Here is a 55,309-nt window from a genome sequence, read left to right on the forward strand (position 1 = left end):
GTCATCGAGGGCAACCGCTCCCGTGTGCAGCAGTTCAAGGGCGTTGTGATCCGCCGCCAGGGCTCTGGTGTCCGCGAGACCTTCACGGTCCGCAAGGTTTCGTTCTCCGTCGGCGTCGAGCGCACCTTCCCGGTGCACACCCCGATCGTCGAGAAGATCGAGCTGGTCACCAAGGGTGACGTGCGCCGCGCCAAGCTGTACTACCTCCGTGACCTGCGCGGCAAGGCCGCGAAGATCAAGGAGAAGCGCGAGAACTGAGCGCTTCCCCGGGGTCACAGCGGGGCCGGATAACATCTGGCTCCGATGGACACCGAAGCACAGCCGACGGAACGCGACCGCTCCTCCCACCCCGGTACTCCGGGTGCGGAGGGCCGGTCGCGTTTCGCGTTGGTGTCGCGGCTCGCCGAGTGGCTGCCGGGTGGCAGGATCACTCTGACCCTCTTCGCCTGCCTGGCGTTTTTGCTGGTCCTCAACGCTTTCGTGGTGCAACCGTTCCAGATTCCGAGCGGATCCATGGAACAGGGATTGAGGATCGGCGACCGCGTTCTCGTAAATAAGTTGGCGTACCGTTTCGGTGCCCAGCCGCGCCGCGGCGACGTGGTTGTCTTCGACGGGACCGGGTATTTCGGGGACGCCGACTACATCAAGCGCGTTGTAGGGGTGGGGGGAGACCATGTGGTCTGCTGCGACAAGGAGGGGAGGCTCCAGGTGAACGGCCGGCCGGTCGACGAGACGGCGTTCCTGTATCCCGGGGACACCCCGTCCACCGTCCCCTTCGACGTCGTCGTGCCCGCGGGCCGCCTGTTCGTCCTCGGGGACCACCGCAGCGACTCCAGCGACTCCCGCGACCACCTCGGTTCGCCCGGCGGTGGCATGATCCCCGTCGGCGAGGTCGTCGGACGGGCCGACTGGATCGTCTGGCCGTACGCCCATCTCACCCGGCTGCACCGTCCGGCCGCGTACGCGCGCGTGCCCGTTCCCGGGGGCGCGCATGGGTAACCGCGGCAAACCGCGCGGTGTGCCCAGCACACCCGCCGAGAACCTGCTGCCGACCGGGACCCGCCGCACCGCCTCCGCGCCGGGCGGCGGCCGCACGCGCGCGGAGCGGCGCAAGCTCCAGCGCAAGGTGAAGCGCAAGCGCAGGCGGTCGGCCGTCCGGGAGATCCCCCTGCTGGTCGGAGTCGCCGTCCTCATAGCGCTGGTTCTGAAGACGTTCCTCGTCCAGGCGTTCGTGATCCCCTCGGGCTCCATGGAGCAGACGATCCGGATCGGCGACCGCGTCCTGGTCGACAAATTCACCCCGTGGTTCGGCTCCAAGCCCAAGCGCGGGGACGTCGTCGTCTTCCACGACCCGGGCGGCTGGCTGGCCGACGAGCAGACCGCCAAGAAGCACGACCCCGTCGTCGTCAAGCAGTTCAAGGAAGGCCTCACCTTCATCGGCCTGCTGCCCTCCGACAACGAGAAAGACCTGATCAAACGGGTGATCGGGGTGGGCGGCGACCACGTCAAGTGCTGTGACGCACAGGGCCGGGTCACCGTCAACGGAGTGCCGCTGACCGAAGGGGACTACCTCTACCCGGGCAACAAGCCCTCGTCGCTCCCGTTCGACATCACCGTGCCCCAGGGCCGCCTGTGGGTGATGGGCGACCACCGGGACAACTCCGCGGACTCCCGCGTGCACCAGAACACCCCGTACGGCGGCACGGTCTCCGAGGACTCGGTGGTCGGCCGCGCCATGGTCATCGGCTGGCCCATCGGCCACTGGACCAGCCTCGACGAACCTAAAACCTTCGCAAGCGTTGCGAACTCCGTGTCGGGGTCGACCGCGGCCCCTCCGCTGTCGCATAGGGTTGCCTCCGACGATCCGAACGCATTGACCCGACTCCCGACCCCTGCGGAACTCCCGCTCGTTATGGGAGTGGTGGGCCTGCACCGTGGATGGGGCAGGCGGCGGCACAGAGTAAGGAGTTGGCGTGGGGGATGTGGCGGTTGGCGCACGGTCGGGACACGACGGCGAGGAGCACCGCGGGCACCCCGTGGGAGGGCAGGTCCCGGCTGCTGACGACGCAGTGACCTCTGGGAACTCCGACTTCTCGGCGGCCGACGACGGCACGCCGGGGGAGCAGCAGCCCCGGACCGGGACCACAGGCACGGACGAGGCTGCATCCCGGCCGAAGAAGCCGCGCTCGTTCTGGAAGGAACTGCCGATCCTGATCGGCATCGCGCTGGTCCTGGCGCTGCTGATCAAGACGTTCCTGGTGCAGGCGTTCTCGATCCCGTCCGACTCGATGCAGAACACCCTCCAGCAGGGTGACCGTGTCCTGGTCGACAAGCTCACCCCGTGGTTCGGCTCGGAGCCCGAGCGCGGCGAGGTCGTCGTCTTCCACGACCCGGACAACTGGCTGGCGGGCGAGCCCGCGCCCAACCCGAACCCGGTGCAGAAGGTGCTCAGCTGGATCGGCCTGATGCCGTCCGCGGAGGAGAAGGACCTGATCAAGCGGGTGATCGGGGTCGGCGGTGACACGGTCCAGTGCAAGGGCACCGGCCCGCTGATGGTCAACGGCAAGGCGCTGAACGAGCCGTACGTCTACCCCGGCAACACGCCGTGCAGCCAGGACGACCAGGGCGGCCAGTTCAAGGTGAAGGTCCCCAAGGGCTTCATCTGGGTGATGGGCGACCACCGCCAGAACTCCCGCGACTCCCGTTACAACCAGTCCGACAAGAACCACGGCATGGTTCCCGTCGACAAGGTCGTCGGCCGTGCCATCGTCAAGGCCTGGCCGATCAACCGCTGGGGCACCCTGCCGATCCCGGACACCTTCGACCAGCCCGGCCTCGGCCAGCAGTCCTCCGCCGGGGCGTCTCTCTCGGTGGCGCCCGAGGGCGTGGCGGTGGCCGCGGTCCTGCCGGTGGCGCTGTACCGGCGCAGGCGGGCGGACCGCCCGGAGGCCAAGAAGCCGTAAGCAGTGGCCAAGGCCGCCAAAGAGGGGCTCCCCCTGCCCGGTACCGCCGGGTAGGGTGCGGGTCCATGGGTGGCGAGAGCACGACGCGTACGGCCCCGCGCAAGGCGGGCACAGGCACGGCACAGGCCGGCGGCAGCCGGGTCGGACAGCGGCTGTCCGGGGTGGCCATGGCGCTGGGCCTGGTGCTGTTCCTCGGAGGGTTCGTCTGGGGAGCGGTGATCTATCTGCCGTACACCGTGCCCACCAGCTCGATGAGCCCGACCATCTCCATCGGCAACCGGGTGCTGGCCCAACGCGTCGACGGCGCCGACGTGCGGCGCGGTGACGTGGTCGTCTTTCGCGACAAGAGCTGGGTCACCGACGCCAATGTGGTCAAGCGTGTCGTCGCGGTCGGCGGCGACACCGTCTCCTGCTGCACCGACGGCAAGCTCACCGTCAACGGGAAGCAGATCGACGAGCCGTACCTGCCCAAGGGCAGCCTGGCCGAGATCCAGAACTTCCCGACCGTGACCGTCCCCAAGGGCCGGCTCTTCCTCCTCGGCGACGAACGCCAGGGCTCCCTGGACTCCACCGCCCACCTCACCGACGCCGCCCGTGGCACGGTGTCCAGTGATGCCGTCTCGGCCCGTGTCGACGCCGTCGTCTGGCCCATGAAGGGCATGCTCAAGCGTCCGACCGGCTTCGAGAGCCTGGGCGCCCTCTCCCAGCCGGGCCCGCTCCGGACCATCGAGCTGATGGTCGTCGTCGGCGCCGTCCTGGTCCTCGGTGGCGGCGCCTACGGCTCGATCGCCAAGCGGGTGGGCCGCTCCCGCACCCGTACCGGCCCGGAGCCCGTCGGTGCCCGCTGAGACCACGCGGAGCGGCGAGGACACCTACGAGGGCGGCCTGCGCAAAGTCGCCCGGGTGGTCCTGCTCGACCCTCAGGACCGCATCCTCCTGCTGCACGGGCATGAGCCGGACGACCCGGCCGACGACTGGTGGTTCACCCCCGGCGGCGGTCTGGAGGGCACCGAGACACGCGAGGAGGCCGCCCTGCGGGAACTCGCCGAGGAGACCGGTATCACCGACGTCGAACTCGGTCCCGTGCTGTGGCGCCGGCGGTGCTCCTTCCCGTTCGCGGGCCGCCGCTGGGACCAGGACGAGTGGTACTACCTGGCCCGTACGACCCAGACGGTCACCGCGGCCCTGGGCCTGACGGAGCTGGAGCGGCGCAGCGTCGCCGGAGCGCGCTGGTGGACGTGTCGGGAACTGACCCTGGCACATGAGACGGTGTATCCGACCAGACTCGCCGAGCTGCTGCACACGCTGCTCGACGAAGGTCCCCCGGCCAGGCCCCTGACCCTTGACACGGAAATCGTCTGAGAGGTCGTCGGACTGGCGCACAATGGTGGGATCGCACGGCTGAAGGGGAACATGCCATGAGCGCCGAGGACCTCGAGAAGTACGAGACCGAGATGGAGCTGAAGCTCTACCGGGAGTACCGAGACGTCGTCGGTCTGTTCAAATACGTGATCGAGACCGAGCGGCGCTTTTACCTCACCAACGACTACGAGATGCAGGTGCACTCGGTCCAGGGCGAGGTGTTCTTCGAGGTGTCCATGGCGGATGCCTGGGTCTGGGACATGTACCGGCCGGCCCGTTTCGTGAAGCAGGTCCGTGTCCTTACGTTCAAGGACGTGAATATCGAGGAGCTGAACAAGAGCGACCTGGAGCTCCCGGGCGGCTGATGACCTGCGCCCTCCTCGTTCGGGTGAGGGAGTTTTCCACAACCGCCGAGTGGTCCACGAAGATCCACTTCTTCTCGCCTGATGCGTGACGGTTGGCGCCGGAGGTGGTGCCGACATGAGCAAGGCACGCAGTGGACTCGGCAGGTACGGCGAGGACCTGGCCGCAAGGCGGCTGTCCGAGGCCGGTATGACCATCCTGGAGCGCAACTGGCGCTGCGGACGGTCCGGCGAGATCGACATCGTGGCCCGGGACGGGAACGCGCTGGTCGTCTGCGAGGTGAAGACCCGCAGGGGCGGAGCGTTCCAGCACCCCATGGCCGCGGTCACACCCGACAAGGCCCGGCGGCTGCTGACCTGGCCGAACGCTGGATCCACACGCACGGAGGAGCCCCGCCGGGCGGCGTACGCATCGATCTGGTCGGTGTCCTCCTGCCCCGCCGGGGCGCCCCCTCCGTCGAGCACGCGCGGGGGGTGGCCTGAGATGGGATTCGCCCGTACGTGCTCCGTGGCCCTGGCCGGAGTCGAGGGAGTGGTGGTCGAGGTCCAGGCCGACCTGGAACCCGGGGTGGCGGCCTTCACGCTGGTCGGCCTCCCGGACAAGAGCCTGACGGAGAGCCGGGACCGGGTTCGGGCGGCGGTGGTGAACTCGGGCGGTGAGTGGCCGCAGAAGAAGCTCACCGTCGGACTCAGCCCGGCGTCCGTGCCCAAGGCCGGCTCCGGATTCGATCTGGCCGTCGCCTGCGCGGTGCTCGGCGCCGCCGAGCGGATCGATCCGCGGGTCCTCGCCGACATCGTCATGTTCGGAGAACTCGGACTCGACGGCCGGGTGCGGCCGGTGCGGGGCATCCTGCCCGCGGTTCTGGCGGCCGCCGACGCGGGCTACGAGCAGGTGGTCGTGCCGGAGTGCGCCGCCGCCGAGGCCTCGCTGGTCCCGGGTGTGTCGGTGCTCGGCATCCGCAGCCTGCGGCAGCTGATCGCCGTGCTGACGGACGAGCCCGTGCCGGAGGAGGAGCCGGACGACCAGGGACGCCCGGATCCCCTGCTGGCCGGCCTGCGGGTGCCGGGCACCAGCGCGGCCACCGGCATGCGCGGCGTCGGCGCCGCGCAGTACGAAGAGGACCACGACCTGTCCGATGTCGTGGGCCAGATCTCGGCGCGTACGGCTCTGGAGGTGGCCGCCGCGGGCGGGCACCATCTGTTCCTCGAAGGCCCGCCGGGCGCCGGCAAGACCATGCTCGCCGAGCGCCTGCCCGCCGTGCTTCCCCGGCTCGCCCGGGAGGACTCGCTGGAGGTCACGGCGGTCCACTCGGTGGCCGGGCTGCTGCCCCCGGGCAAACCGCTCATCGATGCCGCGCCCTACTGCGCCCCGCACCACTCGGCCACGATGCAGTCACTCGTCGGCGGCGGCCAGGGCATCGCACGGCCCGGTGCCGTGTCGCTCGCCCACCGGGGTGTGCTGTTCCTCGACGAGGCGCCCGAGTTCCGCAGCCAGACCCTGGATGCCCTGCGGCAGCCCCTGGAGTCCGGACATGTGGTGATCGCGCGCAGCGCGGGCGTGGTCAGGTTCCCCGCGAGGTTCCTCATGATCCTGGCGGCCAACCCCTGCCCCTGCGGACGCTTCTCGCAGCGGGACTCCTTGTGCGACTGCCCGCCGTCCGCGATCCGCCGCTACCAGGCCCGGCTCTCCGGCCCGCTGCTGGACCGGGTCGACCTGCGGGTCGAGGTCGACCCGGTCACTCGCACCCAGCTCACCGAGCCCGGAGCCCGGGGCGAGTCCACCGCGACCGTCGCCGTGCGGGTCCGGGCGGCCCGGGAGCGGGCGGCCGCCCGGCTCGCCGGCACCCCCTGGCGCACCAACAGCGAGGTGCCCGGACGGGAGCTGCGCAGCCGCTTCCACGCCGCCGCCGGCGCGATGGACGAGGCCGAGCGCAACCTGGAGCGGGGCGTGCTCACGGCCCGTGGGATCGACCGGGTGCTGCGCGTGGCCTGGACCGTCGCGGATCTCGTGGGCCACGACCGCCCTGACGCCACGGACGTCTGCCTCGCCCTGCAACTGCGCACCGGAGTGCCCCGGGGCGTGCCCATGGCCATCGGAGCCCTCACATGACCACGGGAGGCGACCGGGGCGAGGAGCTGCTGGGCCGGGTCTTCCTGGCCCGGGTCGTCGAACCCGGGGACGAGGTCGCCGGGCGATGGTTGCGGGAGTTCGGGGTCGGCGAGGTGGTGCGGCGGTTGCGGGACGGCGGGGAGCCGCTGCCCGGGGTGAGCGGGACGCGGTGGGGCGGGCTGTTGGGGCGGGCCCGGCGGGCGGCGCCGGAGCGGGATCTCCAGGTGGCGCGGGACGCCGGGGTGCGGTTCGTCTGTCCGGGGGACGCGGAATGGCCCGGCCAGCTCGATGACCTCGGGGACGGCCGGCCCACCGGACTGTGGGTGCGGGGGAGGCCCAGCCTGCGGATGTGGGCGCTCAGATCGGTTGCCGTCGTGGGGGCGCGCGCCTGCACCGAGTACGGCGCCCATGTGGCGGCGACGCTGGCCTCGGGGCTCGCCGAGCGGGGGTGGGTCGTCGTGTCGGGCGGTGCGTACGGGATCGACGGGGCCGCCCACCGCGGCGCCCTCGCCGCCGGCGGAGCCACCGTCGCCGTCCTCGCCTGCGGCGTCGACCGGCCCTACCCCCGCGGCCACACCGCGCTGATCAACAGGATCGCGGAACAGGGGCTGGTGGTCGGGGAATTGCCGCCAGGTGATCATCCGACGCCGAGCCGGTTCATCCTGCGCAACAGAGTGATCGCCGCGCTCACCAGGGGCACCGTCGTCGCGGAGGCCGCCTGCCGCAGCGGCTCACTGGCCACCGCACGGGCCGCCGAGCGCCTCGGAAGGTTCACGATGGGGGTGCCCACACCTCTTTCCGGGGGCGCCGCTCTGGCTCCGATCCGGTTCCGGGTGGCCATCGCCGCCTGAGCCCCCGGAGGGCCCTCCCGCTGCACAGAAGACCGCTCCGGGTGCTCGGTGCCCGGGGCGGTCTTCTGTGTCCAGGGAGAGCGACGGAGACCCCACGACGGGCCTACGCCGCTGCGGGCGGCTGCTCGTTCTGGCGTGCTGGGGGTGGGGCAGGCTGCAGCGCTTCACGCTGTGCTTCCTCGCTTCGAGCTTGCTTCAGGGCGCGCCAAGCGTCTCTGGCGCGCCCTGCGGAAGCGAATACGTCGGGGAGTTGATCGAGGAAGCCACGGAGGGCGAAGAGGAGGATCGACAGCACGCCGAAGAAGGCAAGGATGGCGAGCGTCACGGCCGCGTCCAACGGTTTCGGTACCTTTCAGATCAGGTGACCGAGCCGGGTCTCTTGCGCAGGGCATTCGTCAGCTCGGCCACGGTGAAGTGGCTCGAACCGAGAAGCCCCACGCTCGACGCAACGCTGGGTGTCTCAGTGACCGAGGCGGGCGCGCTCGGCTTTGTTGCGGTGTACTGCTGCCTTAGATCCCATCGAACGTTTCCCTCGAAGCGACTATGCGAGCCGACATCGATTGAGCAGCGCGCACAGGTGAAAGTCTGAGCAAGCTGCCCCGGTCCCGCGCCAATTGGAACGCCCTACACCATACAGATGTAGATCACAATGGCACCGCAGAGGGTGTTCGACTGCGCGTTGGATGTTGCACTCCAACGCGCAGATTTGATGCTAGGTCAGGGCGAGGCAAGATCGCAGCCCAATCCGGGCATAAGTGAGCCCCGTCTCAGTCGAGTTGACCGGACGGGGCTCACCTGATCTACGCCGCCACGGGCGGCTCCTCGTCGTCCGCCGGGGGCGGCACCTCGGGCTTCTTGAAGCGGTGCCACGCGTCGCGTGCTTTCCCGGCGGAGTTGATCACGTCCGGGACCTGGTCCAGCAACCCCTTGAGCGCAAAGAGCAGCACGGAAGCCACGCCAGCGATGGCGAGAATGATGATGATGGCGGTGCCGTCCACCGATCCTTACCTTCCCTGTCATGGGTCGGATCGGTGGGTCTGCGCGCAGGCAGCCTCGATCCGAACCCTTCGGTTCGGGTCGAGACACCTGCGCTGACGTGAACGCAAATGTTCTCGGTCTTACAAATGGGCCTACTGTTCGGCCCTCTCAATGTCATATATCCACTGTCGCTACTCATCAGCTGCGCTCAGCTCACGTCAGGAGGACACGACGGCTGCGAAGCGTTGTGCCCAGCTGCTCAAAGCTGACGAATAGTCCTGGTCCTGACACCGAGTGTCAGGTCGCCCAGGTGCGAAGGGGCAAAAAATCACCCTCCGGGACTGATGATAGCGCAGGCTCGTTGGTCACGTGGCAAGGCCAACAACGCCCCAACTTAATTGCGTTGGAGCGGTACTGATCACCGGTCAGGTCAGCGGCGCTCGGGGGTGCCGTCGCCCTGGCAGCGGCGGCACTGACAGAGGGGCCACCGGGCGTCGATCAGCGGCAGGTTCGGCATGGAGTCGACCGACCACTCCCGTGCGCTGACCTCGCGCATCTCCTTGGTGTCGGCGTCGTAGTGGTAGACCCGAATGCTTAACCCGGCCATTGCAGCCCCCTCGTCGTCCTGACCAGCAGGTATCGCGGTATCGCAGTGTACTGCGATACCGCGTTATCGCGTAAGACTGCGGTAGCGCGGCATACCGCGTGATCGTACGGTCGAGGAATGAGTGCCGATCTTGACCGTTCACGTCCGGTCTGGCGTCAGGTGGCCGAGGTCATCAGCGGCCGGATCGCCGCCGGGACCTACCCGCCGGGCAGCCGGGTGCCCGGCATCGTCGAGCTGAGCGCGGAGTTCGGCATCGCGGCCAGCACCGCTCAGAAGGCGTTGGCGCACCTGCGCGACACCGGCCAGGTGCGCACCGAGCTGGGCTTGGGCACCTTCGTCGCCGACGCGTAGAAGGCCGGCTCAACCTCAACGTGCAGGATCTCGTCTCCCCATGGCTCGGGTTGGGGGAGTCTGGTCACCATGCGGCTCTTACACATCGAAATGTGGATCGGCGACAGGTGGCATCGCGTCCTGCGGCTCGACGGCAAGCGGGAGTACTTCCCGCCCAAGGGCGGAAGCTGGGACGACGACCTGTCCCATGAACTTGAGAAGTTCCTGAAGGACCACCCGGAGACTTTCTGGGTCGAGACCATCGCCAGCCCGCACGGCGTGTACGTCGGCGCAGGGGTGCCCCGGCTGTTCCGCCTCGTCCCCGCCGGTTAACGCGTCGGAGCCCCGGAGACCACGATGGCTCTCCGGGGCTTCCGCGCGTTCACAGCACGCCGAGCGTCGACATCACGAGCAGGCACAGGGTCAGCGAGCCCCCGAACGCGCCCCCGCCGAAGAGGATGGCCGGTGCCTTGGGAGTCGCGGGGGCGTGCTTGAGCAGCCCGGCCACGATGCCGACTATGACGGAAGTCAAGACGCAGATGACGACCACGAGCACCTTGACGCCGAGAGGGAGATTCAACGGTCCGAGTACCTTTCCGGTGATCGGACCGTCGGTGCGCAGTGCGCAGACCTCAGCCCGACCACCACGTGAGACACGTGTGATCAAGCTGAGGCCATGCCGACGTACAGGGACTCAGAAGCCGGATGGGTCAGGACCGCTTGCGGTGACCCTGCAACACCTACTTGAGTCGGGAAAGTTCGCGGTCGGTCTGGGGCAACCCCATGACCTTCTGAAGACGTCGGACTTCAGACCGCGCGTTCCTTAGGCGGGAATGTCTCAACTCTACCTGAGGTGAGCGGGGTTGGCCGGGTCTCCAGGCCCGAGGCCCGGGACGGTATCTCCGGGGGCCTCGTGCGGAGATCTACGGCCAGACGCCCCGGGCGGGGACTCCAGGCCGCCGGAGACCCCACGGGAGGCCGCCGCTGGGTATGCCCGTGCCCGCAGGCCGGAGCGCCGGAGGCCGGGCGTCATGTTGAGACCCCAGGTGCTCGCCGGCCTAACTTCCCGTGATTGATCTCAATACTTCTCGTTACTGGCGCTCAGGGGGTCGCCGACCCTCCAGCTACTTGCGCCAACCGCAAGCCCTGGCAGCACTTGTACGGGCCTGAAATCCCGTGCTCTCCTGGTATCAGAACGGGCTCATAGCCGTCCGGCCCCCGCCTTGCTGGCGGGTGATTGCAACCGGGGAGCGGGGAGAAGCCTAGGAGCGAAGCCGCAACGTGACGGCTCGCGGGGGTGGACCGCGTCGGCGGGGCCATACCTGCCACTCACCGAAGTGCGAACAGTCCCTGACGGGGAACTGCCATGCCTGCACGCACATTCAGCCCTGACGCCCTGCGCCAGATCCGGCGCGACCGTGGCGTCACCCAGGTTCAGTTGGCCGCTGCGCTCGGTCGCAGCTTCACGTCCGTGTCGATGTACGAGAACGGCCGCTCGACCCCGCCGGTCGACGTGCTGGCCGCCATCGCCGACACGCTCAACGCGCCCATGGACGCCTTCGTCACCGGCCCGGCCCGAGAACTGGTGTCGGCCTGATGGACCTCAAGGACGCGCGCCCCATGACGGAGTCCGAGCGCAAGCGGCTCCTCCGTCTCCTCTTCGGCAAGCAGCAGCCGAAGTAACCCACCCCCGAACATGCCTGAGCCCCCGGGCGGCCGACCAAACCAACCCCGGGGGCTCCAACAAGAAAGTGGTCCTCCAGATGACCAACACCACCACGGAAACACGGGATTTGGCTCCTGCGCAATCCGCGCTTGAAGTGCCCGAGTACGACACCGACCGGGCCGCGCTCTTCGCCGATCTCGGCTTTGGCGTCGTGCCCATGCCGACCAACTCCAAGAGGCCCGTCATCAGGCACTGGCCTGACGAAGCGCTCACCACCGCTGAAGACGTCGAGATCTATTGGAGGTCGATTACACCGAGCGGCTGGCAGAACATCGCGCTGACCCTGGACGGCTGGGCCGTCGTGGACGTGGACCCGAAGAACGGCGGCACCGCGTCCCTGGAGAAGCTGACGGCCGAGTACGAGCTTCCGGCCACCCGGACGCACCACACCGCGTCAGGTCCGGACAGCCTCCAGTTCATCTACCGGGCCGACCCGGACCGGCTTCTCAAGAGCGCGCCGCTCGACCCGAGCCGGTACCCCGGCATCGACATCAAGACCGGTAGGGGCTCGCTGATCGTCGCGCCCGGCTCCGTGATCGACGGACGGCGTTACGAGGTGGTCAGCGCGGCTGAGCCCGTCGTGGCCCCTCCGTGGCTCTCGGAGATCCAGGGGCCGCCCAGTACCCGGCCCCCTCCTCCGTGCGCTCCCGTACCCCGTCCCGGCCCTCCGCTGGCCGCCCTCGCACGGCCACCCTGGCGGAGCTGCGCGCCGTGCCGCCGGACGACCCCGCCCGGGGTAACGGCTGGCTGGCCCAGGTCGCCGGACACCTCGCCCGGAAGCACACCGACCACGCCGCCTACGTTGCCGAGCTGCGTGAGATCGACAGCGAATCCGAGGTGCCTCACGACAAGGGAAGTTTCATGAAGACCGCCGATTCGATCTGGGACCGCGAGCAGGACAAGCCCTCGGCCGAGTCGCGCGAGCCCGTCAATCCCGAATGGGGGTATCCGATCCAGTTGAAGGACGGAGCATCCAATATCCGCAATCTCCGGACCGCCCTCAACTCCGGAGCCATCCCCGACGTGTACGTACAGAACGGCCAACTGGTCAAGCTGTACGACGATTTCGGCAACGTCGAGTTGCCGCAGGGCGAGTCACAGAAGGCGGTCGCGCCTTTCACGAATGACGCCTTCGGTAACGAGGTCGCCGATCACATCTTCTTCTACCAGGAGATCAAGGACGAGGTCACGGGCGAATACAAGATGCGCCCGAAGCAGCCCCGGCAGGAGACCTTGCGGACGGTCCTCGGCAACAGGTCGTGGCCGGGTGTCCCGCCGCTTCGGGGCATCACCCGCGTGCCGATCCTGCGCATTGACGGCACGGTCCTCAACGAGGCCGGATACGACGCCGACAGCGGCATGTACTTCGACCCGATGTGCGAGTTCGACGAGGTGCCGGAGCGGCCGACGCGTGACGAGGTCGATCGTGCCTTCGACTTCGTTTACAACCAGGTCTTGGGCGGCTTCCCGTACGCCACTCAGGCCGACCGGGCGAACGCCTTCGCCTACGCCACCCACGCCGTTGGTCGCCGCTTCCTCGAAGGTGCCAGTGACGGGGGAGTGCAGCCGACTCCGGGCGCGAACATCACGGCTGGTTCGCAGGGCACCGGAAAGTCCTACCTGGCCAACGTCGTCAGGTGGACGTCCGGCGGCACGATGACCGACTACCGACCCGACGAGACCGAGCTTTCCAAGACGGTCATTTCCTCGCTCTACAACAAGAGCGGCGCGGTGGTCATCCTGGACAACGTTCCGGACGGCTACATGGTCAAGAACACGACGCTGGCGAACTTCCTCACCAGCGGAACCCCGGACGCTCGTCTCCTCGGTCAGACGAAGAACATTCGGATGATCAATGACGTGTTCTGGGTGCTCACCGGAAACGGCACCCGGTTGAGCGACGACAACCGGCGACGGTTCTTCGACATCAGGCTTGACGCCAAGATGGCTAATCCGGCGATGCGGGACCACTTCGCCCTCGGCGACCTCGAATCGTTCTTCAAGCGCAACCGCCGGAACCGCGCCAAGTTCATTTGGTGCTGCCTAGTCCTGTGGCGCGCGTGGGTCGTGGCCGGTGCCGACGAGGCCACTCCGGCGATGCGCGGTTCGTACGGTTGGTGGTCGCGGCCGACCGCCGGATTCCTGGACTTCCTCGGCATCGAGGGGTTCATGGACAACTACGACCCGGGCGCGAGCGCCGAGGCCGACCACTGGGTGCCGTTCCTGTCGGCGTGGTTCACGAAGTACGACACCAAGCGGCTGAAGGTCAGCCAGCTCATGAAGGACCACATCGACAACGGCGAGCAGGACGGTTGGGACGGGTCGTTCATGCTGCCGACGAACGCGAATGACTTCCAGGATGTTCGGAAGGCCGGTGACATCCTCGCGGGCAAGATCGACAAGGTTTGGTCGAACAGCCTCGTGATGAGGTCGGCCAAGCGTTCCGGGTCCAACACCTACTGGGTCGAGAAGGCCGAGAAATAGCCTGGTGGGATTTCTGGTGGGGGGTCTGGTGGGATATCCAACCCGGCCCCCACCCCCTCTGACCGGCCACGGAGTATCCCTCTGGTGGGATTGGTGGGATCTGGTGGGGGGTCTGGAGAAGACGAGAAGTCCGGTTGTTGGGAGGAGTGCAGAGACCCCCACCACCCCCCACCATCCCCCCACCACCCCACCGGGCCAGGTCGAGAGGGCCGAGGTCGGAGAAGACCCACGTGAGGCCAGGGAGATCCGCCCCGGGCACGAGGGCCGCAGGCACAGGGCGAGGCCCCGGGAGATACCGCCGGAGGCCGGGACGACACCAGGGCGCGGCGGCAGGTGGCCCCGGAGAAAGCCCAGGTGGGCCGCCATGACGACTCGTGACAGCCAATCACGACGAGTAAGGCCGGCGGGAACCTTGCCGCCAACATGACGCGACCCCCAGTCCACGCCTTCTGGGGTGCGTGGTGGGGGTCTTGTCGTGGGGGGAAGGCAACGCGCTTGGCCTCATCTCGGAACGTCCCGTCAGGGCTCCGAGCTGGAGCGGGGGGAGGCCCAACCGGGCCATCACTCCGGTTGGGCGCGTGCCCCCTCAGGCGGTCGGAAGAATGGCCCGCACTCGTCCGACATCCCCACCAGAAAAGCACCACGGAAGACCCCTGTCTATTTGCGTTGAGAGCAACCCCGGATGGGTATTTCAGAGGCCCAAATGTGGGGGCTTTAATTGGAGTATGGACAGGGCGAAAACAAGCCCGGTGTTCTCAGGTCAGAAGCTCAAGGAAGTTCGCAGTAGTCGAAAGTTGACGCAAGCGCAGGTGGCCGCCCGTATGGGCACCATCAGCGGCCTCTACATCAGCTACTGGGAAAACGGCCGGTACGCGCCCAACGGCGTGAACATGGTGCTTCTGCTGAGGGCTCTCGGATGCGAATTGGAGGAGGTGACGGAATGAGCGACGAATTCGAGGTGGTGCCGGAGGGTGGCGAGCCCTGGTGGGCAATGGTCAAGACGCCGACCGGTGAGGTTCCCGTGCGAGTCAAGAGCTGGACCGTCACCGCCGAGGGCGTGACGGCTGAGCTGACCGAATTGAGGGGTGTCGACACGAGCCCCGAAAACGTCGGTGCGCTGCGCCGGATGAGCCGTGACGAGGCGTGGGCGCAGGTGGCCACGTGGTCCAAAACTGGAGGGTCCGCGTGAGCCAGCGAGTCATCACCGAGGAATGGCGCAAGATCCCCGGCTTCAATCCGATCTACGAGGTCTCGAACTTCGGAGAGGTACGGAGCTGGGGAGTCCAGGCCAACGGGCGGACGCTCGCGACACGGCCCCATAAGCGAAACGGCCTGCCGACCGTACAGGTCATGAGGGAGGGCGGAAAGGTTCGCCCATTCTTGGTTCACGTTCTGGTGCAGAGGGCTTTCCCGGAGGAGGAATCGTGATCGTGCCGACCGAAGAACCGACTTGGGCGGTCGGGCTTCACAAGAAGCGCGGCGGAGTTTACGTCCGGGTGACCGGCTGGCGGATTTCCGGAAACGGCGTGAAGCCCGTCATCAACCACGAGCGCATTCCGCCTGGAATTCGGGTCCTGGAGGTGTTCCGGGGAACGGAGCTGGACGCCGCCAAGGTGGCCGCACTGCTGGAGCTGGTGGAGATGACCAATCGGGCAACCAACTCGGCGCAGTTCGATGTGGTCGAGCGCGCGGCGAAGTGGGTCATGGCCTACGGGGAGCCGCGAGATGCCTAAGTTCGAGGGTGAAGCGCCGGAAAACATCGGCAAGGAATTGGCGGAAGCGGACGCGCAGGTCCCAGTACACCCTCGCGCGGAAATGGTTGTTGTGCTCGCGCAGCAAGGTGTCGGCCGAAATGAAATTTCACGTCGCACCGGCATTTCAACCGCGTCAGTTTCCCGAATCGCAGCGGCGCATGGAATCGAGTTCGACGGCTCGCAGACCGAGGTGGCCTTGAAGGCCCGAATTGCTGAGCTGAAGGCACGTCAAGCCGGAATCGCCCTGGGGCTGGTCGAGGACATCACGTCGGCGCGGGGGCTGCTGCGGATGGCCACGACGCACCGCGATTTCGCGTTCGCCGCAAAGGCGATCGGTGATCTAACCCAGGCCGCCCAGCGCATGACCCCTGAGATCTCCGAACAGGAAGAGATCGAAGAGGCCAAGGACTTCCTGATCGACCTGCGCGACACCATGCGCCAGGTGGTCGACGGATTCGAGGCGCAGCACGGCGTTCCATTCGACAGCCCCGAGGCTGCCGAAATCATCAAGCAGGAGGCGAACCAAAATGACGAACCGTAACTTCGGCGAGATCGTGCAGGGCCCGGTGACCCCGGACGGCCCGAGCGTGGACGAGATCCGGGCCATGCGCCCCGGGGCACCCGGCAGCTTCCACTACCGGGACGAGCGGGGTCCGCAGGACTCGGCCGTGATCCGGGGCCAGTCGGTCCAGGGTGACGGCTCGATGTCCGAGAAGGACGCGGCCGAGATCCGCAAGGCCGCCGGGATCGGGGTCGCGAACCTGCACGCCGGGCAGGCGGCCAAGTCCTACAGCGAGCACCGCGACCCGGTGACCCGCGAGCTGATCCGGACCTACGAGGGCGGACGCACCGAGATCGTGGACGAGAGCCGCCCGGCCAGCCGGGTGCGCGGCCGGGCGTAGTCGTCCCGGGGCGGGACGGGGGTGCGGAGGGCCTCCCGTCCCGCCGGGAGCCCACGGGCCCGGCTGGCGCACGAGAGCCCGGGGGAGAGCCGCCGGGAGCCGCAGCCAGAGCGGTGTGCGGAACGGGCGTCAGCCCTCCTCTTCCGGGTGACGCTCCTCGGTCCGCCGGAGGTCGGGGCGGATCGGCCAGCGAGACCCCCGGACCTTGACGACCACGCAACTCCGGATCGACATCCGGGCGTTGAGGTCCGGCCGAGATCCCGACCCGATCCGGCCCACCTTGACGATCCAGCAAGCCAGATCCGCCCCAACCTTGACGATCCAGCAAGCCGGGATCTGTCGACCTTGACGACCACGCAAGCCAGATCCCCCCAAACCCCCGACGTCAACACAGGGGATCGGCGGCGGCGAGTGGCCCCAACGCCCTCGCGCGAGGTCAACCCTCAACCCTTCGCCGGCCTTACTTCCCGTAATTGATCATCACGAGTCGTGACAGAAGGAGTCGACATGGCACAGGCACAAATGATCGAGGCGTCCAGGGAGATGGTCGGCTCGGCGCTGATGTACAACCCCGAGGGCATGATGGAGATCGGCCAGGACTTCGCCAGCCTGCCCGAATTCCTCCAGAACCTGGCCAAGGCGATTTACCACATGACCCGCCAGGTGCAGGAGGGTGACACCCCCATGGACCCTGCGATCGTCGACAAGATCAAGGCGATCCACGCGGAAATTCGCATGGTCGCGCAGTCGGCCGAAGACCTCAAGCCCGCGTTCGAGAACTACCACGCTGACGACATCAAGCGAATTCGCAACCCGCGCCGCAACGAGCAGTTGTGGGACGTCGAGCGTAACCGCGACCACTACGGCCGGTGAGTGTGACTGTGACTGTGACCTGCCACAGTCACACCCGGGCACCCCCTCCCACCGGCCACGGAGCGCCGCAGGGGGGTGTCCCCGCCCGGTCACAGTCACAGTCACAATCACGCCGAGTTATTGCTACGGCCCGTGATTGGTGGTGCGTGAATAGGTGCGGTCACGCCCATTCCGCCCACCTCTTTAGATTCGGCTAAATTTCAGGAATTGTGCTGCGCGCAAATCCCGTGATTTCCTTGAATTCTCGGCAATTCCGCCGGGGGGAATTCGGAATTCAGGGAGCGCGAAATGGCCGCCAACACCACCGCCAAGAAGACCACCGCTGACGAGCTGCACCCCTGCGAGTGCGCCGCGTACGACGCCCTCCCGGCGGACCTGACGGACGCCGACCTGGAGTCCGGCGACTACGAGGTCTTCGACACCGGCTGCACGGCCACGACCAAGCGCCAGTTCGCTCCCGGACACGACGCCAAGCTGAAGTCCTTCCTCATCAAGCACGGCGCGGCCGGTCACGACATCCGCCGCAACGAGGGCGGGGTGGCCACCAGCGCCAGCGCCGAGCAGCACGCCGCCCGCTACGCCTTCGGCCACATGGTCGCCGCCGGGGTGAAGCGCGCGGAGGAGAAGGCCGTCGAGAAGGCGCGCAAGGCCGAGGAGCGCGCAGCCCGTAAGGCCGCCCCCAAGGCCAAGGCCCCGAAGAAGGTCACGGCCAAGGTCGGCCGCGCGACCTTCACCGGCCACATGGACGGCGACCACTTCGTCTACGAGGTGAAGGGCAAGGAGCGTCGCACCCTCAAGTTCCAGGCCGCCTGACCGACCCGTCCCGCCGGGCGGTCGGCACGGGCCGCCCGGCTCCCATGAGGAGCCCCAACGTGAACCAGCAAGACATGCGAGCCGCCATCCTGGAGCGGGTCAGCACCGAGGAGCAGACGCGTGGCTACGGCCTCGATGTCCAGGACGACGCCTGCCGGGCGTACGTCGAGCGCAAGAGCTGGCGGCTGCACGACATCTATAAGGACGAGGGCGTCAGCGGCTCGCTGACCAAGCGCCCCGGCTTCGACCGGCTGATGGCCGACGTGAAGGCCGGACTCATTGACGTGGTCGTGGTCCACAAGTTCGACCGCGTCGGCCGCACCGGTCGCGCCTTCTGGCGGTGGATCTGGCAGCTCGAAGACCTTGAGACCGCCATCGTGTCGGTCACCCAGGAGATCGACACCACGACCACGCACGGCAAGTTCATGTTGCAGCAGTACGCGGCCATCGCGGAGATGGAGTACAACCTCATCCGCGAGCGCACCCAAGGCGGATTGCAGAAGAAGGCTGAGGCGGGCGGGTGGCCCGGCGGCGCGCCCCCGTACGGCTACCGCATCGAGGGCAAGGGCAAGCGCGGCTCCTTCCTGGTCATCGACGAGCATGAGGCCGCCATCCTCAAGGCGGCTTGGAAGATGGTTGTAGAGGAGGGGCTGAACGGGCGCGAGATGGCCGCCCGGCTCAACACGCTGGGCATGGTCACCCGATCGGGCAAGCCCTGGTCACACTCCAACCTTCGCGCCAAGCTCACCAACGAAGCGACCGTGAGCGCGACCGTCACCTTCCGGAATCCGAACCGCGTGCACGCCGGACACGGCGCGGCTCTTAATAAGGACGGCACGGCCAAGCACGGCAAGACCGTCGTCATCAAGCTGGACCCGATCTTTACGCCGAGCGAGCTGGCCGCCCTCGCCGCCGGACTCGGCCAGACCTCCAAGGGTGCGGGCAAGCCGAAGCCGCAGCCCTACCCGCTGTCGAAGCGACTGTTCAACGAGCACACCGGCTGCAACGCCCATCACGTCGGCATGAAGCGCTCGGGTCGCGCCGGGCGCTGGTACCGCTGTTCCGGTCTCGCCTCGAAGTACCCGGGCGACTCGGTCTGCACGTGCAAGATGGTCGACGCCGACGCGATGGAGGCAGCCGTCTGGGGTGAGGTCGTCAACCTGCTGGGTGACCCGGAACGCCTCAAGGCGATGGCGGCTGAGTGGGTCGGCATGACGGCTGGCCAGGAGTCCAATCACGCTGCCCGCATCGCCGACCTCGATCGCCAGATTGCCGAGCGCGAGCAGGCCATCACCACCACCGTCACCGACTACGCCAAGGCAGGGCTCCCGGCGGTTGCCGTGACCGCAGCCACCCGCGCCCTGACCGAGGAGCTGGAACAGCTTCAGGCGATGCGCCACGAGGCGACCGCGTGGCTTGAGGAGACCGAGGCCGCCGAGCGTCGCGCCCATGACCTCGCAGCCCTGGCCACCGTCGCCCGTGAGCGGCTGGCCGACATGGACCCCGCGCACCAGGCTGAGGTCCTCGGGCTGCTCGACGTGCGGGTCACGATCACCGGTCCCGTGCCGAAGCCCCGGGTCGGCCTGGCGTGCTCGATGGCGGAGTGGTTCAAGGCGAGCGGGCGGCTTGTGCCGGACGAGCTGAGCGACGAGGTATGGGCCCTGGTCGAACCGATCGTCAAGGCATGGGAGCCACCGAACCACCGGATGCGCCCCGGTCGCGTGATGCTCGATGCGATGTTCTATAAGGCGCGCACCGGTTGCCTGTGGGAGGAGCTGCCCGAGCGGTTCGGCCTGTGGAAGGGCATCCACTCCCGTTACAAGACCTGGCGCAACTGCGGGGTCTGGGACGAGATCATGGCTGCCCTGCCCGACACGGGTCAGCCGGTGTGGGTGCCGTCCCTGGTGCCGCCGTTCCGGGTGGAGGGTCGAGTTGACCCGCGCGTTCTGACCGGGGGAGAGATCCAGGAAGAAGAGGTGCCCGCCGGAACAGGTCTCCCCGGGCCCGTCACCAGCGGTCTCTCCGCCGGGGTGCACGAACTGCTGCGCGGCGAGGCCGTCCTGGTCACCGATGCCGCGGACGTCGTCGAACTCGTGGGCGACATGGGGGAGCTCGCCCCGCCCCGGCGTGGGCCCGTACTCCCGCGTGACCTGCTGGAACCGGCCGCCCGCGACGTCCTCGCCGCCCTGCCCGCAAGCCGGGCGGCCCCCGCGCAGGAGATCGCGTGCGGCGCGCGCACCACGCCGGACGACGCGATCGCGAGACTGTACGAACTCCGAGCACTTGGTTACGTCGAACGACACGGCGATGGCTGGAAGTTGACACGCCAGTCGTTGATCTCGGCCCGGGCCGGTCGCGGTCCATGCTGACCGAGCGTGTACGGCCGTCCGGGGGAACCCCCTACGCCCTTGGGATTTCCCGGAGTTGGCGCCCCTGTCCGGTCACGCAGAGCGAGCTGCGGAGCGCTGCGCCGCGGTCGGCGGAAGGGGCCCGCGCAGGGGTGGACCCTCATTGTTCGCGCACCGCGACTCCTCAGTCACGCTACGCTCACGAAAGTCCGGGCGCAGACCGCGCCAACTCGACATCAGACCGACAGCTCACCCAGGCATCCCCCTTCACCCCACGGACACCCACCTCACCCCACCCCCGCTCATTCCCTCGCTCCGCAGCACTTCACGGCAGATCACGGCACTTCACGGCAGAACGGCACAAGGCGACGAATGCCCCAGCACACCTCCGGGTCCGACCGGGCGGCGATCCCCCCAGCCGCCCGCGGCGGTGGCAGCGTGCGGCCGCCCGCTCCCTCGACGCTCGACGAACTGTGGCGGTCGTACAAGGCGACGGGGGACGACCGGCTGCGGGAGCAGCTGATCCTGCACTACTCGCCGCTCGTCAAATACGTGGCGGGCCGGGTGAGCGTCGGCCTGCCGCCCAATGTGGAGCAGGCCGACTTCGTCTCCTCCGGGGTGTTCGGGCTGATCGACGCGATCGAGAAGTTCGACATCGACCGGGAGATCAAGTTCGAGACCTACGCGATCACCCGGATCCGGGGCGCGATGATCGACGAGCTGCGGGCGCTGGACTGGATCCCCCGGTCCGTCCGGCAGAAGGCGCGCAACGTCGAGCGTGCCTACGCCACCCTGGAGGCACGGCTGCGGCGGACGCCGACGGAAGGGGAGGTCGCCGTCGAGCTGGGCATGGAGGTCGACGAGCTCCATGCCGTGTTCAGTCAGTTGTCGCTGGCCAACGTGGTCGCCCTGGAGGAGCTGCTGCATGTCGGCGGCGAGGGCGGGGACCGGCTCAGCCTCATGGACACGCTGGAGGACACCGCCGCCGACAATCCCGTGGAGGTGGCGGAGGACCGCGAACTGCGGCGGTTCCTGGCGCGGGCGATCAACACGCTGCCCGAGCGGGAGAAGACCGTCGTCACGCTCTACTACTACGAGGGGCTCACCCTCGCCGAGATCGGCAATGTGCTCGGGGTCACCGAGAGCCGGGTCAGCCAGATCCACACCAAGTCGGTGCTCCAGCTGCGGGCGAAGCTGGCGAGCTTCGGGCGCTGAGTCCTCCCTTCCGGGGTGGCGTGTCCGTAAAGTGGTTGACGTGCCAAGGATTCGAGCGGCCTCCGTGGCCGAGCACCGGTCGATGCAGCGAGCCGCCCTGCTGGACGCGGCTCGGTCCCTGCTGTCCGAGGGCGGGACCGAAGCGCTGACCTTTCCCGCGCTGGCCGAGCGCACGGGGCTGGCACGGTCGTCCGTGTACGAGTACTTCCGCTCGCGGGCCGCCGTGGTCGAGGAGCTGTGCGAGGTCGACTTCCCCGTGTGGGCGGCGGAGGTCGCGGCGGCGATGGAGCGGGCCTCGTCGGCCGAGGACAAGGTCGAGGCATATGTGCGTCAGCAGCTGGCGCTGGTCGGGGACCGGCGGCACCGGGCTGTTGTGGCGATCTCGGCGAGCGAGCTGGATGCGGGGGCACGCGAGAAGATCCGGGCCGCGCACGGGGGACTGGTCGCGATGGTCGTCGAGGCGCTGGGAGAGATGGGGCACGGGCAGCCCCGGCTGGCGGCGATGCTGCTGCAGGGGGTTGTGGACGCGGCCGTGCGGCGGATCGAGCTGGGGGCCGCGGAAGATCCCGTGGTGATCACGGACGCCGCTGTGGCCATGGCTCTGCGGGGCGTGAAGGGCTGAGGTCGACGCAGGGCACCTGGGGAGCCACGACCGCCCGCAGCCATGGGGGTTCCATGGCCCGCCCCCATGCCGGTTCGATCGCCCGCCCCCATGCCGGTTTGATCGCTCGCCCCCATGCCTGTTTGATCGCCCGCCCCCGTGCGGGTTCGACCGTCCGCAGCCAGGCAGGTGCGACCGCCCTCAGCTAGGCGGGCAGCGGTACGCGCAGAACGGGCAGCAGCCTCGACGGCCCCCGCTGCAGCAGCCACGGCGGCAGCAGGGCCAAGGGGTCCAGATAGGTCTCGCCCCTCAGGAGGCCCCAGTGCACGCATGTGCCAGGGCAGTGCGACCCGGTGGCCTCCACCGTGCCCACCACCTCACCCGACCGCACATCGGCCCCCTTCTGCACCGACGGACTCACCGGCTCGTATGTCGTCCGCAGCCCCGTGCCCGCCAGCTCCACCGACACCACGCCGCGCCCCGCGACCCGGCCCGCGAAGGACACCCGGCCGGCCGCCACTGCCCGTACCGGAGCGCCGGGTGGCGCGCCCAGGTCCACGCCCCGGTGCCCGGGTCCGTACACCGTCGCCGGTGGTTCCCAGCCCCGTAGCACCACCGGTCGGGAGCCCACCGGCCAGGCGCGGCCGATGGCCGGAACCGGGCCCACGGGGATCTGCTGGGCCTTCGCCGGGGGCGGGGGCGCCGGGTCCGGCGTGTCCGCCCGGGCCACGGGAGCCGACAGCGTCGCTGGCGACACCGGCAGCAGAACCGCCCACAGCAGGGCCACGCATCGCATCACTCGTCGCATGCGACAACGCTCCCGTACCCCGCCGATCATGGCCGGGATCTGTGGACTACTCACGGGTTGTGGAGAGCGGCGTCACCCGGTGCCTCGCCGGTCCCGTACACTTCTTCTGGCGATCCGGGTCACCGGGTCGACTTCGCACGCCCCGATACGACATCCGGAGACGGTTCGTATCAGCGCCCCTCGGTCCCTCGTGGCACGGCGCATCGCGGGCGTCAGGCGCGGGAGCCATCCGGCACCCGCGGCACAACCGAGAAATTCAAGGAGATACGGCCATGGCCGTCGTCACGATGCGGGAGCTGCTGGAGAGCGGCGTCCACTTCGGTCACCAGACCCGTCGCTGGAACCCGAAGATGAAGCGCTTCATCTTCACCGAGCGCAACGGCATCTACATCATCGACCTGCTCCAGTCGCTGTCGTACATCGACCGCGCCTACGAGTTCGTCAAGGAGACCGTCGCCCACGGCGGCACGGTCATGTTCGTCGGCACGAAGAAGCAGGCGCAGGAGGCCATCGCCGAGCAGGCCACCCGCGTCGGCATGCCCTTCGTCAACCAGCGCTGGCTGGGCGGCATGCTCACCAACTTCTCGACCGTCTACAAGCGTCTGCAGCGCCTGAAGGAGCTTGAGCAGATCGACTTCGAGGACGTCGCGTCCTCCGGTCTGACCAAGAAGGAGCTGCTGGTCCTCTCCCGCGAGAAGGCCAAGCTGGAGAAGACCCTCGGTGGTATCCGCGAGATGCAGAAGGTGCCCAGCGCCGTCTGGATCGTGGACACCAAGAAGGAGCACATCGCCGTTGGTGAGGCCCGGAAGCTGAACATTCCGGTCGTCGCGATCCTCGACACCAACTGCGACCCCGACGAGGTCGACTACAAGATCCCGGGCAACGACGACGCGATCCGCTCCGTCACCCTGCTCACCCGCGTGATCGCCGACGCGGTCGCCGAGGGCCTCATCTCCCGCTCCCGTGTCGCCACCGAGGGCAAGGGCGAGAAGGCCGCCGGCGAGCCGCTGGCCGAGTGGGAGCGCGACCTGCTCGAGGGTGAGAAGAAGGACGAGGCTCCGGCCGCCGAGGCTGCCCCCGCCGCTGAGGCTGCTCCGGCCGCTGAGGCTGCTGAGGCTGCTCCCGCCGCTGAGGCTGCTCCGGCCGCCGAAGCCGCTCCCGCCGAGGCCGAGAAGGCTGTCGAGGGCGAGAACGCCGCCGAGGGCGAGCAGGCCTGACGTCAGTGTTGACAGCGGGGGCGGCGACATGAAGTCCGCCCCCGCTGTTCACCCGTAGGTCGGCACCGTGTCCGCGATCCGCGGCTACATGTGGATTGCAGATCGTGCGGATCTGAAGATCTTCCAGACTTCGAGAAAGACTCACAGACTCATGGCGAACTACACCGCCGCCGACGTCAAGAAGCTCCGTGAGCTCACCGGCGCCGGCATGATGGACTGCAAGAAGGCGCTGGACGAGGCCGACGGCAACGTCGAGAAGGCCGTCGAGGCGCTGCGCATCAAGGGCCAGAAGGGCGTCGCCAAGCGCGAGGGCCGCTCCGCCGAGAACGGCGCTGTGGTCTCCATCATCGCCGACGACAACTCCTCCGGCGTCCTGGTCGAGCTGAAGTGCGAGACGGACTTCGTCGCCAAGGGTGACAAGTTCCAGGCCGCCGCCATGGCCATCGCCGAGCACGTCGCCAAGTCCTCCCCGGCCGACCTCGAGGCCCTGCTCGCCTCCGAGATCGAGCCCGGCAAGACCGTCCAGGCGTTCGTGGACGAGGCCAACGCCAACCTCGGCGAGAAGATCGTCCTGGACCGCTTCGCGCAGTTCTCCAACGGCTTCGTGACCGCCTACATGCACCGCACGATGCCCGACCTGCCCCCGCAGATCGGTGTCCTCGTCGAGCTGGACAAGCCGAACGCCGAGGTCGCCAAGGGCATCGCGCAGCACATCGCCGCCTTCGCGCCGAAGTACCTCTCCAAGGAGGAGGTGCCGGCCGACGTCGTCGAGTCCGAGCGCCGCATCGCCGAGGAGACCACCCGCGCCGAGGGCAAGCCCGAGGCCGCGATCGCCAAGATCGTCGAGGGTCGTCTCAACGGCTTCTTCAAGGACGCCACCCTGCTCGGCCAGCCCTACGCGCTGGACAACAAGAAGTCGGTCCAGAAGGTTCTGGACGAGGCCGGTGTCACCCTGACGCGCTTCTCGCGCATCAAGGTCGGCATCTGAGTCCGTACCGCGATCGACGCGCGACCCGCGGAGAAATCTCGATAGGGTCGACAGCAGTCGTCCGCGCACACCGCCACACCCAGGCACGTGGCGGACGGCAGCAGATCTGACGAGGAGGCCATTGCCGCGTATGGGAGCGAAAAGCGACCCCACCGGCAATGGCCTTCTTCGTATGTGCAACACGTGAAAGAGGCGGGATCTCCATGACCACCAAGGCCCAGAAGAGCGACGACGGCAAAGTACACGGCCGGTTTCTGCTGAAGCTGTCCGGAGAGGCCTTCTCCGGCGGCGGGGGCCTGGGCGTGGACCCGGACGTGGTGCACAAGATCGCCCGCGAGATCGCGGCCGTCGTCCGGGACGGCGCACAGGTCGCGGTCGTCATCGGCGGCGGCAACTTCTTCCGCGGCGCCGAACTGCAGCAGCGTGGCATGGACCGGGCCCGCTCCGACTACATGGGCATGCTCGGCACCGTGATGAACTGCCTCGCCCTCCAGGACTTCCTGGAGAAGGAGGGCATCGACAGCCGCGTGCAGACCGCCATCACCATGGGGCAGGTCGCCGAGCCGTACATCCCGCTGCGTGCCGTGCGCCACCTGGAGAAGGGCCGCGTGGTCATCTTCGGCGCCGGCATGGGAATGCCGTACTTCTCCACCGACACCACCGCAGCCCAGCGCGCTCTGGAGATCGACGCCGAGGCGCTGCTCATGGGTAAGAACGGTGTCGACGGGGTCTACGACTCCGACCCCAAGACCAACCCCGACGCCGTCAAGTTCGACGCCCTCGGCTACGGCGAGGTCATCACCCGCGACCTCAAGGTCGCCGATGCCACGGCCGTCACCCTGTGCCGCGACAACAAGCTGCCGATCCTCGTGTTCGAGCTGCTGGCGGAGGGCAATATCGCCCGGGCCGTCAAGGGTGAGAAGATCGGCACGCTGGTGGGTGACCAGGGCAGCCAGGCCTGACCGGCACACCCCCGTCGCCCGGGGTGCGACACCTGTCCGGGGGACGGACGGGACGCGCCCTGGCCGGGGGATGGACAATGTCCTGCCGGTCGGGAACCGTGCAGGAAGAAGACGCGACGCAGCCGGCCGCCGCCCCGACAAGGAACCGCAGCCGGGCCTTACTCAAGACACGCAGGAGCAAGTGGTGATCGAAGAGACCCTCCTCGAGGCCGAGGAGAAGATGGAGAAGGCCGTCGTGGTCGCCAAGGAGGACTTCGCCGCGATCCGCACCGGCCGTGCGCACCCGGCGATGTTCAACAAGATCGTGGCCGACTACTACGGTGCCCTGACGCCGATCAACCAGCTGGCCTCGTTCTCCGTGCCGGAGCCGCGCATGGCGGTCGTGACCCCGTTCGACAAGAGCGCGCTGCGCAACATCGAGCAGGCGATCCGTGACTCCGACCTGGGCGTCAACCCCAGCAACGACGGCAACATCATCCGGGTGGTGTTCCCCGAGCTGACCGAGGAGCGCCGCCGCGACTACATCAAGGTCGCCAAGACCAAGGGCGAGGACGCCAAGATCTCCATCCGTTCCGTGCGCCGCAAGGCCAAGGACACCATCGACAAGCTGATCAAGGATGGCGAGATCGGCGAGGACGAGGGCCGCCGTGCGGAGAAGGAGCTGGACGACACCACCGCGAAGTACGTCGCTCAGGTGGACGAGCTCCTGAAGCACAAGGAAGCGGAGCTGCTCGAAGTCTGATGAGCGACTCTTCCTGGGGGGCGCCGCCGCGGACGGGGCAGGCCGGGTACTGGGGGTCCACCGAGGGTGGGCCTGTCCAGGGGGCTGCCCCGGCGGGTCCCGCGTACGATGCGCCTGAGGCGCAGCACACTCGCCCCATGCCCATCGTGCCCGAGGGACCCGCGTACGGCGGAGACCAGGACGACGACCGGGGAGCCGCTCGGCCGGGCGGCTCCTTGTTCCGAGACGAGACGCATTACGCACCGCAGTACGCATCGCAGCATTCGCCGCAGTATCCGACGCCGTATCCGACGCTGAACCCCACCCAGAGTCCGACGCAGAATCCGGAGCCCATGCCCGACGCCCCGCAGCCGGCACCCGCGCCGCAGAAGAAGAGCGCGGGCCGTGACCTGAGCGCGGCCGTAGGGGTCGGTGTGGGGCTCGGTGTGGTGATCATCGCCTCACTGTTCGTCGTCAAGGCCGTGTTCGTCGGTGTGGTCGCGGTCGCCGTGGTCGTGGGCCTGTGGGAGCTGACCAGCAGGCTGCAGGAGCGCAAGGGCATCAAGGCGCCGCTCGTGCCGCTGGCCGTCGGCGGTGCGGCGATGGTGGTCGCCGGGTATGTGCGGGGTGCCGAGGGCGCGTGGGTCGCGATGGCCCTGACGGCGCTGGCCGTCCTGGTCTGGCGCATGACCGAGCCGCCCGAGGGCTACCTCAAGGACGTCACGGCGGGCGTCTTCGCGGCGTTCTATGTGCCGTTCCTGGCCACGTTCGTCGCGCTGATGCTCACCGCCGACGACGGCCCCTGGCGGGTCCTCACCTTCCTGCTGCTGACGGTCGTCAGCGACACCGGTGCGTACGCCGTCGGCTGGCGCTTCGGCAAGCACAAGCTCGCCCCGCGCATCAGCCCCGGCAAGACCCGCGAGGGTCTGCTCGGCGCGGTGCTGTTCGCCATGGTCGCGGGGGCGCTGTGCATGCAGTTCCTCATCGACGACGGCAGCTGGTGGCAGGGCCTGCTGCTGGGCCTCGCGGTCGCGGCCAGCGCCACCCTGGGCGATCTCGGCGAGTCCATGATCAAGCGTGACCTGGGCATCAAGGACATGGGCACCTTGCTTCCCGGTCACGGCGGCATCATGGACCGGCTGGACTCCCTGCTGCCGACGGCTCCGGTGGTGTGGCTGCTGATGGTGGTGTTCGTCGGCTCCGCGTGAGCCGTGTGCGTCGCGTGAGCCGTGTGCGTCGCGTGAGCCACGGCTTTTTGGGCCTCGTCCTGAGAAAGGGCGGGGCCCGTTGCCGTATCCGGCCGGGGGCGGTCCGTGCCGCCTAGACGTCGTCGGTGTCCCAGTCCGGCAGCGGCAGGCCATCGGCCGCGGTGATCTCCAGGACCGTGCAGCCCATGAGGCGTACGGCGGCGAAGAGCCGGTCACGGGCCTTCGTACGGTCTTCGGGCGGGAAGGAGACGCGGATCTGGTGCGGGTGGGAGTGGTCGTAGGTGAGGTGCCAGTCCGTGCCGACGGTCGCGAAGTGGTCCTGGCCGTGCACCCCGTCCTCGTCGTGCCACGACCCCCGGTCAGCGGTCGGCGCCAGCACGTCCCGGAGTATCCGCAGCCGCTCGGCGTACGGCCGGGGGCCCTCGGACAGGCGCAGGCACCGGTGCAGCCTGGGCCGGAAGGCGTTGAACCAGGGCGCGAGGTCCGGCTCCATGCCGGCCAGTACCGCGGAGCGCACCCCGCCCGTCACCCACCCCTCGACGAACCAGGCCGCGCCCGGTGCGAACTCCTCCCGTCCGGTGCCGCCGGATCCGCGGACCACCACCGGCCACTCCTCCGGGTCCCCCTCGGTGCGCCAGCACAGCCGGTCGGCGTCCATCGTGGTGCCCCAGACCAGCAGGCCGTCGTCGTACCGGAGGCCGTTGTGCGGGCCCGGCCCGAACGGTGTCCGCAGATACAGGTAGTCGCAGAACTCGCCGTGGCCGTACCTCTCGACCAGCTGCTTGTAGTCTGCCGGCAGCCGTACCCCGAGCCGTGCCTCCACGTCGGCCCAGTCCCCGTGCGCGTCGATCGGCCGCTCCGGCGGCGGGACGAGCCGGGTCAGGGCCTGCGGACCCGTCATGGCAGGTCGGCCCCGCTCAGCACCGTCTCGGCCGGCTCTCCGGTACGGCGGGCGTACATCAGCCGCTCGCGAATCTCGCGCCGGGTACGGGGGCGGTAGCCGGGGCCGCCGCAACAGCTCTTGTGGAAACCCACGCCCGCGTTCAGCAGGACGGTGAGCGTCCGCCAGGCGGCCCGGTCCCGCTTCCGGGGCGCGGCGAAGGCCGAGCCCGCGTACCTCAGCGCGCCCGCGCAGCGCGGACAGATCCGCTCCCGCCACGGGTCGTAGCACTGCTTGTACGAGACCCGGCAGGACAGGCAGACGTACGAGGTCTTGGCGGGAGGCATGCCGTCAGAGTAGGGAGGCCCGGGAGCCCGGCCAAGCGGGTTTCCGGTACCGGGCAGTCGACGGCCGAGGGCACGCGGGGCGGCTGTGGCTGCTGATGCGGGTGTTCGCGGGGAGGGGCGAGCCGTGCCGTCCCCGGGCCGCTCCCGCACCGCCTCCGGGCGATCCCCGCACCGCCTCCGGGCGGTCCCCGCACCGCCTCCGGGCTGTCCCCCGGCCGTTCGACAGGCTCAGGACGAGCAGTGACCACCGGCCAATGACCTCCGTCCCGGGCCGGGGCCCCGGGCCACCCAATTGGATCTGCGACACTGGTACAGCCATGCCTAAGCCCGGAGAACTCACTTTCGTCGCCCCCCGCGGAGCCAAGAAGCCGCCGCGGCACCTCGCCGACCTCACGCCCGCCCAGCGCAAGGACGCCGTGGCCGAGATCGGCGAGAAGCCGTTTCGTGCCAAGCAGCTCTCGCAGCACTACTTCGCGCGGTACGCGCACGACCCCGAGCAGTGGACCGACATCCCGGCCGGCTCGCGGGACAGACTGCGCGAGGCGCTGCTCCCGGAGCTGATGACCGTCGTACGGCATCTGTCGACGGACCAGGGCACCACCCGCAAGACGCTGTGGCGGCTGTTCGACGGCACGCTCGTGGAGTCGGTGCTGATGCGGTACCCGGACCGGGTCACCATGTGCATCAGTTCGCAGGCCGGGTGCGGGATGAACTGCCCGTTCTGTGCGACCGGGCAGGCGGGGCTCGACCGGAATCTGTCCACCGCCGAGATCGTCCATCAGATCGTCGACGGGATGCGGGCGCTGCGGGACGGCGAGGTCCCCGGTGGGCCGGCGCGGCTGTCCAACATCGTCTTCATGGGGATGGGGGAGCCGCTCGCCAACTACAACCGGGTCGTCGGTGCGATCCGGGCGCTCACCGATCCCGCGCCGGACGGGCTCGGGCTCTCGCAGCGCGGCATCACCGTGTCGACGGTCGGGCTCGTGCCCGCCATCCACCGGTTCTCCGACGAGGGCTTCAAGTGCCGGCTCGCGATCTCCCTGCACGCCCCCGACGACGAGCTGCGCGACACCCTCGTCCCCGTGAACACGCGGTGGAAGGTGCGCGAGGTGCTGGACGCCGGGCTCGAGTACGCGGAGAAGTCCGGGCGCAGGCTCTCCATCGAGTACGCCCTCATTCGCGACATCAACGACCAGGCCTGGCGCGGTGACCGGCTCGGGCGGCTGCTCAAGGGCAAGCCCGTGCACGTCAACCTCATTCCGCTGAACCCTACTCCGGGATCGAAGTGGACCGCCTCGCGGCCCGAGGACGAGAAGGCCTTCGTGGAGGCGATCGCCGCCCACGGTGTGCCGGTCACGGTCCGGGACACCCGGGGGCAGGAGATCGACGGGGCCTGTGGCCAGCTGGCGGCCACCGAGCGGTAGCCTGAGCCCGTACGTACAACTTCATATTCCGACAGGGGAGCGCCACAGCGCTGAGAGTGCGGCAACCGGGCCGCAGACCCTCTGAACCTCGCCCAGGTCATTCTGGGTAGGAAGTTCGGTCATCACTCAAGCTGTTGCGCCCTGCCCGGGTTCCCTCGCGGTGCCCGGGCAGGGCCGCGTCTCTTCCTGGCCAACCCCAGGAGGACATCCAGTGCACAACAAGACCCTCGCGGCCGTGGCGGTCGGGCTCGGCCTCGTCACGCTGCCCGCCCTGACCGGCTGCGGATCGACGGACGCCACGGGGTCCTCGGACTCCAAGACCGTGACCCTCGTCAGCCACGACTCGTGGTCCGTGTCGAAGAACGTGCTCAAGGACTTCGAGAAGCAGTCCGGGTACAAGGTCAAGGTCCTGCCCGGCGGCGACGCCGGGCAGGCCGTCAACAAGGCGATCCTGACCAAGGACAACCCGCAGGGCGACGTCTTCTTCGGTGTCGACAACACCCTGCTGTCCAGGGCCCTCGACAACGGCCTCTTCCAGCCGTACGAGGCGAAGGGCACCGACCTGGTCCTGCCGCAGTACCGGGTCGACCAGGCCAAGCACCGTGTCACGCCCGTCGACACCGGCGACATCTGCGTCAACTACGACAAGGCCTACTTCAGCGAGCACAAGCTGACCCCGCCGCAGACCTTCGCCGACCTCGCCAAGCCCGAGTACAAGAACCTCCTCGTCACCGAGAACGCGGCCACCTCCTCGCCCGGCCTCGGCTTCCTGCTCGGCAGCGCCGCGCAGTACGGCGACGAGGGCTGGCAGGGCTACTGGAAGAAGCTCAAGGCCAACGGCGTCAGGGTCGTCGACGGCTGGGAGCAGGCCTACTACCAGGAGTTCTCCGGCTCGTCCGAGGGCAGGAAGGCGGGCGGCGACCGTCCGCTCGTGGTGTCGTACGCCTCCTCCCCGCCCGCCGAGGTGATCTACGCCAAGAAGCGGCCCGGCACCGCCCCGACCGGGGTGTCGTACGGCACCTGCTTCCGGCAGACCGAGTACGCCGGACTGCTGAGCAACGCGAAGAACACCAAGGGCGGCAAGGCGTTCCTCGACTTCCTGCTCACCAAGGAGTTCCAGGACGACATGCCGCTCAAGATGTTCGTCTACCCGGTGCGGGAAGCCGCCCAGGTGCCGCCGGAGTTCACGAAGTACGGCCCGCAGGCCAAGAACCCCGAGACCCTGGCGCCCGCCAAGATCGCCGCAAACCGTGACCAGTGGGTCAAGTCGTGGACGTCGCTCGTACTGAAGTAGCCAGGGGCCGCATGCGCGGGAACGCGGCGCGGCTGGGACTCATGGCCCTGCCCGTCGCGTTCTTCGCGGTGTTCTTCGCCTGGCCCGTCGCCGCGATCGTCGCGCGCGGGCTGAAGACGGACGGTGTCTGGCAGTTCGGGCGGGTGGCAGAGGTCGTCACACAGCCCGACCTCCGGCATGTGCTGTGGTTCACCACCTGGCAGGCACTCGCCTCCACCGCGCTCACCCTGCTGCTCGCCCTGCCCGCCGCTTATGTCTTTGCCCGCCTGGACTTCCCGGGCAAGCAGCTGGTGCGGGCCGTCGTCACCGTCCCGTTCGTGCTGCCGACCGTCGTCGTCGGAACCGCCTTCCTGGCGCTGGTCGGGCGCGGCGGACTGCTGGACGACCTGTGGGGCGTACGTCTGGACACCACGGTGTGGGCGATCCTGCTGGCGCATGTCTTCTTCAACTTCGCCGTCGTCGTCCGCACGGTGGGCGGGCTGTGGGCCCAGCTCGATCCCCGGCAGGAGCAGGCCGCCCGGATGCTCGGCGCGTCCCCGCTGCGGGCCTGGCGGAAGGTGACGCTCCCCGCTCTCGTACCCGCCGTTGCCGCGGCTTCGCTGATGGTGTTTCTGTTCACCTTCACCTCCTTCGGCGTGGTGCAGATCCTCGGCGGGCCCACGTTCTCCACCCTCGAGGTGGAGATCTACCGGCAGACCTCCGAGGTCTTCGACCTGTCCACGGCCGCCGTCCTCACCCTCGTCCAGTTCGTCGCGGTGGGCGCGATCCTTGCCGTGCACGCCTGGACGGTACGGCGGCGGGAGACCGCGCTGCGTCTGGTGGACGCCTCCGTGACCGCCCGTCGGCCGCGCGGGGCCGGGCAGTGGGCGCTGCTCGCCGGGGTCCTCGTGACCATCGCCCTGCTGCTGGTCCTGCCCCTCGCGGTGCTGGTACAGCGCTCCCTGGACGCGCCCGGCTTCGGCTACTACCGGGCGCTGACCGATTCCGACGGCGGCACCTTCCTCGTGGCGCCCCTGCACGCCGTGTGGACCTCGCTGGAGTACGCCGTCGCCGCCACCGCCATCGCCGTGCTGATCGGGGGCCTTGCCGCCGCCGCGCTGGCCCGACGGGACGCGGGACGGCTGGTGCGCGGCTTCGACGCGCTGCTCATGCTGCCGCTCGGCGTCTCCGCCGTGACGGTCGGCTTCGGTTTCCTCATCGCGCTGGACAAGCCCCCGCTGGATCTCAGGCAGTCCTGGATCCTGGTCCCGCTCGCCCAGGCGCTGGTGGGCGCTCCCTTCGTCGTACGGACCATGCTGCCCGTGCTGCGGGCGGTGGACGGACGGCTGCGGGAGGCGGCCGCCGTGCTCGGGGCCTCGCCCTGGCGGGTGTGGCGGGAGGTCGATCTGCCGCTGGTGCGGCGGGCGCTGCTGATCGCGGCCGGGTTCGCGTTCGCCGTGTCCCTCGGGGAGTTCGGGGCGACGGTGTTCATCGCCCGGCCCGACAACCCGACGCTGCCGGTCGCCGTGGCCCGGCTGCTGAGCCGGCCCGGAGACCTCAACTACGGGCAGGCGATGGCCCTGTCGACGATTCTGATGGCGGTGTGCGCCGCCGCGCTGCTGGTCCTGGAGCGGCTGCGCACCGACCGGACGGGGGAGTTCTGATGCTGCTGAGCCTGGAGGCCGCGACCGTGCGCTTCGGCGGGCGGCCCGTGCTCGACGCGGTCGACCTCGACATCGCCGAGCACGAGGTGGTGTGTGTGCTCGGCCCCAGCGGCAGCGGCAAGTCGACGCTGCTCAGGGCAGTGGCCGGGCTGCAGCCCCTGGACGTGGGACGGGTGCTGCTCGACGGCCGGGACCAGGCCGGCGTGCCGGCGCACCGGCGGGGCGTCGGGCTGATGTTCCAGGACCACCAGCTCTTTCCGCAGCGGGACGTCGGCGGCAACGTGGCCTTCGGGCTGCGGATGCACGGGGTGCCGAAGAGCGGACGGGACGCCGAGACGGAGCAGTTGCTGGAGCTGGTCGGGCTGCCGGGCGCCGCCCGGCGGGCCGTGGCCGGGCTGTCCGGTGGTGAGCAGCAGCGGGTGGCCCTGGCCCGGGCGCTGGCGCCCCGGCCCCGGCTGCTCATGCTGGACGAACCGCTCGGCCAGCTGGACCGCTCCCTGCGGGAACGGCTGGTGGTCGAACTCCGGGAACTCTTCGGCCGGTTGGGTACGACGGTGCTCGCGGTCACCCACGATCAGGGCGAGGCCTTCGCGCTGGCCGACCGGGTGGTGGTGATGCGCGACGGGCGGATCGCCCAGTCCGGCACTCCGCTGGAGGTCTGGCAGCGGCCCGCGGACGAGTTCGTGGCCCGCTTCCTCGGCTTCGACAACGTGGTCCCGGCGACCGTCGCGGACGCGGCGGCGGACACCCCGTGGGGCAAGCTGCCGGTGCCCGACGGCTCACCCCAGGGCAACCGCTCGCTCCTGGTCCGGCCCGCCGGAGTACGACTCGTGGCGGCCGACGAGGGGCTGCCGTGCACGGTGGCCGCCCGCACCTTCAGGGGCACCCATGTGGCCGTCGGCCTCCGGCCCCGCGACGGCGGCCCGCGTCTTGAGGCGGCCTGCGCGCTCCGCGACGCGCCGGACGTGGGGGCCGAGGCAGGGGTCGCGTTCGACGGGGCGGAAATCGTCGTGCTCGGGTGATCGGCGCGCCCTAGGGTGAGGGCATGACTTTGCTCGCACATGACCGTTACTGCGACGAAATCGCCCACCAGGTGGGCCGGTTGAGGGCCGTGGTGACCTCCGGAACGGACCTCGCCGCCACCGTGCCGACCTGCCCGGACTGGTCGCTGGAGGACCTCGTGCGCCACATGGGCGGAGCCCTGCGCTGGGTGGACACCCTGGTGCGCAGCCGGGCGCAGGAGAACATCCCGGAGGAGAGGGTCCCGCTCGCTGCGGGACCCGGGGAGCGGGGCGACGCGGCGGCCCTGGACAAGTGGCTGGCGGAGACCGGCGAGCTGGTCGTCGACGCCCTGCGTGAGGCCGGGCCCGACACCGTGGTGTGGAGCTGGGCCGGGAGCCCCAGCGCCGGCTTCTGGGCCCGCCGCATGGCGAACGAGATCACCGTGCACCGGGCCGACGCCACGCTCACGGCCGGGCTGCCCTACGAGGTCGCCCCCGACATCGCGGCGGACGCGCTGGACGAATGGCTCCAGGTGGTGGAGTGGGCGCAGCGGAACACGACGGACCGGGGCGCCGAGGAGCTGCGCGGCCCCGGCCGCAGCATCCACCTGCACGCCACCGACACCGGCCCGGATCTGAACGCCGAGTGGCTGATCGAGCTGGGCGAGGAGGGGGTGAGCTGGCGCCGCGGCCACGAGAAGGCCACCGTCGCCCTGCGCGGCCCGCTCACCCCGCTCCTGCTCGCCTTCTACCGCCGGTTGCCGCTGGACCACCCCGACCTGGAGGTGCTGGGCGAGCGTGAGCTGCTGGAGTTCTGGCTGGAGCGGGCCTCCTTCGGCTGAACACGGCTGCGGCCCGTCCCCCGGGGATACGGGGACGGGCCGCAGCGGTGTACGAGCGGTGTGCGAAGTGCGGCGTCAGCCGGCGCTCTTCGCTCCACGGCGGCGCATGCCGAAGTAGACGGCGCCACCGCCGACGACGACCAGCGCACCCGCGACACCGGCGATCAGACCGGTGTTGGAGTTCGCACCGGTCTCGGCGAGGTTCGAGTCATCGGCAGCCGGGGACGGTGCGTTGCTCGACGTGCCCGCCGGGGCGGAGCTGCTCTCGGAGTCCGAGGGGGTCGGGGTCGCGGCCGGGGTCGACTTCGACGGCTTCGGAGTCGGGCTGGCCGGCGGCGTCGGAGTCTGGGACTCCTCCTTCTTGCAGGCGGTGGACGGGGTCACCAGGTCGGGCTTGATGTCCTCGTCGACCCGGTTGCCGGCCTTGACGTGGACGCGGTAGGTCGCGTTGGGCTTCCAGTCCTCCTGGAAGGTCACCTTGGTGCCCTCGGCGGAGCCCTTGACGTCCTGCGGCTGGCCGACCTGCGTCTCGACACCGGCGTCGGTCTTCGAGAACACGGTGATGGTGGCGGGGGTGCCCGAGCGGTCCACGTCGGTGACGACGATGACGCCCTGGCTGCCGTCGCACGTGGCTTCGGCGGAGAACTCACTGATGTTGCACGCGAGCGCCTGGCCGGCGACACCGAGGGCCAGCGCGGCGGAGGCGGAGGCTACACCCAGGATGCGCACGGAACGACGCGCGCTGCGGCGAGTTATGGACACGTTTGTCCTTTACAGAGTGCATAACTGCGGGGGGGCTTAGGGGGAGACGGGACAACGCATGAGGTGAGGTCCCAGCACCCCCAAGAGACTCACAGGTTTATAAGCGCTCCATAAGGAGTGTCAATGCATATGCCCCCGACCGCCGTTGGCTTTGCCTGCTTATTAACCTCGCGGACGTTTCAACGCCTCCGGAGCCTGCTCGATCCGGTCAACCGGGGCGATACGGGACTCCATCGCGCGTCCCTGGGCCAACGACCGCAGAAGCGGCCACGTCGGCAGCTCCCGCGTCCGGTGCTCCTCGTTCACCAGCACCATGGGGGTGTGCTCGCCCCGCGACTCGTAGGAGTTCGGCGTCGCGTTGTCGAATATCTCCCGTACGGTGCCGGCGGCGCCCGGCAGGAACACCACTCCGGCGCTGGAGCGGGCCGGCAGGCCGTCCTCGCGGGTGGCGTCGGCGAAGTACTCGGCGATGTGCGTGGCGACGGCGTTCGGCGGCTCGTGGCCGCAGAACCAGGTGCGGATGCCCACCGACGCCCCGCCGCCGGGCCGGCGTTCGCGCACCACGAAGGCGGCCCGCGCCCGGTCGGTGCCCGACGGCCGGAACGAGGGTGTCCTGGCGGAGAGTTCGAGCGCCTCCTCCAGCATGCCGTCGGTGAAGGGGGCGGCGTACGCGCCCAGGCCGGCCGCCTCCATCGCGCCGGGTCCGCCGCCGGTGACCGTGAACCCGGCGCGTGCCGGCTCGCGGCCCGGCCGGGCGGCTCCGGCGTACGCGGCCGTACCGCGGGCCGTCGCGTGGCCGCCCTCCCCCGCGCTCGAACCAGCTCGCGCGGGAGGTACCCCCATCGCCCCCGTCGCCCACCACGCGGGCGTCGACGAGGAGTTCGTCCAGGGCGTCGGAGACGGCGTCGTCATGGATCGCGCGCGGCATCGAGGCGAAGACGTCACCGTCGGCCGTGGCGCTGGAACCAGGCGTACGCCTGCGCGTCCGGCGTCGTCTGGAAGCCCTCCTCCGGCGACTCGAACAACTCGTCGGACGTGTGGACGAAGCCGCGGTACGGGGCGAAGGGAAGCCCGGGACCGGCGGCAACACCAGGGCGCCGGCCGAGCGTATGCGGGCGGCTGCCTCGGGGCCCATCGGGCAGCCGAGGAAGACGGCGCCGGTGGTGTCGAGGAAGAGCGGTGCCTTCGTACGGTCCGTCAGATCGACGGCCCGGAGGCGGATCCGGGCGAGCGAGCCGTGCTCGGCGACGACCTCGTCGAACCCGGCGAGCGACCCGATCCCGCGGTCGTGGGCGGCACGGTCGGGCTGGGCGGGTGTCGGGTGCACCCGCCCATGCCAGGCACGGGTGTTCGGCCCGCTGGGGTCAGCCCTGAACCGCTGCCGGGTCCATCCACATGACCTCCCAGGTGTGGCCGTCGAGGTCGTCGAAGGCGCGGCCGTACATGAAGCCGTGGTCCTGGGTCTCACCGCTCGCCGTGCCACCGGCCGCGATCGCCCGGTCGACCAGCTCGTCGACCTTCTCGCGGCTCTCGGCGCTCAGACACAGCAGCACCTCGCTGGACTTCGTCGAGTCGGCGATCTCCTTCTTGGTGAAGCCGGCGTAGCGCTGCTTGCCGAGCAGCATCGCGATGATCGTGTCGCTGATCACGACGCAGGCGCAGTCGTCGGTGCTGAACTGGGGGTTGATGGTGTAGCCGAGTTCCGTGAAGAACTTCTTCGACGCCTCGACGTCGTCGGTGGCCAGGTTCACGAAGATCATCTGCTGGTACATGTCTCTCCCTCGGGTTCGTGCACGCTTGCTGTCGTTCGCCGGGGTAGACGCCGGGCCGCCGGAAAACTCATCGGCGGCCGGAGATTGTTTTCGTACGAGGTTCAGCGGGTCATCGGCAGCGCCGCCAGATTGGCGATCACCAGGGTGAGCGGGCCGAACACGGCGAGCAGGGCGGCCGCACGGAGGGCGACGGCACTGCGCAGCATCGTGGCAGGGGCGCCGAGGCGCAGCAGCGCGGCGGTGGTGTCCGCGCGGCACTGCCGGGCCTCGACGGCCGCCGTCAGCAGGGTCGCCACCGTGCTTCCGGTGACCACCAGCGCGCCGAGGGTGGTCAGGGGGCCGAAGGAGGGGGCGGGTCCGCCGTACAGGGCGGTCAGGGCGTAGGTGGCGGACGCCACCGCGCAGACCACGCCGAGGGGGCGGCCGATCCGGGTGGCCTCCGCCATGAGGATCCGGCCGGCCAGCAGCCTGAGGGCGCCGGGACGGACCGACTGGAGGAGGCGTCCGCAGAGGTGGGTGAGGCCGGGGGAGGCGATGACCAGCCCGACCGCGGTGAGGATCCAGCCGACCAGCACGGCGAAGGCCTCGACGGGCAGGTCGGTGAGGGCGGTGGCGTGGCCGGAGCCGCCCGCGTAGGCCTGGACGGTGAGGCCCGCGGCGACGGTGGCGATGCCCCAGGGAAGGCCCGCGGGGGCCTCGCGGGGCGACGGGGGGCCGGTGACCGCGCCGAGTACGCCGTCGTCCGGTTCCAGGACCTCGGGATCGTGGCTCTCGGGATCGCCGACCTCGGGCGCGGCACGCTCGGCGGGAGGCCGCGCAGCGGTCTCCTTCTTCCGTACGGGGGCACTCGAGCGGGCCCCGAACCGCCCGGAGGCCCCGAACGTCCCCCGCACCGCCGAGCGCCCGTGCGTACGGAAGCGCTCGAACGCGGGCATGTCCCTGGCCGGTGGGCGCGGGTCCCTGGGGCGCAGGGCGATCGCCACCGTCGTGGTGGCCAGGGCCGGGACGAGGGCCAGCAGGGTCAGGGCCGCCGGCACCGGCAGGGGCTGGTCCGCGGCCAGGAAACGGGCCGCCGCACCGTCGAAGGGCAGGCCCGTCAGATCGCCGCGCAGATGGAGGAAGACCAGCAGCGCCACCATCGAGCCCAGGGCGGCCGACAGTGCGGTGGTCAGGACCGAGATCACCATCAGACGGCCCGGACCCAGGCCGACGGCCGAGAGCCCGGGACGTGGTCTGGTGCCCGGGTCGGTGCGGGCCACCGCGAGCGCGAAGTACACCGTGGCGGCGAGCGGGACCGCGCACCAGGCAAGGCGCAGTGCGGCCGCGCCGGGTGTGCCCGGGTGGCCCAGGGCGTAGCCGAGGGCGCCGAGCAGCAGGAAGCCGGTGCCCGCCGAGGCCGTGGCCACCAGCAGGCGGCGCAGCTGGACTGCGGGCCGGGCTGCTCGGGTCAGGCGGAGAGCGAGCACGCGGCCCGGCCCTCCGTCTCCGGGGCCTCCGGCAGGTGCACGGTCCGCACGCACCGCCCGTCGAGCAGCGGGAACGTGCGGTCGGCGAGGGCCGCGGTGTCGGAGTCGTGCGTGGCCAGCACGACGGTGATGCCGTGCGAGCGTGCCGCCGTGGTGAGCGTGCGCAGCACATGGGCGCGGTCGGCCCGGTGCAGCGGGGCCGTCGGCTCGTCCGCGAACAGGACCGTGGGCCCCGGGGCGAGCGCACGGGCGATGCAGACGCGCTGGCGTTCGGCCTGCTGCAGTTCGTGCGGGCGTTTGCGGACCCGGTCGCCGACGTCCAGGCGCTCCAGCCACTCCAGCGCGGCCACCTTGGCCCGGCGGCGGCTGGTGCCGCGCAGCATCAGCGGAAGGGCGGCGTTCTCCCAGACGTTCAGCTCCGGTACGAGCACGGGGACCGGGTCGATCCAGCCGAACCGGTCGCGGCGCAGCCGTTCACGCTCCATCGGCCCCAGCGTGTGCACCGGCGCGCTGTTGAACCAGACCTCGCCCTGCTGCGCCCGGACGACACCCGACAGGCACTTGAGGAGCGTGGTCTTGCCGCTGCCGCGCGGGCCGCTGACGGCGAGAATCTCGCCCACGCGCACGCCGAGCGAGACACCGGCCAGAGCCGGCGAGCCGTCCTGGTGACTGAAGTGCAGGGAGCGTGCCCACAGCACGTCGTTGTCCGGCGGGGCCTCCATGGGCGTACACCTCGTTCTGATCCGTTTTCCCGTGCCTGATCCCCCGTCCGGGGGAACGAAGGCTGGGCCGATCGGTCACTGGAACGCTAGGCAGCCGTTACCGGGAGGCCGGACAGCACACGGCCCCGGGCCGCCGTTCTCACTCGAACGGACGCCACCGGGGCCGGATTGATCATCCAGTCGGATGATCAGAGCTTGGTCCACGCCTCCGCGAGGGTGGCCCGCAGGATCTGCTCGATCTCGTCGAAGGTCTCCTGGTTGGAGATCAGCGGCGGCGCGAGCTGGATGACCGGGTCGCCACGGTCGTCGGCACGGCAGTACAGGCCGTTGTCGAACAGCGCCTTGGAGAGGAAGCCGTACAGGACGCGCTCGGTCTCCTCGTCGTTGAAGGACTCCTTGGTGTGCTTGTCCTTCACCAGCTCGATGCCGTAGAAGAAGCCATTGCCGCGGACGTCGCCGACGATCGGCAGGTCGTGCAGCTTCTGCAGGGTCTGCAGGAAGGCGCCCTCGTTGTCCAGCACGTGCTGGTTGAGGTTCTCGCGCTCGAACAGGTCGAGGTTGGCCAGACCCACCGCGGCCGACACGGGGTGGCCGCCGAAGGTGTAGCCGTGCAGGAAGGTGTTGTCGCCCTTGTAGAACGGCTCGGCGATCTTGTCGGAGACGACGCAGGCGCCGATCGGGGAGTAGCCCGAGGTCATGCCCTTGGCGCAGGTGATCATGTCCGGGACGTAGCCGAACTTGTCGCAGGCGAACATGGTGCCCAGGCGGCCGAAGGCGCAGATGACCTCGTCCGACACGAGCAGCACGTCGTACTTGTCGCAGATCTCGCGCACGCGCTGGAAGTAGCCGGGCGGGGGCGGGAAGCAGCCGCCGGCGTTCTGCACCGGCTCCAGGAAGACCGCGGCGACGGTGTCCGCGCCCTCGAAGAGGATCTCCTGCTCGATCTGGTCGGCGGCCCAGCGGCCGAAGGCCTCCGGGTCGTCGCCGAAGAGCGGGGCACGGTAGATGTTGGTGTTCGGGACCTTGTGCGCACCCGGTACCAGCGGCTCGAAGGGGGCCTTCAGGCCCGGCAGGCCGGTGATGGACAGCGCGCCCTGCGGGGTGCCGTGATAGGCGACCGCACGCGAGATGACCTTGTACTTGGTCGGCTTGCCCTGCAGCTTGAAGTACTGCTTGGCCAGCTTCCAGGCGGTCTCGACGGCCTCACCGCCGCCCGTGGTGAAGAAGACCTTGTTCAGGTCGCCCGGGGCGTAGTCGGCGATGCGCTCGGCCAGCTCGACGGCCTTGGGGTGGGCGTAGGACCACACCGGGAAGAACGCCAGCTCCTGGGCCTGCTTGAAGGCGGTCTCGGCGAGCTCCGTGCGGCCGTGACCGGCCTGGACCACGAACAGACCCGCGAGACCGTCGAGGTAGCGCTTGCCCTTGTCGTCGTAGATGTAGGTGCCCTCGCCCCGGACGATGGTCGGGACGGGGGAGTTCTCGTACGAGGACATGCGGGTGAAGTGCATCCACAAGTGGTCGTACGCGGTGCGGCTGAGGTCCTTCTGGGTCACGGTTATCGGGTTCCCCACATGTAGGTCTGCTTCTTGAGCTTCATGTAGACGAAGCTCTCGGTGGAGCGCACGCCGGGCAGCGCCCGGATGCGTTTGTTGATGACGTCCAGCAGGTGGTCGTCGTCCTCGCAGACGATCTCCGCGAGGATGTCGAACGAGCCCGCGGTCATCACCACGTACTCGACTTCCGACATGCCGGTCAGCGCCTCCGCGATCGACTCGACATCGCCCTCGACGTGGACTCCGACCATCGCCTGCCTGCGGAAGCCCACGGTGAGCGGGTCCGTGACGGCGACGATCTGCATCACGCCCTGGTCCAGCAGCTTCTGGACGCGCTGGCGCACGGCCGCCTCGGAGAGGCCCACCGCCTTGCCGATCGCGGCGTACGGCCGGCGGCCGTCCTCCTGGAGCTGCTGAATGATGGCGAGGGAGACGGCATCCAGCTGGGGGGTGCCGTTCCTGGACTCGCGGGACGAGTCCCTCTGGTCTGCGCTTCGACTGGCCACGACCTCACTGTGCACGACGTCTCGACAGTTTTGCAAGGCCATGGCGATGAAATTCGTTGTTTAGGCGTCCGGTACTTGCGGATTTCGCAGAACAGGTGGCGACGGGGGTGTTGAAAACGTGGGTGGGCCGATTAGGGTGGGTGTCTCAGCGATTGGACAGCCGCACAGGCTGGACGGGCTGCCCAGCTTGAACCCTCGAACCAGATCAGGAGGCCGGCAGTGAGCACCGAGCTGCGTCGTCTGCGCAACTACATCGACGGTGAGTTCCGGGACGCCGCCGACGGACGGACCACCGAGGTGGTCAACCCCGCGACGGGTGAGGCGTACGCCACCGCCCCGCTGTCCGGGCAGGCGGACGTGGACGCTGCGATGGCGGCGGCCGCAGCGGCCTTCCCGGCCTGGCGCGACACGACCCCCGCCGAGCGGCAGAAGGCCCTCCTGAAGGTCGCGGACGCGTTCGAGCAGCGCGCCGAGGAGCTGATCGCGGCCGAGGTGGAGAACACGGGCAAGCCGACCGGGCTGACCCGCTCCGAGGAGATCCCGCCGATGGTCGACCAGATCCGCTTCTTCGCGGGTGCGGCCCGGCTGCTGGAAGGCCGCTCGGCCGGCGAATACATGGACGGGATGACCTCGATCATCCGCCGTGAGCCGGTCGGCGTCTGTGCCCAGGTCGCGCCGTGGAACTACCCGATGATGATGGCCGTGTGGAAGTTCGCCCCGGCGATCGCGGCGGGCAACACGGTCGTCCTGAAGCCCTCGGACACGACCCCCGCCTCCACCGTCCTGATGGCCGACATCATCGGCTCGATCCTGCCCAAGGGCGTCTTCAACGTCATCTGCGGCGACCGCGACACCGGCCGTGCGATGGTCGAGCACGAGATCCCGGCGATGGCCTCCATCACCGGCTCCGTACGCGCCGGCATGTCCGTCGCCGAGTCCGCCTCCAAGGACCTCAAGCGGGTCCACCTGGAGCTGGGCGGCAAGGCCCCGGTCGTCGTCTTCGAGGACACCGACATCGCCAAGGCCGTCGAGGACATCTCCGTGGCGGGCTTCTTCAACGCCGGCCAGGACTGCACGGCCGCGACCCGCGTCCTCGTCCAGGAGTCCATCCACGACGAGTTCGTGGCGGCGCTGGCGAAGGCCGCGTCCGAGACGAAGACCGGCCAGCCCGACGACGAGGACGTCCTCTTCGGCCCGCTGAACAACCCCAACCAGCTCAAGCAGGTCTCCGGCTTCATCGACCGCCTTCCCGCCCACGCCAAGGTCGAGGCGGGCGGCCAGCAGGTCGGCGACAAGGGCTACTTCTACGCCCCGACCGTCGTCTCCGGCCTCAAGCAGGACGACGAGATCATCCAGAACGAGGTCTTCGGCCCGGTCATCACCGTCCAGTCCTTCGCCGACGAGGACCAGGCCGTCGAGTGGGCCAACGGCGTCGAGTACGCCCTCGCCTCCTCGGTGTGGACCAAGGACCACGGCCGCGCGATGCGCATGTCCAAGAAGCTCGACTTCGGCTGCGTGTGGATCAACACCCACATCCCGCTGGTCGCCGAGATGCCCCACGGCGGCTTCAAGAAGTCCGGTTACGGCAAGGACCTGTCGGCGTACGGCTTCGAGGACTACACGCGGATCAAGCACGTGATGACGTCCCTGGACGCGTAAGCCTCCGGCGGCTCGGCCGCACCACGACCTCGGCCCCCGGACGGGACACCTCCCCGTCCGGGGGCCGAGGCGTCGTACGACCGGGCGCCGTGCGACGAGGGGTTGTGTCGTGCGGCTGCTGATCGACAAGGTGTCGGGTCCCACCCGGCGGGCTCGACGCTGCGTCGATTGTCCGCGCGGGGGGCATCGAGGCATCCTGCGGAGGTGCCCCAGACATCCTCGCTTCCGCGTCCCGTCTCCCGCCGTTCCCTGTTGCGCGCGCTCGGCGGCACCGCCGCGCTCGGCGCTCTGGCCGGCTGCGGGGTGCCCGCCGCCTACGTCGGGCCCGGCGACCGCGCCGTGACCGACGAGTCCGCTGCCGACAAGAAGCTGACCTGGGCGAACTGGCCGCTGTACATCGACACCGACGACAACGACCCCAACAAGCGGCCCACGCTGGACGCCTTCGAGAAGCGCACCGGGATATCCGTCGACTACGTCGAGGAGATCAACGACAACGACGAGTTCTTCGGCAAGATCAGCCCCGCGCTGATGAACCACCAGTCGACCGGCCGCGACCTGATCGTCATCAGCGACTGGATGTGCGCGCGGTTCGTCCGCCTGGGCTGGGTGCAGCGCATGGACCGTGCCCACCAGCCCAACGTGGCGAAGTACCTGGACCCGCTGCTGCGCTCACCGGCCTTCGACCCCGGCCGCGTGTGCACCGTGCCGTGGCAGTCGGGGATCACCGGCATCGCGTACAACCGCCGGAAACTCGGCCGGGAGATCCGCCATGTCTCGGACCTCTGGTCGAGCGACCTCAGGGGCCGGGTGACGTTGCTGTCCGGTCTCGACGAGGCGTTCGCGCTCCTGATGCAGGGCAACGGCGTGGACATCACCAAGTGGACGCCGGGCGATTTCCACAGGGTCTGCGACCAGGTCGAGCGTGAGGTCCACCGGGGCCAGATCCGCCGCTTCACCGGCAACGACTACACCAAGGACCTGGTCAGCGGCGATGTCCTGGCCTGCCAGGCCTACTCGGGCGACGTCATCCAGCTCCAGGCGGACAACCCCGACATCCGCTTCGTCGTCCCCGAGGAGGGCGCCGAGCTGTGGTCGGACTCCCTGATGATCCCCAACCGGGCCCGCCACAAGACCAACGCCGAGCGCCTGATCGACTACTACTACGCCCCCGAGGTCGCCGCGAAGCTCGCCGCCTGGGTCAACTACGTCTGCCCGGTCCCGGCGGCCAAGGAGGTACTGGCCGCCTCCAAGGACAAGGACACGGCCGAGCTGGCAGACAACCCCCTGATCTTCCCGGACGACACCATGCGCAAGCGCCTCGCCATCGCACGCGACATCACCTCCACGGAGCGGGTGGAGTTCGCGAAGCGGTGGAACCAGATCGTGGGGCTGTGATCGTGGGGCTGTGGCGGTGTGCGACGAGGATTTTTAGTCGGCACAAAAGAGGGATAGTTGGCACCATGATCGGCTCCGGCTTTCAGAGTTGACGGCGCATCACTTCGATGCGGGCGGCCCGGGCGGCGTTTGATCGATCTCGCGGAGCATCGGGACGTAAAGTCCGTCGGCCGCGCACGAGGGAGTCTTCCGCCCGGAGGGCACTACTTCGAGTCGCTGAACCTAGTTGGCATCAGCGCAGGTAACGAGCATGGCCGGTGCCCGCTCCTTACCGCTCCTTACTCCTCCCCGCCCGATACGAGGGGGCGGAACGCGGCGAGGGCAGCGTCCCAGTCGGATGCGACCGGGTCTTCCGGGGGAAGGGCACGACCCAGACCCAGGTCCTCAGCCGCGCGCAGCACTACGGAGATGAGTTCCGGAGCCGTCGTCCGAGCGACGACACCGCTCTTGCCGGCGACCGACAGACCGTCTTTGGTTCGTCTCACGACAAGACCGAACGAGGTGTCGGCACCGGTGAAGCTGAGCACGCGCGCGTTGCCCTGGAGAAAGTCACCCAGGCTGTCCAGCAGCTGGACGACCGACAGGTAGATCATCATGCCCTGATCGGGGACATGACCGGCCGATTCGGCCGTGCCGAGGTCCCCGGCGACGGTCATGTCACCCAGATCGAAACCGCTCGTGTCGCCCTGGCCGGGCCGTACGGTGAACTGCACAGTGATCACGGGGTATAGCTCTTTCCTACCGGGAAGAAGGTGATGACGCGGTTTTCGTCCTCAGAGTCGACAATGAGCCGATACCTGGCCGACATACCGTTCACCGTCATCCTCTTTTCGAAGGTCTGGATCCGGCGCCCGGGATCCGATACCCGCTGGCCTCGCGAAGATGTCCTCCTGCATCGGCAGGAAGACGCCTCCGGAATCGACCAGGTAGATACAGGGCAGCCCGTTCTCGCGGGCGACCTGCTGGGCCCGCAGGTGCTTGCGGACCGTCAGCGGGTAGTACGTACCGCCCTTCACGGTCGCGTCGTTGGCGAACACGACCGTGGGCCGGCCCTCCACCATGCCGACGCCGGTGATGATGCCCGCCGACGGCACGGCCTGCTCGTACACCTCGTGCGCGGCGAGCTGGCATATCTCCAGGAACGGGGTGCCCGGGTCGAGCAGCCGGGTCACCCGCTCCCGGGCGGTGAGCTTGCCCCGCGCGGCGTGCCGGGCCTGCGCGTCGGCGCCGCCGCCGGCCGTCGCCGCGGAGCGAGCCGCGGCGATCCGCTCGCGCAGCACGCCGTAGGCCTCGCTGTTGCGGCGGAACACCTCGCCGGAAGGGCTGATGTGGGAACGCAGAACCGCCATGTCACTTCCCTTCCGAGGGGACTGCGGAGGAGGCCGCCGAGGGGACGGCGACACGGGTCATGAGCCAGGCAGCGGCCCCCAGCGCGGCGGCGACCGTGGCCCAGGCGAGGTCGGCGTGCAGCAGCGCGGCACTGGCCGCGGCCACGCCGGCCATCGACTGCTGGACGAAGCCGCACAGGGAGACGGCGTAGGCGCCGTGGCCGTGCTGGCTGCTGACCGCGGTGGCCATGCTGTTCGGGAACAGCACGGACTGCCCGAACGTGGTCACGCAGTACAGGGCGACGAAGGCCACCAGGGCGCCACCGTCCGGCAGTCCGGGCACCGACCACAGCACGATCATCAGCACGCCGGCCGCGGTCATCACGATCGACCCCGCGTTCATCAGGCGGCCCGCGCCCGCCCTGGCCACCAGGCGGTTGACGGTCATCGCCCCGGCGAAGTAGGCCGCGCCCAGCAGGAGTCCGAGGCTTCCGTACTGGTCGGTGGCGAGCCCGAAGTGCTGCTGGAAGACGAACGGGCTGACCTCCTGCAGCAGCACGATCGTCGCGAACCCGGCACCTCCGGCCAGGGCCGGCAGCAGGAATTCCGGCTGCCTGCTGACGGCGAGGCAGATCCGCAGCACCTGCGACGGCGGCTGCACCGCACGGCTCGACTCGAACGGCACGGTGAAGGTCAGCGCCGCCGCGATGACGCCGACCGTCGCGAGGACGACGAAGCCGGTCTCCCAGTGGGAGTACCTGCCGATCAGGCCGCCGAGGAACTGGCCGCCGCCCATCGCCGTGATGAACGCGATCGACAGCACCGAAAGGCGGCGGGCCAGCTCGTCGCCGCTCCAGCGGTCACGCACCAGGATGCGGGCGATGATCGCGCTGCCGCCGGCGCCGATGCCCTGGAGCGCACGCAGCACCAGCAGGCCTTCGGGGGACCGGATCAGTGCGATCAGGCCGCTGGTGAGCACGAACAGTGCCAGGGAGGTCAGCAGCGGGCCCCGGCGGCCGTACCGGTCCGCCGCCACGCCCCAGACGACCACCGGAGCGGCGGCACCGATCACGAACGCGGAAATGGTCAGCGCCGCATAACTGCGGGAGATTCCGAAGTCGTGCGCCACGATCGGCAGCGAGGGCAGGCAGATGGTCGTCGCCATCTGGGCCATGAAGACCAGCAGGCAGGAGAGCGTCATGATGCGCCGGTGCACGTTCCGGGGCATGGTGTGCTTTTCCTCGACGGACGGCTTCGCTCCGGCCGGCGGCTTTTCTCCGGCTGTCGGTGCTTCTCCGGCCGGCCGCTCTCCGGCGACCGGAGAAATCCTCTGCTCAGCCATTCTGGCTCCGCAGGTCATTGACCAGACGGCCGAAGTGCTCGATGTCCGTCTGCGTCATTTCCGCGCGGAGCATGATGCGCAGCCCCGCCTTTCCGCGGGCGATGACGGGGAAGAAGAGGGCGGAGGTGTAGTAGCCCTCGGAAAGAAGGGTCCGGCCGATGTGGACGGTCTTCTCCTCGGAACCGATGTCGATGAACCGGATGGGCAGTCCGTCACCGCTGTTGGCGGTGGGCACCAGCGCGTCGAAGCGGTCGATGTTGTCCCGCAGCCGGTGCTGGAGTTCCTTGAGTTCGGGCGAACGGTGCAGCGCGGCGGAGGCGATGATCGCCCCGAGTCCGGCCGTGTTGATCCGCTGCGACCAGGTCAGCGGGCCGCCGTAGCGCAGGGCGAGGTCGCGGCGGCGCCGGGAGCCCTGTGGCCCGAGGAAGATCGCGCCGCCGGACGCGCCGAAGCCCTTGTTCAGCGAGGTGATGATCAGCGTGCGGTCGTTGATCTCGCCCATGGTGTCCAGGACGAGCCCGCGCCCCTGGTCGCCGCAGGTCGACACCCCGTGCGCCTCGTCGAAGAACAGGAACAGCCCGTACTTCTCCTGGAGCCCGAGGAGTTCGCGCACCGGCGCCTGTCCACCCGTGCTGTACACGCCGTCGGCCACGTAGGCGACCTTCGGATGGGTGCGGCAGAGCTCTTCCAGGGCGTCGAGGTCGTTGTGCGCGATGGTCCTGACCTCGGCCTCGTCGGCGACGCTCGGCTTCATCGCGTTCAGACAGAAGTGCGCGTGCTTGTCGAACACCATGAGCGGCGGTACGTCGTCGGTGAAGGCCCCGGACGCCACCAGGGGCAGCGCGGACCAGGCGGCCGCGGCGCAGGAGGCGAGGGTGACCGCCTCCACCCGGAACAGGTCCGAGAGCGCGTCCTCGGCGTCCTTGAGGATTCCGAAGTGCACGCGCATCCGGGAGACCGAGGTGTTCAGCGAGGCGTTGTCCGTGACGGCGTCGGCCGCCGCGCGGATCAGCGCCGGGTGGGAGTCCAGGCCGAGGTACGAGTACGACGACATGTTCAGGAACTCATGGCCGTCGGCCCGGATGGCGAAGCGCCCCCCGCCTAGGTTTCCGGCGACGATTCCGGCCATTCCGGAGTCGGCGGTGACGTTCCAGAAGTCGTTGCTTATCCCGATGGTTTTCTTGATGTTCATGAAGGCATGCAAGGTCGCTCCCGAAGCATTCCTCAGTCGAGTTCCGAGCCAGGAATCGAACCAGATCGGGGCAGACGTGTTGCCTCCAGAGGGGTCCCTGTGGGCCCGGTGATCACAGACATTCGCAACTCGGCGTAGCGAATGTCAACGGATCCGACCGGCAATGTTTTGCCGGTTGCGGATGAGCGACGGAAAGCGGACCGGCAGAAATTGCCGGTCATCGGACCGGAAAATCTTTGCCGGTCGGCGGCTGTTGAAAGCGCCGCCGACATCGGCAAGAGTGGGGGCTCAGCCGTCCTGCAGGCTGATGAAGGTGAGCCGAAGTCCGGGACAGCCCACGGGATGCAGTACCTGGGCGACGACGTCGACGGTGTGCGGAGCGAAGCGGGGGATGCGCAGACGGAAGGTGTGCCCGTCACGGTTGGCGATGATGACCGGGCCGTCGTCCCAGATCCGGCGGCACTCCGGGTCGGCGAGTGCCGTCCGCAGGATCTCGACGAGTTCGGGATGCCCCGGGTACTGCGCCATGGCGTAGCGCAGCATCGCGAGGTACGCCCGCCCGTGCCGGGGCCAGTCGGCCATCTGCTCCCGGGCCTCGGGGTCGGTCAGCCCCCACCGGATCAGGTTCGCGCCGGGGACCCGCACCCACGGGAACCACTCGGCCATGGCCTCGTTGTGGTCGAGCACGTTCCACGCGTTGTCCGTGAGGTAGGCGGGCTGCGCGGGCTGCAGGCGGAGAAGGCGTCGCAGCGGTGCCAGATCGACACCCTCACCGGGTGACACGGCGGCTAAAGGCTCGCCGCCGGCCGCGTAGAGGAAGAGGGTCGCGCGTTCGTCCGCGCACAGCCGCAGCGCGTCCGCGAGCCCGGTCAGCGTCCGCGCGTCCAGCCGGGGTGTGGCCCCGCGTTCGAGGTCCCGGTACCAGCGTTCGCTCATGCCGACCTCGGCGGCGACCTCCACCTGCGGAAGGGGCTTGCCGAGGCCCAGATTGCGGCCCGCTCGCGCCCGCCAGGCGCGCAGGAGCACCGCGAGCCCCACCCCCTCGTCCGGCAGCTGTCCGAGCCCGGTCCGGTCTGTGGAGTTGTCGTGCTGCATGAAATGGGCCTCTGGTCCGACTGCTTCCTTGTGCCGTAGCTCAGGCGGAGCGGTCGGCGTGGGGTTCCGTACAACGACCCCGCCTGCACGGTCGCGAAACGATCACCGCATGTCAGGTACCCCGCACAAGGGTAACCCGGCGGCCCCACCGGTCCCGCGCCCGTGGACGGCTCCCCTGTCCGCGCGAAGGGGCGGGCGGCCACCGTCCGAGTGCTTCCCGAGCCCCGTTTCCGGCTGGCCAACGGGGCCGTTGACCCGGGTGGACGCCTTGGCCGACGTAGGTGGGAGACGACATGACAGCAGATCGCCCTTGGGGCAGGGCCGTGGTCATCGGCGGCAGCTACGCGGGGCTGGTGACCGCCCGGGTGCTGACCGAGTTCTTCGGGAGGTCGTCCTGGTGGAACGCGACGCGGTCGACGGGGACACCGGCACCCATCCCGGCGCCCCGCAGGGCTACCACGCGCACGCGATGCTGGCCCGGGGCGGCGAGATCCTGGAGCGGCTGTTCCCGGGACTGCGCGAGGAGCTGAGGGAGGCGGGTGCACCGGTCTTCGACTACGGGGAAGGGATCGACTTCCTGCTGCCCGTCGGGCTCGCGCCCCGACAGCGCACGGGCGTCCGGATCCAGACCTTCACCCGTGACGAACTGGAGCGCCGGCTGCGGCGCAAAGTGCTCGCACGGCCCGAGGTCACGCTGATGGCGTCCACCCGGTGCGAGGGTCTGACCCGGGACCCTTCGGGGCGGGTGAGCGGGGTGACCTGCCGGCGGCGGGGTGAGGAGGAGCCCTTCGGGGTGGCCGCCGATCTGGTGGCCGACGCCTCCGGCCGGTCCAGCGCGCTGGGGGACTGGCTGGGCGCGATGGGGGTCGCCGTACCGCCGAAGCGCACCGTGCGGGCGAAGGTCACGTACACCTCGATGAACTTCGACCGGCCCGAGGAGAGCCACCCCGACCACCCGGACTTCTACATCGCCTACCAGATGCTGTTCGCTCCCCGGGTCTCCCGGGCCGGAGTTCTGCTGGCCGTCGAACGGAACCGGTGGACGTGCTCGCTGTTCGGCTTCGAGGACCAGCCGCCGACCGACGACAAGGGCTATCTGGCCTTCGCGGAGAGTCTGGACAACCCGCGCCTGGCCCAGCATGTGGGCCGGCGCACCGTCCAGGAGTCCACCCACCGCTACACCAACGTCGACAACCAGTGGCGGCCCTACCACGCCGTCCGGAACTGGCCGGACGGGCTGATTGCGGTCGGCGACGCCGTCTGCGTCTTCAACCCCGTCTACGGCCAGGGGCTGACGGTGGCCGCGATGGAGGCGGAGCTGCTGCAGGGGATGCTGGCCGGCCGCCGCGGGGCGGGGAGGCGACTGGACGGGCTGGCCGGTGACTTCCAGAAGAAGCTGGGCCGGCTGCTGCTGGGCCCGTGGACGCTGTCCACCAACTCGGACCTGATGTGGAACCCGGACCGTCAGCCCCTGGCCGCGCGTTTCGCCCACTGGTACAACACGCGTCTCTTCCGTGTGGCGGTGAAGGACGCGGCCGTGTGGTCGCGATTCGTCCGGGTGGTGAACATGGTGGCCTCCCCGGTCCTGCTGTTCCACCCGGCGGTGGCCGTGAAGGTGCTGGCGGCCGCGTTCACCTCGCGGTCGAAGGGGAACTGACCGTCCGTCCTGCACGCAGGGGCGGTTTTGAACGTGTTCAAATGAAGGCGTACGCTCCTGCCATGAGCGACAGAGCCGCCCTGCTGAAGGGCATTCGCGTCTGGCTGGTCTTCTTCGTGGTGTGCCTCGTGCTCAGCGGGGCCACCGCCTTTCCCCTGGTCCACGAACTGCGCTGGACCGAGGGCGCCTTGCGGGCGCTGTCCGTGCCCGAGTACCTGCCAGGGCTCATGGACTGGATCTCGCGCGTGCGGGACGGGCTCGACACCGTCGACGCCGACTACCCCTTCGTGCTGTACGGGACGGACTGGCTGGCCTTCGCGCACCTCGTCATCGCGGTCGCCTTCTACGGACCGTACCGGGACCCGGTCCGCAACATCTGGGTGATCGAGTTCGGGATGATCGCCTGCGCCGGGATCATCCCGCTCGCGCTCGTGTGCGGACCGGTCCGGGGGATTCCCCTCTGGTGGAGCCTGATCGACATGTCGTTCGGGGTGTTCGGAGTCCTCCCGCTGTACGTCGTACGCAGGAAGATCAAGCGGCTGGAGGCGCTCAGCGCGCCGGCGGCCGTTCCGGCTCCTGCTGCTTGAGGGTGGCCGTGAGGATGCGCTGGGCGACAGGGTTCATCGACTCGCCCTTGGCGTCCGTCGAGTTGACCGAGTAGACGAGGGTGCGGCTCAGGTCTTGGGTGGCGGCGACGGCCGTGCTGTAGCCGTGACGGGCCCCCGACTTGACCCAGTACACCGTGTTCTCGTACTCGAACCGCTGGAGTCCGGCGCTGTAGGTGGCGCCGGGGATGTTCGCCGGCACCCTGAACATCTCCCGCAGCTGCGGTCCGGGGACGATCCGGCCCTGGAACAGTGCCGTGATCAGCCGCTCAAGGTCGGCGGTCGTGGAGATCATGTCGCCCGCCGCCCAGCGGTCGGCCTGGTTCCAGTCCGTGACGTCCACGAATCGCCTGCTCCCGTCGGCGTCCTTCACCAGCTGGTAGCCGCGGTTGTGCGGGCCGTGGATCCGGGGGTCGGTGCCGGGGAAACGGGTGTGGCGCATACCGGCCGGGCGCAGTACCAGCCGGGTCGCCTCGTGCGCGTACGAGTGTCCCGTCACCTTCTCGATCAGCATCCCGAGAATCGTGTAGTTGATGTTCAGGTAGTCCTGCTGCTCACCGGGGGCGAACTCCGGGCCCTTCGCCACCGCCGACGCCACCACCTGGGCCGGGGTCAGCGTGTCGAAGCGGTGTGCGTACTGGTCCGCGAAGTCGTCGCCCCAGCCGTCGCCCGGCTGGATGCCGCTGGTGTGGTTCAGCAACTGCCGTACGGAGACGGGACCGAACGCCGGGGTGAGCAGCCCCGGCACGTAGTGCTGGACCGGCGTGTCCAGGTCGACCCTGCCCTCGGCGGCCAGCCGCAGCACGGTCGCCGCCGTCACCACCTTGGTCGTCGAACCGGCGCGGAAGAGGGCGTCGGGGTCCGCCGCCCGGCCGCTCGCCAGGTCGTGCACACCCGCGCTGCCCCGCCAGGTGCCGTCGGTGCCGCCGACCCGAACCAGCGCGGCGGTGGCGTCGGCGTCGGGCAGGCCGGCGAGCGCGGCGCTCAGTTCCCCGGGGTGCGGGACGGGCCTCGTCCCGCGCGCGGACGCCTCGCCCGGTGCCGCCGAGGCCGGAGCCGTCAGTGGGCCGGCCGCGAGGGCCAGGGCGAGGGACGCGGCGAGGACGTGGCGGCGGCTGCGCGAGCGCATACGGTGCTCCTTCAGGGGGCGGCGAGCAGTACGTGATCATCCTCGGGACTCGCGGCGCCGCCCGGATCGTCGGCGAGGAGGGGGCCGACCCTGACCGGTCCCCGGTCAACAGCCGGGAAAAACAGACAAGTTGTAAGGGTGAGCCCCTAGGGTTCCTGCCTCGCGCGAGTCCGGGGCGTCCGGCCGGAGAGCTGACCCGTGCGCGCTGAGCAGGGCTGCCGAAAAGGCGCGACGGCAGGGACTCGGCGCCCGCCCCGCAGTACGTCACCCGCACCGAGCCCGCCGACCCGTCGAGGGGGCTCAGCGCTCGTTGCCGGACAGGCCCTGGTCGCCGTTGCGCAGGGCGTGCAGGGTGTCGACGCGGTTCGTGGTGATCGAGTCGGCGCCCAGGTCGAGGAGGCGGCGCATGGAGCGGCGGGTGTCCGGGGTCCAGACGGACAGGAGGTACCCGTCGTGGTGGACGCGGGCCGCCAGGTCGCGGTCGACCAGGGAGAAGCGGTAGTTGAGCCAGCGGGGGCGCACCGCGGCCAGCAGCGCCGGCCGCGGCGGGGCCAGGGTCGTCCAGGTCAGCGCGATCTCGGCGGACGGATCGGCGGCACGCACGGCGAGCATGGCCTCGGCGTGCGCGCAGTAGTACACGCGGTCCCGGGCCCCGCTCTGCCGCACCACGTCCATGACCTGCTGCACGGTCCGGCGATCCACCCGGCCGCACAGGTCGACCATCACCCGGCTGTCGTCGGTCGCGGTCAGCGCCTCCGCCAGCGTCGGCACCCCGCCCGCCGTGAGCCCGCGCACCTCCTCGGCCGACAGGGCGAGCAGCGGCCGGTCGTGTTCCCACAGCCGCTTCAGCGTCCCGTCGTGCAGCAGCACGGGGACGCCGTCACGGGTGAGCCGTACGTCGATCTCGACCGCGTCCGCGCCCAGGTCGAGCGCGGCACGCAGCGAGTCGAGGGTGTTCTCGCGGAATCGGTAGGGGGCACCGCGGTGGGCCACGGCGGTCAGCGTCTGCATGGCCCCATTGTGGCCATGACGCACCGATCAGGGGGCGAGCCAGGTGGTGGTGTACGTGTCGATCTCCCGCGCGATCCGGGCCTTGCCCGCCGCGTCGAGGAAGGACGCCTCCACGCCGTTCTTCGCCAGGTCGGCCAGGCCCCGCTCGTCCAGGTCGAGGAGGCGGGCGGCCACCGCGTACTCGGTGTTGAGGTCGGTGCCGAACATCGGCGGGTCGTCGGAGTTGATCGTGACCAGCACGCCGGCCCGGGTGAACTCCTTGATCGGGTGCTCGTCCAGGGTGCGGACCGCGCGGGTGGCGATGTTGGAGGTCGGGCAGACCTCCAGCGGGATGCGGTGCTCGGCGAGATGGGCGAGCAGCTCGGGGTCCTGCGCCGAACTGGTGCCGTGCCCGATCCGCTCGGCCCGCAGCTCGGTCAGCGCGTCCCACACCGTCTCCGGGCCGGTCGTCTCCCCGGCGTGCGGAACGGAGTGCAGGCCCGCGGCGATGGCCCGGTC

Annotated in this window: 57 protein-coding genes, 5 pseudogenes and 1 riboswitch (2 of these 63 running past the window's edge); of the genes and pseudogenes, 41 read left to right on the plus strand and 21 right to left on the minus strand. The window is 69.5% G+C overall.

What is annotated here, in order from left to right; translation table 11 throughout:
- The 10 genes and pseudogenes from rplS to ACIRU3_RS22105 form a co-directional block, all read left to right on the plus strand.
- Positions 1 to 258, plus strand: the 3' portion of a protein-coding gene (gene rplS / locus ACIRU3_RS22060; protein ID WP_404058656.1) for a 50S ribosomal protein L19. Its footprint begins 93 nt before the window's first position; the window shows 258 of its 351 coding nt (coding positions 94-351); the start codon falls outside the window, past its left edge; the stop codon is at positions 256 to 258.
- Positions 259 to 303: 45 nt separating this feature from the next.
- Complete coding sequence (lepB, locus tag ACIRU3_RS22065) at positions 304 to 999, plus strand: signal peptidase I (protein WP_404058658.1); 696 nt, start codon at positions 304 to 306, stop codon at positions 997 to 999.
- On the plus strand, positions 992 to 2,062 hold the full coding sequence (gene lepB / locus ACIRU3_RS22070) for a signal peptidase I (RefSeq protein ID WP_404058660.1): 1,071 nt from the start codon (positions 992 to 994) through the stop codon (positions 2,060 to 2,062). Before lepB (ACIRU3_RS22065) ends, lepB (ACIRU3_RS22070) begins: the two co-directional genes overlap by 8 nt.
- The gene (gene lepB, locus ACIRU3_RS22075) at positions 1,974 to 2,963 is read left to right on the plus strand and encodes a signal peptidase I (protein ID WP_404058662.1); all 990 of its coding nucleotides are present in this window, start codon (positions 1,974 to 1,976) and stop codon (positions 2,961 to 2,963) included. The genes lepB (ACIRU3_RS22070) and lepB (ACIRU3_RS22075) overlap by 89 nt, the downstream gene beginning before the upstream one ends.
- 65 nt (positions 2,964 to 3,028) lie before the next feature.
- Positions 3,029 to 3,811, plus strand: coding sequence for a signal peptidase I (lepB, locus tag ACIRU3_RS22080; RefSeq protein ID WP_404058664.1), 783 nt, complete (start codon positions 3,029 to 3,031; stop codon positions 3,809 to 3,811).
- On the plus strand, positions 3,801 to 4,325 hold the full coding sequence (locus tag ACIRU3_RS22085) for an NUDIX hydrolase (RefSeq protein WP_404058666.1): 525 nt from the start codon (positions 3,801 to 3,803) through the stop codon (positions 4,323 to 4,325). The genes lepB (ACIRU3_RS22080) and ACIRU3_RS22085 overlap by 11 nt, the downstream gene beginning before the upstream one ends.
- Before the next feature lie 56 nt (positions 4,326 to 4,381).
- Positions 4,382 to 4,690 (plus strand): DUF2469 domain-containing protein, encoded by a 309-nt coding sequence (locus ACIRU3_RS22090; RefSeq protein ID WP_003965949.1) that lies wholly within the window; start codon positions 4,382 to 4,384, stop codon positions 4,688 to 4,690.
- Between the two features lie 115 nt (positions 4,691 to 4,805).
- Positions 4,806 to 6,797: a YifB family Mg chelatase-like AAA ATPase gene (locus tag ACIRU3_RS22095; RefSeq protein WP_404058668.1), complete on the plus strand. Its 1,992-nt coding sequence runs from the start codon at positions 4,806 to 4,808 to the stop codon at positions 6,795 to 6,797.
- Positions 6,794 to 7,603: pseudogene (gene dprA, locus ACIRU3_RS22100) on the plus strand (DNA-processing protein DprA); the annotation flags it as partial. The gene ACIRU3_RS22095 and the pseudogene dprA, both read left to right, overlap by 4 nt.
- 295 nt (positions 7,604 to 7,898) lie before the next feature.
- Positions 7,899 to 8,237: a hypothetical protein gene (locus ACIRU3_RS22105; protein ID WP_404058670.1), complete on the plus strand. Its 339-nt coding sequence runs from the start codon at positions 7,899 to 7,901 to the stop codon at positions 8,235 to 8,237.
- Between the two features lie 211 nt (positions 8,238 to 8,448).
- Here ACIRU3_RS22105 and ACIRU3_RS22110 read toward each other — a convergent pair whose 3' ends face one another.
- Together ACIRU3_RS22110 and ACIRU3_RS22115 are read right to left on the minus strand one after the other, a co-directional pair.
- On the minus strand, positions 8,449 to 8,646 hold the full coding sequence (locus ACIRU3_RS22110; protein ID WP_404058672.1) for a hypothetical protein: 198 nt from the start codon (positions 8,644 to 8,646) through the stop codon (positions 8,449 to 8,451).
- A 410-nt stretch (positions 8,647 to 9,056) separates the two neighbouring features.
- Positions 9,057 to 9,233 (minus strand): hypothetical protein, encoded by a 177-nt coding sequence (locus ACIRU3_RS22115; RefSeq protein WP_404058674.1) that lies wholly within the window; start codon positions 9,231 to 9,233, stop codon positions 9,057 to 9,059.
- Between the two features lie 117 nt (positions 9,234 to 9,350).
- Between ACIRU3_RS22115 and ACIRU3_RS22120 the strand changes: the two genes are divergently transcribed.
- Positions 9,351 to 9,584 (plus strand): GntR family transcriptional regulator, encoded by a 234-nt coding sequence (locus tag ACIRU3_RS22120; protein ID WP_404058676.1) that lies wholly within the window; start codon positions 9,351 to 9,353, stop codon positions 9,582 to 9,584.
- 69 nt (positions 9,585 to 9,653) lie between these two features.
- Complete coding sequence (locus tag ACIRU3_RS22125; RefSeq protein ID WP_404058678.1) at positions 9,654 to 9,896, plus strand: hypothetical protein; 243 nt, start codon at positions 9,654 to 9,656, stop codon at positions 9,894 to 9,896.
- A 49-nt stretch (positions 9,897 to 9,945) separates the two neighbouring features.
- Here ACIRU3_RS22125 and ACIRU3_RS22130 read toward each other — a convergent pair whose 3' ends face one another.
- Positions 9,946 to 10,143, minus strand: a complete 198-nt coding sequence (locus tag ACIRU3_RS22130) for a hypothetical protein (RefSeq protein WP_404058680.1) — start codon at positions 10,141 to 10,143, stop codon at positions 9,946 to 9,948.
- Between the two features lie 786 nt (positions 10,144 to 10,929).
- On the opposite strand from ACIRU3_RS22130, the gene ACIRU3_RS22135 reads away from it, so the two are divergent.
- The 15 genes and pseudogenes from ACIRU3_RS22135 to ACIRU3_RS22205 all read left to right on the plus strand — a co-directional run bounded on the left by ACIRU3_RS22135 (position 10,930) and on the right by ACIRU3_RS22205 (position 22,300).
- Complete coding sequence (locus ACIRU3_RS22135) at positions 10,930 to 11,160, plus strand: helix-turn-helix domain-containing protein (protein ID WP_404058682.1); 231 nt, start codon at positions 10,930 to 10,932, stop codon at positions 11,158 to 11,160.
- A 286-nt stretch (positions 11,161 to 11,446) separates the two neighbouring features.
- Positions 11,447 to 11,824: pseudogene (locus ACIRU3_RS22140) on the plus strand (bifunctional DNA primase/polymerase); the annotation flags it as partial.
- 56 nt (positions 11,825 to 11,880) lie between these two features.
- Positions 11,881 to 13,773 (plus strand): primase C-terminal domain-containing protein, encoded by a 1,893-nt coding sequence (locus tag ACIRU3_RS22145; RefSeq protein WP_404058684.1) that lies wholly within the window; start codon positions 11,881 to 11,883, stop codon positions 13,771 to 13,773.
- A gap of 725 nt (positions 13,774 to 14,498) precedes the next feature.
- On the plus strand, positions 14,499 to 14,717 hold the full coding sequence (locus ACIRU3_RS22150) for a helix-turn-helix transcriptional regulator (protein WP_404058686.1): 219 nt from the start codon (positions 14,499 to 14,501) through the stop codon (positions 14,715 to 14,717).
- On the plus strand, positions 14,714 to 14,962 hold the full coding sequence (locus ACIRU3_RS22155; RefSeq protein ID WP_404058688.1) for a hypothetical protein: 249 nt from the start codon (positions 14,714 to 14,716) through the stop codon (positions 14,960 to 14,962). The genes ACIRU3_RS22150 and ACIRU3_RS22155 overlap by 4 nt, the downstream gene beginning before the upstream one ends.
- Positions 14,959 to 15,201, plus strand: a complete 243-nt coding sequence (locus tag ACIRU3_RS22160) for an NUMOD4 domain-containing protein (protein ID WP_404058690.1) — start codon at positions 14,959 to 14,961, stop codon at positions 15,199 to 15,201. The genes ACIRU3_RS22155 and ACIRU3_RS22160 overlap by 4 nt, the downstream gene beginning before the upstream one ends.
- Positions 15,198 to 15,506: a hypothetical protein gene (locus tag ACIRU3_RS22165; protein ID WP_404058692.1), complete on the plus strand. Its 309-nt coding sequence runs from the start codon at positions 15,198 to 15,200 to the stop codon at positions 15,504 to 15,506. Before ACIRU3_RS22160 ends, ACIRU3_RS22165 begins: the two co-directional genes overlap by 4 nt.
- Positions 15,499 to 16,068, plus strand: a complete 570-nt coding sequence (locus tag ACIRU3_RS22170) for a hypothetical protein (RefSeq protein WP_404058694.1) — start codon at positions 15,499 to 15,501, stop codon at positions 16,066 to 16,068. The genes ACIRU3_RS22165 and ACIRU3_RS22170 overlap by 8 nt, the downstream gene beginning before the upstream one ends.
- Positions 16,055 to 16,429 carry a hypothetical protein gene (locus ACIRU3_RS22175; RefSeq protein ID WP_404058696.1) on the plus strand — a complete coding sequence of 125 codons (375 nt, stop codon included), beginning with the start codon at positions 16,055 to 16,057 and terminating at the stop codon, positions 16,427 to 16,429. Before ACIRU3_RS22170 ends, ACIRU3_RS22175 begins: the two co-directional genes overlap by 14 nt.
- Before the next feature lie 507 nt (positions 16,430 to 16,936).
- Positions 16,937 to 17,302 carry a hypothetical protein gene (locus ACIRU3_RS22180; protein ID WP_404058698.1) on the plus strand — a complete coding sequence of 122 codons (366 nt, stop codon included), beginning with the start codon at positions 16,937 to 16,939 and terminating at the stop codon, positions 17,300 to 17,302.
- Between the two features lie 288 nt (positions 17,303 to 17,590).
- Entirely contained in the window at positions 17,591 to 18,115 is a 525-nt protein-coding gene (locus ACIRU3_RS22185; protein ID WP_404058700.1) for a hypothetical protein, read from the plus strand.
- A 74-nt stretch (positions 18,116 to 18,189) separates the two neighbouring features.
- A pseudogene (locus ACIRU3_RS22190) lies at positions 18,190 to 19,962 on the plus strand (recombinase family protein); the annotation flags it as partial.
- A 144-nt stretch (positions 19,963 to 20,106) separates the two neighbouring features.
- Positions 20,107 to 20,484, plus strand: a pseudogene (locus ACIRU3_RS22195) (DNA-protecting protein DprA); the annotation flags it as partial.
- A 351-nt stretch (positions 20,485 to 20,835) separates the two neighbouring features.
- The gene (whiG, locus tag ACIRU3_RS22200) at positions 20,836 to 21,678 is read left to right on the plus strand and encodes an RNA polymerase sigma factor WhiG (protein WP_404058702.1); all 843 of its coding nucleotides are present in this window, start codon (positions 20,836 to 20,838) and stop codon (positions 21,676 to 21,678) included.
- Between the two features lie 64 nt (positions 21,679 to 21,742).
- Positions 21,743 to 22,300, plus strand: a complete 558-nt coding sequence (locus ACIRU3_RS22205; protein WP_404058940.1) for a TetR/AcrR family transcriptional regulator — start codon at positions 21,743 to 21,745, stop codon at positions 22,298 to 22,300.
- A 184-nt stretch (positions 22,301 to 22,484) separates the two neighbouring features.
- On the opposite strand, the gene ACIRU3_RS22210 is transcribed toward ACIRU3_RS22205, so the two are convergent.
- Positions 22,485 to 23,087, minus strand: coding sequence for a murein hydrolase activator EnvC family protein (locus tag ACIRU3_RS22210; RefSeq protein ID WP_404058704.1), 603 nt, complete (start codon positions 23,085 to 23,087; stop codon positions 22,485 to 22,487).
- Positions 23,088 to 23,359: 272 nt separating this feature from the next.
- Here ACIRU3_RS22210 and rpsB point away from each other — a divergent pair, with 272 nt between their 5' ends.
- From rpsB to ACIRU3_RS22235, 5 genes are all read left to right on the plus strand, one after another.
- Positions 23,360 to 24,304: a 30S ribosomal protein S2 gene (rpsB, locus tag ACIRU3_RS22215; protein WP_404058706.1), complete on the plus strand. Its 945-nt coding sequence runs from the start codon at positions 23,360 to 23,362 to the stop codon at positions 24,302 to 24,304.
- Positions 24,305 to 24,455: 151 nt separating this feature from the next.
- Entirely contained in the window at positions 24,456 to 25,292 is an 837-nt protein-coding gene (gene tsf / locus ACIRU3_RS22220) for a translation elongation factor Ts (protein WP_404058708.1), read from the plus strand.
- A gap of 203 nt (positions 25,293 to 25,495) precedes the next feature.
- Complete coding sequence (gene pyrH, locus ACIRU3_RS22225) at positions 25,496 to 26,254, plus strand: UMP kinase (protein WP_404058710.1); 759 nt, start codon at positions 25,496 to 25,498, stop codon at positions 26,252 to 26,254.
- Between the two features lie 184 nt (positions 26,255 to 26,438).
- The gene (gene frr / locus ACIRU3_RS22230; protein WP_404058712.1) at positions 26,439 to 26,996 is read left to right on the plus strand and encodes a ribosome recycling factor; all 558 of its coding nucleotides are present in this window, start codon (positions 26,439 to 26,441) and stop codon (positions 26,994 to 26,996) included.
- On the plus strand, positions 26,996 to 28,183 hold the full coding sequence (locus ACIRU3_RS22235) for a phosphatidate cytidylyltransferase (RefSeq protein ID WP_404058714.1): 1,188 nt from the start codon (positions 26,996 to 26,998) through the stop codon (positions 28,181 to 28,183). Before frr ends, ACIRU3_RS22235 begins: the two co-directional genes overlap by 1 nt.
- A 112-nt stretch (positions 28,184 to 28,295) precedes the next feature.
- Here the strand turns inward: ACIRU3_RS22235 and ACIRU3_RS22240 are convergent, their stop codons facing one another.
- Entirely contained in the window at positions 28,296 to 29,084 is a 789-nt protein-coding gene (locus ACIRU3_RS22240; RefSeq protein ID WP_404058716.1) for an SMI1/KNR4 family protein, read from the minus strand.
- Positions 29,081 to 29,410: a deoxyxylulose-5-phosphate synthase gene (locus tag ACIRU3_RS22245; protein WP_404058718.1), complete on the minus strand. Its 330-nt coding sequence runs from the start codon at positions 29,408 to 29,410 to the stop codon at positions 29,081 to 29,083. Before ACIRU3_RS22245 ends, ACIRU3_RS22240 begins: the two co-directional genes overlap by 4 nt.
- 317 nt (positions 29,411 to 29,727) lie before the next feature.
- Here ACIRU3_RS22245 and rlmN point away from each other — a divergent pair, with 317 nt between their 5' ends.
- From rlmN to ACIRU3_RS22270, 5 genes are all read left to right on the plus strand, one after another.
- Positions 29,728 to 30,834, plus strand: coding sequence for a 23S rRNA (adenine(2503)-C(2))-methyltransferase RlmN (gene rlmN, locus ACIRU3_RS22250; RefSeq protein WP_404058720.1), 1,107 nt, complete (start codon positions 29,728 to 29,730; stop codon positions 30,832 to 30,834).
- Between the two features lie 23 nt (positions 30,835 to 30,857).
- Positions 30,858 to 30,965, plus strand: a riboswitch (TPP riboswitch).
- Positions 30,966 to 31,045: 80 nt separating this feature from the next.
- Positions 31,046 to 32,128, plus strand: a complete 1,083-nt coding sequence (locus tag ACIRU3_RS22255; RefSeq protein WP_404058722.1) for a thiamine ABC transporter substrate binding subunit — start codon at positions 31,046 to 31,048, stop codon at positions 32,126 to 32,128.
- Positions 32,129 to 32,169: 41 nt separating this feature from the next.
- Positions 32,170 to 33,771, plus strand: coding sequence for an ABC transporter permease (locus ACIRU3_RS22260; RefSeq protein ID WP_404058943.1), 1,602 nt, complete (start codon positions 32,170 to 32,172; stop codon positions 33,769 to 33,771).
- Complete coding sequence (locus ACIRU3_RS22265) at positions 33,771 to 34,793, plus strand: ABC transporter ATP-binding protein (RefSeq protein ID WP_404058724.1); 1,023 nt, start codon at positions 33,771 to 33,773, stop codon at positions 34,791 to 34,793. The genes ACIRU3_RS22260 and ACIRU3_RS22265 overlap by 1 nt, the downstream gene beginning before the upstream one ends.
- A gap of 23 nt (positions 34,794 to 34,816) precedes the next feature.
- On the plus strand, positions 34,817 to 35,614 hold the full coding sequence (locus ACIRU3_RS22270) for a maleylpyruvate isomerase family mycothiol-dependent enzyme (RefSeq protein ID WP_404058727.1): 798 nt from the start codon (positions 34,817 to 34,819) through the stop codon (positions 35,612 to 35,614).
- Positions 35,615 to 35,689: 75 nt separating this feature from the next.
- On the opposite strand, the gene ACIRU3_RS22275 is transcribed toward ACIRU3_RS22270, so the two are convergent.
- From ACIRU3_RS22275 to ACIRU3_RS22305, 7 genes and pseudogenes are all read right to left on the minus strand, one after another.
- Positions 35,690 to 36,376, minus strand: coding sequence for an LAETG motif-containing sortase-dependent surface protein (locus tag ACIRU3_RS22275; RefSeq protein WP_404058729.1), 687 nt, complete (start codon positions 36,374 to 36,376; stop codon positions 35,690 to 35,692).
- 162 nt (positions 36,377 to 36,538) lie between these two features.
- Positions 36,539 to 37,703: pseudogene (locus ACIRU3_RS22280) on the minus strand (LOG family protein).
- A 37-nt stretch (positions 37,704 to 37,740) separates the two neighbouring features.
- Positions 37,741 to 38,148 carry a VOC family protein gene (locus ACIRU3_RS22285; RefSeq protein ID WP_404058731.1) on the minus strand — a complete coding sequence of 136 codons (408 nt, stop codon included), beginning with the start codon at positions 38,146 to 38,148 and terminating at the stop codon, positions 37,741 to 37,743.
- Positions 38,149 to 38,249: 101 nt separating this feature from the next.
- Complete coding sequence (locus tag ACIRU3_RS22290) at positions 38,250 to 39,614, minus strand: hypothetical protein (RefSeq protein WP_404058733.1); 1,365 nt, start codon at positions 39,612 to 39,614, stop codon at positions 38,250 to 38,252.
- Positions 39,596 to 40,336, minus strand: coding sequence for an ABC transporter ATP-binding protein (locus tag ACIRU3_RS22295; RefSeq protein WP_404058734.1), 741 nt, complete (start codon positions 40,334 to 40,336; stop codon positions 39,596 to 39,598). Before ACIRU3_RS22295 ends, ACIRU3_RS22290 begins: the two co-directional genes overlap by 19 nt.
- Positions 40,337 to 40,524: 188 nt before the next feature.
- Positions 40,525 to 41,907, minus strand: a complete 1,383-nt coding sequence (locus ACIRU3_RS22300; protein WP_404058736.1) for an aspartate aminotransferase family protein — start codon at positions 41,905 to 41,907, stop codon at positions 40,525 to 40,527.
- Complete coding sequence (locus tag ACIRU3_RS22305) at positions 41,892 to 42,410, minus strand: Lrp/AsnC family transcriptional regulator (protein WP_404058737.1); 519 nt, start codon at positions 42,408 to 42,410, stop codon at positions 41,892 to 41,894. The genes ACIRU3_RS22300 and ACIRU3_RS22305 overlap by 16 nt, the downstream gene beginning before the upstream one ends.
- Positions 42,411 to 42,614: 204 nt before the next feature.
- Between ACIRU3_RS22305 and ACIRU3_RS22310 the strand changes: the two genes are divergently transcribed.
- Both ACIRU3_RS22310 and ACIRU3_RS22315 read left to right on the plus strand, forming a co-directional pair.
- A complete protein-coding gene (locus ACIRU3_RS22310; protein ID WP_404058738.1) occupies positions 42,615 to 44,054 on the plus strand; it encodes a gamma-aminobutyraldehyde dehydrogenase in 1,440 nt (479 codons plus the stop codon).
- 204 nt (positions 44,055 to 44,258) lie between these two features.
- Positions 44,259 to 45,452 (plus strand): PotD/PotF family extracellular solute-binding protein, encoded by a 1,194-nt coding sequence (locus ACIRU3_RS22315; RefSeq protein WP_404058740.1) that lies wholly within the window; start codon positions 44,259 to 44,261, stop codon positions 45,450 to 45,452.
- A 278-nt stretch (positions 45,453 to 45,730) separates the two neighbouring features.
- Here ACIRU3_RS22315 and ACIRU3_RS22320 read toward each other — a convergent pair whose 3' ends face one another.
- From ACIRU3_RS22320 to ACIRU3_RS22340, 5 genes are all read right to left on the minus strand, one after another.
- Positions 45,731 to 46,174: a hypothetical protein gene (locus ACIRU3_RS22320; protein WP_404058743.1), complete on the minus strand. Its 444-nt coding sequence runs from the start codon at positions 46,172 to 46,174 to the stop codon at positions 45,731 to 45,733.
- A 51-nt stretch (positions 46,175 to 46,225) separates the two neighbouring features.
- Entirely contained in the window at positions 46,226 to 46,801 is a 576-nt protein-coding gene (locus ACIRU3_RS22325; protein ID WP_404058745.1) for a carboxyl transferase domain-containing protein, read from the minus strand.
- Between the two features lies 1 nt (position 46,802).
- Positions 46,803 to 48,008, minus strand: a complete 1,206-nt coding sequence (locus tag ACIRU3_RS22330; protein ID WP_404058747.1) for an MFS transporter — start codon at positions 48,006 to 48,008, stop codon at positions 46,803 to 46,805.
- A 106-nt stretch (positions 48,009 to 48,114) separates the two neighbouring features.
- Positions 48,115 to 49,314, minus strand: a complete 1,200-nt coding sequence (locus tag ACIRU3_RS22335; RefSeq protein ID WP_404058749.1) for an aminotransferase class I/II-fold pyridoxal phosphate-dependent enzyme — start codon at positions 49,312 to 49,314, stop codon at positions 48,115 to 48,117.
- Between the two features lie 288 nt (positions 49,315 to 49,602).
- Positions 49,603 to 50,409 (minus strand): helix-turn-helix transcriptional regulator, encoded by an 807-nt coding sequence (locus ACIRU3_RS22340; protein ID WP_404058752.1) that lies wholly within the window; start codon positions 50,407 to 50,409, stop codon positions 49,603 to 49,605.
- 397 nt (positions 50,410 to 50,806) lie between these two features.
- On the opposite strand from ACIRU3_RS22340, the gene ACIRU3_RS22345 reads away from it, so the two are divergent.
- Together ACIRU3_RS22345 and ACIRU3_RS22350 are read left to right on the plus strand one after the other, a co-directional pair.
- Positions 50,807 to 52,066 (plus strand): NAD(P)/FAD-dependent oxidoreductase, encoded by a 1,260-nt coding sequence (locus ACIRU3_RS22345; RefSeq protein WP_404058755.1) that lies wholly within the window; start codon positions 50,807 to 50,809, stop codon positions 52,064 to 52,066.
- A gap of 62 nt (positions 52,067 to 52,128) precedes the next feature.
- Positions 52,129 to 52,653: a hypothetical protein gene (locus ACIRU3_RS22350; RefSeq protein WP_404058758.1), complete on the plus strand. Its 525-nt coding sequence runs from the start codon at positions 52,129 to 52,131 to the stop codon at positions 52,651 to 52,653.
- On the opposite strand, the gene ACIRU3_RS22355 is transcribed toward ACIRU3_RS22350, so the two are convergent.
- From ACIRU3_RS22355 to ACIRU3_RS22365, 3 genes are all read right to left on the minus strand, one after another.
- Positions 52,616 to 53,800, minus strand: a complete 1,185-nt coding sequence (locus ACIRU3_RS22355) for a serine hydrolase domain-containing protein (protein WP_404058760.1) — start codon at positions 53,798 to 53,800, stop codon at positions 52,616 to 52,618. The two genes, ACIRU3_RS22350 and ACIRU3_RS22355, sit on opposite strands and share 38 nt — an antisense overlap.
- A 300-nt stretch (positions 53,801 to 54,100) precedes the next feature.
- Positions 54,101 to 54,811, minus strand: coding sequence for a glycerophosphodiester phosphodiesterase (locus tag ACIRU3_RS22360; RefSeq protein ID WP_404058762.1), 711 nt, complete (start codon positions 54,809 to 54,811; stop codon positions 54,101 to 54,103).
- 27 nt (positions 54,812 to 54,838) lie between these two features.
- A protein-coding gene (locus ACIRU3_RS22365) for an adenosine deaminase (RefSeq protein WP_404058765.1) crosses the window boundary here: on the minus strand, positions 54,839 to 55,309 show its final stretch. Its footprint extends 651 nt past the window's final position; 471 of the gene's 1,122 nt are visible here — the last part of the coding sequence; its start codon lies off the right edge, out of view — the gene reads right to left on this strand; the stop codon is at positions 54,839 to 54,841.

The sequence above is a fragment of the Streptomyces sp. NPDC101151 genome (assembly GCF_044768335.1).
Lineage (GTDB): Bacteria > Actinomycetota > Actinomycetes > Streptomycetales > Streptomycetaceae > Streptomyces.

Coding starts and splice junctions, on each gene's coding strand:
- ACIRU3_RS22210 (WP_404058704.1), bottom strand. CDS start 23,087: ATGCGACGAGTGATGCGATGCGTGGCCCTGCTGTGGGCGGTTCTGCTG.
- ACIRU3_RS22350 (WP_404058758.1), top strand. CDS start 52,129: ATGAGCGACAGAGCCGCCCTGCTGAAGGGCATTCGCGTCTGGCTGGTC.
- ACIRU3_RS22175 (WP_404058696.1), top strand. CDS start 16,055: ATGACGAACCGTAACTTCGGCGAGATCGTGCAGGGCCCGGTGACCCCG.
- ACIRU3_RS22325 (WP_404058745.1), bottom strand. CDS start 46,801: ATGGCGGTTCTGCGTTCCCACATCAGCCCTTCCGGCGAGGTGTTCCGC.
- ACIRU3_RS22090 (WP_003965949.1), top strand. CDS start 4,382: ATGAGCGCCGAGGACCTCGAGAAGTACGAGACCGAGATGGAGCTGAAG.
- ACIRU3_RS22360 (WP_404058762.1), bottom strand. CDS start 54,811: ATGCAGACGCTGACCGCCGTGGCCCACCGCGGTGCCCCCTACCGATTC.
- ACIRU3_RS22340 (WP_404058752.1), bottom strand. CDS start 50,409: ATGCAGCACGACAACTCCACAGACCGGACCGGGCTCGGACAGCTGCCG.
- ACIRU3_RS22245 (WP_404058718.1), bottom strand. CDS start 29,410: ATGCCTCCCGCCAAGACCTCGTACGTCTGCCTGTCCTGCCGGGTCTCG.
- ACIRU3_RS22135 (WP_404058682.1), top strand. CDS start 10,930: ATGCCTGCACGCACATTCAGCCCTGACGCCCTGCGCCAGATCCGGCGC.
- ACIRU3_RS22295 (WP_404058734.1), bottom strand. CDS start 40,336: ATGGAGGCCCCGCCGGACAACGACGTGCTGTGGGCACGCTCCCTGCAC.
- lepB (WP_404058658.1), top strand. CDS start 304: ATGGACACCGAAGCACAGCCGACGGAACGCGACCGCTCCTCCCACCCC.
- ACIRU3_RS22330 (WP_404058747.1), bottom strand. CDS start 48,008: ATGCCCCGGAACGTGCACCGGCGCATCATGACGCTCTCCTGCCTGCTG.
- tsf (WP_404058708.1), top strand. CDS start 24,456: ATGGCGAACTACACCGCCGCCGACGTCAAGAAGCTCCGTGAGCTCACC.
- ACIRU3_RS22155 (WP_404058688.1), top strand. CDS start 14,714: ATGAGCGACGAATTCGAGGTGGTGCCGGAGGGTGGCGAGCCCTGGTGG.
- lepB (WP_404058660.1), top strand. CDS start 992: ATGGGTAACCGCGGCAAACCGCGCGGTGTGCCCAGCACACCCGCCGAG.
- ACIRU3_RS22180 (WP_404058698.1), top strand. CDS start 16,937: ATGGCACAGGCACAAATGATCGAGGCGTCCAGGGAGATGGTCGGCTCG.
- whiG (WP_404058702.1), top strand. CDS start 20,836: ATGCCCCAGCACACCTCCGGGTCCGACCGGGCGGCGATCCCCCCAGCC.
- rpsB (WP_404058706.1), top strand. CDS start 23,360: ATGGCCGTCGTCACGATGCGGGAGCTGCTGGAGAGCGGCGTCCACTTC.
- ACIRU3_RS22125 (WP_404058678.1), top strand. CDS start 9,654: ATGCGGCTCTTACACATCGAAATGTGGATCGGCGACAGGTGGCATCGC.
- ACIRU3_RS22095 (WP_404058668.1), top strand. CDS start 4,806: ATGAGCAAGGCACGCAGTGGACTCGGCAGGTACGGCGAGGACCTGGCC.
- ACIRU3_RS22185 (WP_404058700.1), top strand. CDS start 17,591: ATGGCCGCCAACACCACCGCCAAGAAGACCACCGCTGACGAGCTGCAC.
- ACIRU3_RS22150 (WP_404058686.1), top strand. CDS start 14,499: ATGGACAGGGCGAAAACAAGCCCGGTGTTCTCAGGTCAGAAGCTCAAG.
- ACIRU3_RS22285 (WP_404058731.1), bottom strand. CDS start 38,148: ATGTACCAGCAGATGATCTTCGTGAACCTGGCCACCGACGACGTCGAG.
- ACIRU3_RS22170 (WP_404058694.1), top strand. CDS start 15,499: ATGCCTAAGTTCGAGGGTGAAGCGCCGGAAAACATCGGCAAGGAATTG.
- pyrH (WP_404058710.1), top strand. CDS start 25,496: ATGACCACCAAGGCCCAGAAGAGCGACGACGGCAAAGTACACGGCCGG.
- ACIRU3_RS22115 (WP_404058674.1), bottom strand. CDS start 9,233: ATGGCCGGGTTAAGCATTCGGGTCTACCACTACGACGCCGACACCAAG.
- ACIRU3_RS22270 (WP_404058727.1), top strand. CDS start 34,817: ATGACTTTGCTCGCACATGACCGTTACTGCGACGAAATCGCCCACCAG.
- ACIRU3_RS22265 (WP_404058724.1), top strand. CDS start 33,771: ATGCTGCTGAGCCTGGAGGCCGCGACCGTGCGCTTCGGCGGGCGGCCC.
- ACIRU3_RS22120 (WP_404058676.1), top strand. CDS start 9,351: ATGAGTGCCGATCTTGACCGTTCACGTCCGGTCTGGCGTCAGGTGGCC.
- ACIRU3_RS22235 (WP_404058714.1), top strand. CDS start 26,996: ATGAGCGACTCTTCCTGGGGGGCGCCGCCGCGGACGGGGCAGGCCGGG.
- lepB (WP_404058664.1), top strand. CDS start 3,029: ATGGGTGGCGAGAGCACGACGCGTACGGCCCCGCGCAAGGCGGGCACA.
- ACIRU3_RS22260 (WP_404058943.1), top strand. CDS start 32,170: ATGGCCCTGCCCGTCGCGTTCTTCGCGGTGTTCTTCGCCTGGCCCGTC.
- ACIRU3_RS22355 (WP_404058760.1), bottom strand. CDS start 53,800: ATGCGCTCGCGCAGCCGCCGCCACGTCCTCGCCGCGTCCCTCGCCCTG.
- ACIRU3_RS22335 (WP_404058749.1), bottom strand. CDS start 49,314: ATGAACATCAAGAAAACCATCGGGATAAGCAACGACTTCTGGAACGTC.
- rlmN (WP_404058720.1), top strand. CDS start 29,728: ATGCCTAAGCCCGGAGAACTCACTTTCGTCGCCCCCCGCGGAGCCAAG.
- ACIRU3_RS22240 (WP_404058716.1), bottom strand. CDS start 29,084: ATGACGGGTCCGCAGGCCCTGACCCGGCTCGTCCCGCCGCCGGAGCGG.